The sequence below is a fragment of the Bdellovibrionota bacterium genome (assembly GCA_040386775.1).
Lineage (GTDB): Bacteria > Bdellovibrionota > Bdellovibrionia > Bdellovibrionales > JAEYZS01 > JAEYZS01.
This window is the reverse complement of the sequence record JAZKEU010000015.1, coordinates 57672-100015: the sequence shown is the minus strand read 5'-3', so window position 1 is coordinate 100015 and position 42344 is coordinate 57672. Positions and strand designations below refer to the sequence as shown.

General features: G+C 38.1%; 46 protein-coding genes, 1 tRNA gene and 1 riboswitch (1 of these 48 only partly in view). Of the genes, 22 read left to right on the top strand and 25 right to left on the bottom strand.

Annotated elements, in window-relative coordinates:
• From V4596_09280 to V4596_09270, 3 genes are all read right to left on the bottom strand, one after another.
• Window positions 1-388: hypothetical protein (locus V4596_09280; GenBank protein MES2769326.1), on the bottom strand; the 388-nt coding region annotated here is incomplete at its 3' end.
• Between the two features lie 73 nt (window positions 389-461).
• On the bottom strand, window positions 462-1271 hold the full coding sequence (locus V4596_09275) for an ABC transporter permease (GenBank protein ID MES2769325.1): 810 nt from the start codon (window positions 1269-1271) through the stop codon (window positions 462-464).
• Window positions 1268-2194 (bottom strand): ABC transporter ATP-binding protein, encoded by a 927-nt coding sequence (locus V4596_09270; protein ID MES2769324.1) that lies wholly within the window; start codon window positions 2192-2194, stop codon window positions 1268-1270. The genes V4596_09275 and V4596_09270 overlap by 4 nt, the downstream gene beginning before the upstream one ends.
• A gap of 130 nt (window positions 2195-2324) precedes the next feature.
• Here V4596_09270 and V4596_09265 point away from each other — a divergent pair, with 130 nt between their 5' ends.
• Window positions 2325-3314: a rhodanese-like domain-containing protein gene (locus tag V4596_09265; GenBank protein ID MES2769323.1), complete on the top strand. Its 990-nt coding sequence runs from the start codon at window positions 2325-2327 to the stop codon at window positions 3312-3314.
• On the opposite strand, the gene V4596_09260 is transcribed toward V4596_09265, so the two are convergent.
• Window positions 3311-3826 (bottom strand): zf-TFIIB domain-containing protein, encoded by a 516-nt coding sequence (locus tag V4596_09260; GenBank protein ID MES2769322.1) that lies wholly within the window; start codon window positions 3824-3826, stop codon window positions 3311-3313. The genes V4596_09265 and V4596_09260 overlap by 4 nt on opposite strands.
• Window positions 3827-3961: 135 nt before the next feature.
• Between V4596_09260 and V4596_09255 the strand changes: the two genes are divergently transcribed.
• From V4596_09255 to V4596_09230, 6 genes are all read left to right on the top strand, one after another.
• Window positions 3962-4038 (top strand) — tRNA-Met (locus V4596_09255).
• Window positions 4039-4213: 175 nt separating this feature from the next.
• Window positions 4214-4765 (top strand): phospholipase A2, encoded by a 552-nt coding sequence (locus tag V4596_09250; GenBank protein MES2769321.1) that lies wholly within the window; start codon window positions 4214-4216, stop codon window positions 4763-4765.
• Window positions 4766-4827: 62 nt separating this feature from the next.
• Entirely contained in the window at window positions 4828-5916 is a 1089-nt protein-coding gene (locus V4596_09245; GenBank protein MES2769320.1) for a class I SAM-dependent methyltransferase, read from the top strand.
• A gap of 2 nt (window positions 5917-5918) precedes the next feature.
• Window positions 5919-6125 carry a hypothetical protein gene (locus V4596_09240; protein MES2769319.1) on the top strand — a complete coding sequence of 69 codons (207 nt, stop codon included), beginning with the start codon at window positions 5919-5921 and terminating at the stop codon, window positions 6123-6125.
• Window positions 6126-6187: 62 nt separating this feature from the next.
• Window positions 6188-6910, top strand: coding sequence for a hypothetical protein (locus tag V4596_09235; GenBank protein ID MES2769318.1), 723 nt, complete (start codon window positions 6188-6190; stop codon window positions 6908-6910).
• Window positions 6911-7160: 250 nt separating this feature from the next.
• The gene (locus V4596_09230; GenBank protein MES2769317.1) at window positions 7161-7523 is read left to right on the top strand and encodes a hypothetical protein; all 363 of its coding nucleotides are present in this window, start codon (window positions 7161-7163) and stop codon (window positions 7521-7523) included.
• A 41-nt stretch (window positions 7524-7564) separates the two neighbouring features.
• Here the strand turns inward: V4596_09230 and V4596_09225 are convergent, their stop codons facing one another.
• Window positions 7565-7912 carry a hypothetical protein gene (locus V4596_09225; protein MES2769316.1) on the bottom strand — a complete coding sequence of 116 codons (348 nt, stop codon included), beginning with the start codon at window positions 7910-7912 and terminating at the stop codon, window positions 7565-7567.
• A gap of 115 nt (window positions 7913-8027) precedes the next feature.
• Window positions 8028-8888 (bottom strand): LysR family transcriptional regulator, encoded by an 861-nt coding sequence (locus tag V4596_09220; protein ID MES2769315.1) that lies wholly within the window; start codon window positions 8886-8888, stop codon window positions 8028-8030.
• A 75-nt stretch (window positions 8889-8963) separates the two neighbouring features.
• Between V4596_09220 and V4596_09215 the strand changes: the two genes are divergently transcribed.
• The 3 genes from V4596_09215 (at window position 8964) to V4596_09205 (ending at window position 10808) form a co-directional block, all read left to right on the top strand.
• Window positions 8964-9248, top strand: coding sequence for a helix-turn-helix transcriptional regulator (locus V4596_09215; GenBank protein ID MES2769314.1), 285 nt, complete (start codon window positions 8964-8966; stop codon window positions 9246-9248).
• Between the two features lie 72 nt (window positions 9249-9320).
• Entirely contained in the window at window positions 9321-10076 is a 756-nt protein-coding gene (locus V4596_09210; protein MES2769313.1) for a hypothetical protein, read from the top strand.
• A gap of 192 nt (window positions 10077-10268) precedes the next feature.
• Window positions 10269-10808, top strand: coding sequence for a cytochrome c (locus V4596_09205; GenBank protein ID MES2769312.1), 540 nt, complete (start codon window positions 10269-10271; stop codon window positions 10806-10808).
• 57 nt (window positions 10809-10865) lie between these two features.
• On the opposite strand, the gene V4596_09200 is transcribed toward V4596_09205, so the two are convergent.
• Window positions 10866-11552: a hypothetical protein gene (locus V4596_09200; GenBank protein ID MES2769311.1), complete on the bottom strand. Its 687-nt coding sequence runs from the start codon at window positions 11550-11552 to the stop codon at window positions 10866-10868.
• 123 nt (window positions 11553-11675) lie between these two features.
• Between V4596_09200 and V4596_09195 the strand changes: the two genes are divergently transcribed.
• Window positions 11676-12512 (top strand): SAM-dependent methyltransferase, encoded by an 837-nt coding sequence (locus tag V4596_09195; protein MES2769310.1) that lies wholly within the window; start codon window positions 11676-11678, stop codon window positions 12510-12512.
• Here V4596_09195 and V4596_09190 read toward each other — a convergent pair.
• The 3 genes from V4596_09190 to V4596_09180 are packed head-to-tail and all read right to left on the bottom strand — an operon-like array spanning window position 12489 to window position 14876.
• Entirely contained in the window at window positions 12489-13049 is a 561-nt protein-coding gene (locus tag V4596_09190) for a DUF1415 domain-containing protein (protein ID MES2769309.1), read from the bottom strand. The two genes, V4596_09195 and V4596_09190, sit on opposite strands and share 24 nt — an antisense overlap.
• A 42-nt stretch (window positions 13050-13091) precedes the next feature.
• Window positions 13092-13511, bottom strand: a complete 420-nt coding sequence (locus V4596_09185; protein MES2769308.1) for a response regulator — start codon at window positions 13509-13511, stop codon at window positions 13092-13094.
• An 18-nt stretch (window positions 13512-13529) separates the two neighbouring features.
• On the bottom strand, window positions 13530-14876 hold the full coding sequence (locus V4596_09180) for a PAS domain S-box protein (GenBank protein ID MES2769307.1): 1347 nt from the start codon (window positions 14874-14876) through the stop codon (window positions 13530-13532).
• A 194-nt stretch (window positions 14877-15070) separates the two neighbouring features.
• On the opposite strand from V4596_09180, the gene V4596_09175 reads away from it, so the two are divergent.
• Window positions 15071-15787: a response regulator gene (locus V4596_09175; GenBank protein MES2769306.1), complete on the top strand. Its 717-nt coding sequence runs from the start codon at window positions 15071-15073 to the stop codon at window positions 15785-15787.
• On the top strand, window positions 15777-16490 hold the full coding sequence (locus tag V4596_09170) for an ATP-binding protein (GenBank protein ID MES2769305.1): 714 nt from the start codon (window positions 15777-15779) through the stop codon (window positions 16488-16490). Before V4596_09175 ends, V4596_09170 begins: the two co-directional genes overlap by 11 nt.
• A gap of 57 nt (window positions 16491-16547) precedes the next feature.
• On the opposite strand, the gene V4596_09165 is transcribed toward V4596_09170, so the two are convergent.
• The 4 genes from V4596_09165 to V4596_09150 all read right to left on the bottom strand — a co-directional run bounded on the left by V4596_09165 (window position 16548) and on the right by V4596_09150 (window position 19272).
• Entirely contained in the window at window positions 16548-16745 is a 198-nt protein-coding gene (locus V4596_09165) for a cold-shock protein (GenBank protein MES2769304.1), read from the bottom strand.
• 88 nt (window positions 16746-16833) lie between these two features.
• Window positions 16834-17349: a hypothetical protein gene (locus V4596_09160; protein MES2769303.1), complete on the bottom strand. Its 516-nt coding sequence runs from the start codon at window positions 17347-17349 to the stop codon at window positions 16834-16836.
• A gap of 9 nt (window positions 17350-17358) precedes the next feature.
• Entirely contained in the window at window positions 17359-18471 is a 1113-nt protein-coding gene (locus V4596_09155; protein ID MES2769302.1) for a hypothetical protein, read from the bottom strand.
• A gap of 27 nt (window positions 18472-18498) precedes the next feature.
• Window positions 18499-19272: a TIGR02147 family protein gene (locus V4596_09150; GenBank protein ID MES2769301.1), complete on the bottom strand. Its 774-nt coding sequence runs from the start codon at window positions 19270-19272 to the stop codon at window positions 18499-18501.
• A gap of 145 nt (window positions 19273-19417) precedes the next feature.
• Between V4596_09150 and V4596_09145 the strand changes: the two genes are divergently transcribed.
• Window positions 19418-19828, top strand: a complete 411-nt coding sequence (locus V4596_09145; protein ID MES2769300.1) for an OsmC family protein — start codon at window positions 19418-19420, stop codon at window positions 19826-19828.
• A 23-nt stretch (window positions 19829-19851) separates the two neighbouring features.
• Here V4596_09145 and V4596_09140 read toward each other — a convergent pair whose 3' ends face one another.
• The 5 genes from V4596_09140 to V4596_09120 form a co-directional block, all read right to left on the bottom strand.
• Window positions 19852-22548, bottom strand: coding sequence for a hypothetical protein (locus V4596_09140; GenBank protein ID MES2769299.1), 2697 nt, complete (start codon window positions 22546-22548; stop codon window positions 19852-19854).
• A 158-nt stretch (window positions 22549-22706) separates the two neighbouring features.
• Window positions 22707-23735 (bottom strand): phosphonate ABC transporter, permease protein PhnE, encoded by a 1029-nt coding sequence (gene phnE, locus V4596_09135; protein MES2769298.1) that lies wholly within the window; start codon window positions 23733-23735, stop codon window positions 22707-22709.
• A gap of 63 nt (window positions 23736-23798) precedes the next feature.
• Window positions 23799-24566 (bottom strand): phosphonate ABC transporter ATP-binding protein, encoded by a 768-nt coding sequence (phnC, locus tag V4596_09130; GenBank protein ID MES2769297.1) that lies wholly within the window; start codon window positions 24564-24566, stop codon window positions 23799-23801.
• A 22-nt stretch (window positions 24567-24588) separates the two neighbouring features.
• Window positions 24589-25500, bottom strand: coding sequence for a phosphate/phosphite/phosphonate ABC transporter substrate-binding protein (locus V4596_09125; GenBank protein MES2769296.1), 912 nt, complete (start codon window positions 25498-25500; stop codon window positions 24589-24591).
• 220 nt (window positions 25501-25720) lie between these two features.
• Window positions 25721-26719 carry an endonuclease/exonuclease/phosphatase family protein gene (locus tag V4596_09120; protein MES2769295.1) on the bottom strand — a complete coding sequence of 333 codons (999 nt, stop codon included), beginning with the start codon at window positions 26717-26719 and terminating at the stop codon, window positions 25721-25723.
• Window positions 26711-26807: riboswitch (purine riboswitch) on the bottom strand. Its footprint overlaps the gene before it by 9 nt.
• Window positions 26808-26997: 190 nt before the next feature.
• Here V4596_09120 and V4596_09115 point away from each other — a divergent pair.
• The gene (locus V4596_09115; GenBank protein MES2769294.1) at window positions 26998-27438 is read left to right on the top strand and encodes a ribonuclease H; all 441 of its coding nucleotides are present in this window, start codon (window positions 26998-27000) and stop codon (window positions 27436-27438) included.
• Here V4596_09115 and V4596_09110 read toward each other — a convergent pair.
• Window positions 27433-29217 carry an ABC-F family ATP-binding cassette domain-containing protein gene (locus V4596_09110; protein ID MES2769293.1) on the bottom strand — a complete coding sequence of 595 codons (1785 nt, stop codon included), beginning with the start codon at window positions 29215-29217 and terminating at the stop codon, window positions 27433-27435. The genes V4596_09115 and V4596_09110 overlap by 6 nt on opposite strands.
• Window positions 29217-30326 (bottom strand): ATP-binding protein, encoded by a 1110-nt coding sequence (locus V4596_09105; GenBank protein MES2769292.1) that lies wholly within the window; start codon window positions 30324-30326, stop codon window positions 29217-29219. The genes V4596_09110 and V4596_09105 overlap by 1 nt, the downstream gene beginning before the upstream one ends.
• A gap of 137 nt (window positions 30327-30463) precedes the next feature.
• On the opposite strand from V4596_09105, the gene V4596_09100 reads away from it, so the two are divergent.
• From V4596_09100 to V4596_09090, 3 genes are read left to right on the top strand one after another with little or no spacing between them, the layout of a single operon-like run.
• Window positions 30464-31150 (top strand): pseudouridine synthase, encoded by a 687-nt coding sequence (locus V4596_09100; GenBank protein MES2769291.1) that lies wholly within the window; start codon window positions 30464-30466, stop codon window positions 31148-31150.
• The gene (locus V4596_09095) at window positions 31140-31760 is read left to right on the top strand and encodes a tRNA-uridine aminocarboxypropyltransferase (GenBank protein MES2769290.1); all 621 of its coding nucleotides are present in this window, start codon (window positions 31140-31142) and stop codon (window positions 31758-31760) included. Before V4596_09100 ends, V4596_09095 begins: the two co-directional genes overlap by 11 nt.
• Before the next feature lie 60 nt (window positions 31761-31820).
• Complete coding sequence (locus tag V4596_09090; GenBank protein MES2769289.1) at window positions 31821-32336, top strand: DUF1993 domain-containing protein; 516 nt, start codon at window positions 31821-31823, stop codon at window positions 32334-32336.
• Here V4596_09090 and V4596_09085 read toward each other — a convergent pair whose 3' ends face one another.
• The gene (locus V4596_09085) at window positions 32337-33404 is read right to left on the bottom strand and encodes a hypothetical protein (protein ID MES2769288.1); all 1068 of its coding nucleotides are present in this window, start codon (window positions 33402-33404) and stop codon (window positions 32337-32339) included. It abuts the gene before it with no gap.
• A gap of 149 nt (window positions 33405-33553) precedes the next feature.
• Here V4596_09085 and V4596_09080 point away from each other — a divergent pair, with 149 nt between their 5' ends.
• Genes V4596_09080 through V4596_09070 form a run of 3 tightly spaced genes read left to right on the top strand, consistent with a single transcriptional unit; the run spans window position 33554 to window position 37261 of the window.
• On the top strand, window positions 33554-34468 hold the full coding sequence (locus V4596_09080) for an AAA family ATPase (protein MES2769287.1): 915 nt from the start codon (window positions 33554-33556) through the stop codon (window positions 34466-34468).
• Window positions 34404-35363 (top strand): DUF58 domain-containing protein, encoded by a 960-nt coding sequence (locus V4596_09075; protein ID MES2769286.1) that lies wholly within the window; start codon window positions 34404-34406, stop codon window positions 35361-35363. Before V4596_09080 ends, V4596_09075 begins: the two co-directional genes overlap by 65 nt.
• Window positions 35360-37261, top strand: a complete 1902-nt coding sequence (locus tag V4596_09070; GenBank protein MES2769285.1) for a DUF3488 and transglutaminase-like domain-containing protein — start codon at window positions 35360-35362, stop codon at window positions 37259-37261. The genes V4596_09075 and V4596_09070 overlap by 4 nt, the downstream gene beginning before the upstream one ends.
• Here the strand turns inward: V4596_09070 and V4596_09065 are convergent.
• The 3 genes from V4596_09065 to hflX form a co-directional block, all read right to left on the bottom strand.
• A complete protein-coding gene (locus V4596_09065; GenBank protein MES2769284.1) occupies window positions 37251-37919 on the bottom strand; it encodes a S1-like domain-containing RNA-binding protein in 669 nt (222 codons plus the stop codon). The two genes, V4596_09070 and V4596_09065, sit on opposite strands and share 11 nt — an antisense overlap.
• A gap of 1 nt (window position 37920) precedes the next feature.
• A complete protein-coding gene (locus V4596_09060; GenBank protein ID MES2769283.1) occupies window positions 37921-38913 on the bottom strand; it encodes a hypothetical protein in 993 nt (330 codons plus the stop codon).
• Between the two features lie 102 nt (window positions 38914-39015).
• Window positions 39016-40437: a GTPase HflX gene (gene hflX, locus V4596_09055; protein ID MES2769282.1), complete on the bottom strand. Its 1422-nt coding sequence runs from the start codon at window positions 40435-40437 to the stop codon at window positions 39016-39018.
• Window positions 40438-40696: 259 nt separating this feature from the next.
• Here hflX and V4596_09050 point away from each other — a divergent pair, with 259 nt between their 5' ends.
• Window positions 40697-42344, top strand: partial view of a CHASE3 domain-containing protein gene (locus V4596_09050; protein MES2769281.1) — the 5' portion only. It continues 527 nt past the right edge of the window; 1648 of the gene's 2175 nt are visible here — the first part of the coding sequence; its start codon is at window positions 40697-40699; the stop codon falls past the right edge of the window.

Sequence of the window (42344 nt, the reverse complement as noted above, 5' to 3'; positions counted from 1 at the left end):
CTTTGCTAAAAACTTCTTGGAGCACATAAATATCCGCATCCAATTCATCAAATACTCGTTTCATTTCCAGTAACATATCTTCAGATTTAGCAAATTTCATACGCTGGTTTTTCGACGTATTAATATAAGCTTCAGAATCAATAGGATATTCTATTTCTGGAATTTTGAGATTGAAAACATTCCATGTGACGATTTTGAGTTTAGGATTTTCTCTTAAACCAACAGCAGATGCTATATTTGTAGCTTGTGCAACCGGCAGCTCTTGTCTTTCGATTCTTGAAAAAAGACTTTCGCAAGACACTTTAGCATATGCAAAATTAGAATTTAAAGAAAAGAATAGAGCGACACCTAAAATGATTTTTAAAAAACCAAGACGAAAATTCCCCACGAACTGCCCCCACAGTTAAGTTCCCACAAATAAACCAACTACCCAAATTGGTTTATCTAATCCACTCGGAAATTTACCATTTCTGGAAAGATCCCTTTTGAATGCTTCTTCGAGCCAGGAAGTAGAGGACTACAACGCTGATCAAAGATATCATCATGGCCTTTTCAGCCGGGACATCCGAGTGATTGAGAATGCTATAGCGTACGCCGTTCACGAAATAAAGCAGTGGGTTCATCTGTGAAATTTTTTGCCAGAAGGGATGGAGATTTTCGAGTGAATAAAACACACCTCCAAGATAAATGAGCGGTAAAAGAACAAAACCACCAATAGCGTTGACTTGTTCAAAATTTCTTGCCCAAAAACCCACAATAACACCCAAAAGGCCGAAAGTTACACCGCCGACGGTAAGGTAAAATAAAAGCTGAAATGGATGTGCGATGCTTAAAAATTCACCCATCGTAGCAAAGTAAAATACTTCACTCACCATGAATGTAATCGCACCCACCGTGAGACCTCGAACAATGGCTCCAAGACTGAAAGCCGAGACAATTTGATTCAAAGTTAAAGGAACGACTTTGAGATCAATAATGTCTCCGTGAAATTTTGAGCCCAAAATAGAACTCGATGTATTTTGAAAAGCGTTGTTGAGAGTCGCCATGGTCACCAATCCAGGAATCAAGAAAGCCAAATAAGAAATTCCACTGGAAAGAGTGATGCTTTTTCCTAAACTCACGCCGAAGATCAATAGATATAAACTTGCGTTCACCAAGGGCGTAAACACCGTCTGCCCTACGACTTTCCAAAATCTCATGATTTCTTTTTTGAAGAGAGCTTGGAATGGCGTTAAATTTAATTCTCGCTTGATATTATCTTGAGGTCTCATCTTGTATTTCCATTTTTTGTTTTATCTCCAAGAATACTTAAGAAAGCATCTTCCAGCCTTCCCTCTCTGATTTTGACATCGATCACCTTGGTGAGATCCAATTTCAATTTGGCCATGAGTTCACCCAATTCCATGTGAGAAGGGATTTGAAAAGCCATCATGTTTTCCGTTTGTTTTTTAAGATAAATGCTTTCAATTTTTGTAGCTTCCTTGAAGTAAATCAATACTTCTCTTTGCGTGAGGTCTTTGATGAGCGTGCTGGTTTTCCCTACGGCCTTCAGTTCGCCTTGATGAATGATTCCCACTCGGTGACAAAGTTTTTCCGCTTCCTCGAGATAGTGAGTGGTGAGCAAAACAGAGGTTCCGTTCTTGTTTAATTCTTCCACAAATTCCCAAAGGGAATTTCTAAGCTCAATGTCTACACCGGCCGTTGGCTCATCCAACATTAAAAGTTTGGGTTTGTGGACGAGAGCCTTGGCAATGAGAAATCTTCTCTTCATTCCTCCACTCAGCTCTCTCACCTTTTTCCCTTTATGTGGAAGTAGGCCCAATTTACCTAAAAGGTAATCAATGTATTCTTGGTTCTTTTTGATCCCGTAGTAACCAGAGTGAAAACCCAAAACTTCATTGATAGAAAAAAATCCATGATTCACTAATTCTTGCGGGACAATTCCAACTTGAGATTTCGTGGACTGAAGTCCTTTGGAGACGTCTTCGCCAAAAATAAATGCTTGCCCTTCTGTCGCCTGCTCGAGGCCAGTGAGGATGGAAATGAGAGTGGTTTTGCCCGCACCGTTGGGACCTAAAAGACCAAAAACTTCGCCCTCATTCATCTGAAAGCTTACGCCCTTAAGTGCTTGAGTTTGGTGATTTTTGGAACCATAGGTTTTCTTTAAATTTTTGACTTCAAAAGGATGTTGCATGAGTTTTAAGTTTTATGCCTAAGCCACTTAAAAGTCACCCTTGGAGTAATTTCATGGAGTTTATTCTCGCTAAGTAAAGGTACTTTCGAATTTGACATGGTGGCTCAAGATTGTTTATATTCCTTCATCTATGGAAAACCAATCTCAATCAAACAATTCAAACGCTCAAAAAGGTTATCTTGTGAGTGCCTTTTATAAGTTCGTTTCTCTGAACAGAGAAGATCTCCCGGCACTCAAGGAAAAGATTGAGAAAAAAGCTGAAGAATTAAAAATCAGAGGGCTTTTTCTATTAGGAACTGAGGGTGTGAACTCTACGATCTCAGGTCCAGCAGATGGTTGTGCACAGTTTCGCGAGTATATCGCAAAAGATACGATCGTGGGTGAACTCACCAACAAAGATAGTATTTCCGACTATATGCCTTTTCGGGCTTTTAAATTAAAAGTAAAAAAGGAAATCGTAACTCTTGGCGATACTTCCGTGGTGCCTGAAACAACATTTTTAAATCATGTCACCCCGGAAGAATGGGAAGAGATTCTGCAAAATGATCCTGACGCTTTAGTTATCGACACTAGAAATTGGTATGAAACTGAGATTGGGAAATTTAAAAAAGCGCTAGACCTCAACATGAATGAATTCAATGAGTTCCCAGAAAAACTTAAAAGTTTAGATATTAATAAAGACAAAAAAATTCTGATTTACTGTACGGGTGGAATTCGCTGTGAAAAAGCGATTATCGAAATGCAGAAACAAGGTTTTGAAAATGTTTATCAACTTGAAGGCGGAATTCTTAAATACTTTGAAGACGTGAAGCAATCGGATCAATGGGATGGAGAATGCTTTGTCTTCGATCGTCGTGTGGCAGTAGATACGAATCTCGATGCCTCCACAAAGTACACGTTCTGCCCTCATTGCGGACAGCCGGCTCATAAGCAAGTGAGCTGCATTCGTTGCGATAAAACTCAAAAAATTTGTGGAAAATGTTTAGATTCAGGAAAACCAGAATTGAAAACCTGCTCTAAGAACTGCGCTCATCACCATATCCGAGGCTCGCGCGTAAAGAGAAAAAATCAAGGAATAACCAGACAAGAACTACATAAAATTGCAGGCCAGAAAAACTAAAAGGCCCCGCCTTTTTGCTTTCCTGGAATATACCACGAGGGACAAACGAATTTTAGTGCATTTGAAAGTAACTTTGTACTGTGAAGTTCTTTTTGGGTTTTCTCTCGGGCTTTGGCTAAATCCTTATCAAACATGTGATTGAAAATTTCCTCTGCCGCTTTGGTGCGATCTGCCTCAGTTGAGAATTCATTTCTGATTTCAGAAATTTCACCAGCATCCAACCACACTCCTCCACAGCTCGCGCACTCATCGACCTGCACTTTTCTTTTTACACTAGAAAATCTTGGAAAGAGTTTAATCTTTGCACATTTTGGACAAGAGTACGGTTGTGGATTTTTTTGTACATTCTTGGGCTGAATATCCAAGTTCACGGATGGCTCGTGAGTCTCATCAAATTTTTTAAGTTCTCGATTATCAAACCACACTCCACCGCAGCCTAAATGGCAGGCATCCAATTGAATATTGTTTACGGTGAATTCTTTGAGCTGAGAGTTACAAGCTGGGCATTTCATAGGCTTTAAGTATATGAAAGGAGTGCAACCCCTAGCAATATGTTTAAAAGAAGAACAAGACTAAAGTTTTTAAAGAAAAGAGCTTTACCTTGAGGTTTGAATAACCTATAACATTCGATCTAGGTAACCACTTGTCGCGGGATGGAGCAGCCTGGTAGCTCGTCGGGCTCATAACCCGAAGGTCGTCGGTTCAAATCCGGCTCCCGCAACCAATTTCAAAAAAATCAAAAGAAACCATTTTGTATAAAACCACACCAACCCGGACATTGGTTGACAGAAAGATTTCGCCGCCCCCCTTCAAACTATCGTTAGATATATGTTAGTCTATTTAACTCATTTGACTCCTACTTTTAGGGATATACTATGTTTTTATCTGTAGGGGGGATTATGAAGATTGCAGCAGCGCTGTTTGTTTTAAATTTTGTTTCCACTTTTGTGTTTGCGGCAATTCCTCAATCAAATGAAAAACAATTAGAAAATTTCTGTAAAAACAAGAATGGTACTTTAACAAAGATATGGACTTGTCCGTTGTCTGGTAAAGTTCGTGATGGCCTTTTCTGTGAACTGAAAGACAAATCAAATAATTTACAAATCACCAATGGGTGCACTGGCGCTTATGGATTGGGTCAGGAGTTTTTTAAAGCCTGTGTCTTACATGATTTCTGCTACCACAATCATGGAGTATTAGATGGAAAAACAAAAGCTGGTTGCGACGATAAGTTTTTAAATAATATGTATTCCCTATGCGATCAAGAAGCAGATCAATCAAAAAATTTCTCACGGAATAATTGTTATGTATTGGCGCAACAAGTTTTCTATAAAGGAGTAAAATATTTTGGAGAAGACAGCTGGAAATGCTCTAATACGAACACCGAATACCCTCAGTCGATTGAAGAAATTCCGTCTCAAAGTTATATGACGAGCTTCGCTCGGGAATAAGGTCCGGGACGCTCATTGGCGTTCTGCGCATCCCAAGTGATTCAACTGGCATACTTCTTCCATTGGGTAAATACATGATATTTTATTCGGTGTTAAAGTCATTATGGCATTGTTTTTTCGTAAAAAAATTAGACAGGAAAGACAATAATAAGCAGAGTTTTTGGCCAACTTTTGTAGCCGTTGTCATTATAGCTTTTTATGGCCATAAAGCCGATGCCATGACTTGTGCTCAGCTTTTTACAGCGGAGAAAGGAGAGATTCTTCAACTCTCAACAAAAACAGTATCAGAATTAGTTGAAAGATATTTCTCTTTCAAAGAAAGTTACGATCAGCGTGAAGATAAACTCCGTGAAGATATAGATACTTTATACCAAATGCCCGAGTATCAGAGAACAATGCAGAACAGAGAGCAACTTATAGACCAGTTCTATAAAAGTGAACGTGCTTATACAGAGGCTTTACAAAATGCTTTGGTTTCACGTCCAAGTCATGAACGAATCGCTTATTTAAAGGGGCTTAATCGAGAGGCTTTGATAAAGCATGCAGCATTATTGGATTTTCTTTTTGGATTAAAGATTAAAGAAATGGATGAAAACCTAAAGGCAGAACTTGAATCAGAAAACTATCTTGATCAGATTAAGCTCCAAAAAAAATATGGTGATGAAGAGATATGGTATGCACCAGGAGCTGGCCAGCAAACCCCGTGGTTTGCTCTATTGGAAGTGGTGGATGCCATGAATTTAAAGCCAGGGCAATTGGTCAGTGATTTTGGATCAGGAATTGGTCGTCTGGGATTATTGATTGGTTTCTTGCGTCCAGATGTGAATTTTGTAGGACTTGAAATTGTTGGCGAGCGCGTGAAATATGCAAACCAGGCAGCAGCCGCACTTGGTTTTGATAACGTCAAGTTTCACACTGTAAATTTATCAGATGCAAAGCTTCATTTGCCCCCAGCGGATCACATATACATGTTTAACCCAACAAATTCAAAAACCAGCGAAATCGTCACACAAAAGCTTGTTCAATTATCCAAAACAAAAAAATTTCGCGTTTATCTTTTAACAGGCCTGCAATCCAGTTCCTTTAGAGATTTTTTCAAGCTGGTCGAAGCAAAAAACCTCAATATATATGAACGCCGATCAGACCATTAAAAATGAAAAATATGAATTCAAAAATCTTCGCAGGCACAAAAGAAGAGGTTCAAGATATTTTTAAATCAACTCAACTAGAGGTGGTCAGTTTAGGTGAAAATAAAGATTTAGTTTCTTACAGAATCAAAATTACTTCTGAAAAAGATTTAGAAACGCTAAACCATCTTCTAGGTAATGAGTTCCAAGGAACAATAACTTTGGCCGAATAAGCTACAGATTCAGTGATCATCGAACAAGTGTTATGTGTACCAGGATTGCAATCAGTAATAACATGCGTATACGCTCAACTTTAACTCAACTTAAAAAGATTCTGGCTGTATTACTTTTGATCAGTTGTGTAACCATAATTGGTAGGACGGCTCACGCCCAATTGAAATGTGCAGAATTATTTGCTTCTCAGCATGAAAAAGTAGCCGAAACAGGTAGAACCGTTGAATCTCTAATTACTCGAATAGAGGCTCTAGAAGCAAAGTTTAAAGTAAACTTGAACAGTAGTGATTCGTACGGTCCTATGTACGGTAAGTTTACAGGTAGTTTCCTGATTGAAGTCTATCGTGGAGAAGAAAGCATAGGGCGCATTCGGCTTGCTCGAGTTGGTGGAAAGACTCGTATCCCAGTGTACACATCCCATATACAACTGCTTCCTAAAGCGCGTGGATTAGGGCTCGGTACCGCACTCTATGCTATGGCGGGGCGGCTTGCTTACTTAAAAGGTGGAATACTTATCTCAACCAACTCCCCTAGTGAATCTGCTCGTGCTGTATGGACAGAATTAGAAAAATCTGGATGGGCAAAACAAATTCAGGATTTCACATGGAATTCATCTAGAAATCCTGGTGGAAAAGCTCCATTTGTATTTATGTTTAATGCGAAACCGTTAGAAAATCGACTGGATGATTTTATGGAAGGCCTTAAAGAAGGCTTAGATACAATCCCACTTTTTTCAGAGCCGTCTTCGAAAGAATACGAGGTTCCTAATCTTACTAGTGATTAATCCCTTGTTGCTTTTACTCAGGTCAGCTTGTTAAATAATTGATTCCTGATTTGTTTGCTAGCTTTGAAATCCCGTAGGCTTTAGCAGCCATCGAAGTTCTATCACGTAATTGTGATAGGGCACGACCGTTATTGCCTCGTTACATTTTTATATTTTCGATTCCAAAATTGAAATTTATTGAATCCGTCATTGGCAAACCTTTGAAGGTTACCTATTTTTAATCCGTATCAAAAACCAAGGAGAGAAATTTATGAAATCATTTTTTTTATTCGTAGCTATTTTAATTTCGACGGGAGCTCAAGCTAAAACTCCAAAATTTAGCGCTTTTGCTGATGGCGACGATTTGCATGTAACAATTTTGTATGATTGCAACCATATAACAGGAAGCTTAAGCGTAAGCGGAATCTGCCGAGACGATCGCTTGACAAAAAATTTTGTAGAAACATGTGAGGCAGTTTTGAGAGTTAGCGGGACTGAAATGGCTTGTCCAGCCGTGAAGCATACTCCAAAAACGTTTACATTAAGCCTAGCCGAAGAAAAAGTTGCAAAAGAAGCAAAGTCTCTAGTTCTTAAATATCAAGGTCAAACTATCGAAGTGCAGTTAAAAGATTAATTTTTCCAGCGTGAGTCATATTCGCGGTTAAAGAAAACATTTTAATCTTGTGAGATATGCTTTGCGCTTTGAAAAATGCAATCGCCTTTTTCGAAGTAATTCGGTTTGATGACAACTTCAAATAGGGACTCACCAGTCCCGAAGGTATAGATTACAATAACCTCATCGGATAACGAAGCTTCATTGTGGCTCACTTCAATTCTAGATTTCGCTTCTTGAGTCGCATGATAAGTACCGTTAATGGCGTCTAAAGATACGGCAACGGCCTGGGCTTTTTTTATACATTGCTCAGTTGAATTCTCATTTTTTGCAAAGGCATTTAAAGAAATAAAAGAAATAAAAGAAATAAAAGAAACAATTAAAATTATATTTTTAAATATAGAAGACATGATTTTTCTCCTGACAGTACGTACACTTAGGTACCGATTAAGTGATCAACATGGGGATATATATAATCAAAAAGCTTGTATGTTTCAATGCATATTAGAAAAAGCCACGAGATACCTAGAAAGTAGGTAAAATTTCTTTGAAAGCAGAAACCACCTTCTCTACCAACGAAAGATGCATTTTGGTGTAATAAGGTTGTCTATAAAAACAAAGATAGACAGGTATTTTTAAGATCTGCTGAGGATTTATGACCTCAATGTTTTTTTCGTTTTCGATTAAATGTTTCGGCAAAACGGCGTAACCAAGTCCTAGTTTGACGGCTTCTAATATTCCGTAGGTGTCGTCCAAATAACATCTTTTGATTTTTTTACTTTTTCTTGCAAATTTTTTCAAATAATTGAAAGTAACCTCGTCGCTTTCATCATGATCCAGATAAACTTTTTCTCCTGAATAGTTCTTTTTCTGTACCAATACATTTTCCTCATATCCCAGAAAAACACTTTCTATATCTTCCCTTTCTATATTGGAGTTGATGATTATGAAATCTATTTCGCTTCTCTTGAGTAGATCAAATAATTCATACACTTCGCGAATCAACATTTGTAATTTTAGAAGAGGATTCTTAGAAAGAAGGTCTGAGACCGCCGGTAAAAAAATTGATCTCATCACGGATGAAAAGCCGCCGACCCGCAGGGTCCCCGCAATTTGTTTTGCATCTTTGCTTTTAAGTTTCGATACAAATTCGTCTTCGCATTGATTTTTAAACTGACAATACTTTATCAACTCTTGCGCTTCTTCTGTTAATTTGATGCCTGATTTATCACGAATAAATAAGGTAGTCCCCAACTCCGATTCTAAATTGAGAATTCTCTGAGATAGCGCAGATTGGGTAATATGAAGCATACCCGCAGCCTTTGTGAAATTCAAAGTTTGCGTAACGGCAGAGAACGCTTCCAGTTGTATTGAGGATAAAGACATATTCATTAGTTATATCGATCACTATATTAAATCAATTAATTTTACTAATTTAATAAAAATTTATAAGTTCTCTCCATGGAAACAATGGGGAAGAGATTAAATAGATTAAGAATAAAAAGAGGGCTCAGTCTCAAGCAGGTCGCTGAACAATTGAATATTTCGGCTTCTACCTATAGAGACTGGGAATATGGAAAAGCAATACAAGGAGAACCTTATATGGATCTAGCAAAAGTTTTAAACATAGGAATAGTCGAGCTGATGACCGGAAGTCGCAGTCAGAACCAAGATCTAATAAGGGCTATCCAAAGCTTGGATAAGATTGTAAGCGATATAAAAACAATTGCTCTATCGATGGAATGAGTCGCAAGAGCACTTTTCAATAGAATTAAAAAAACTTGAACATATATTACGAATTTAAAAAGGAGAAAGAATATGAAAAATAAAATATTAACACTATTATCAATCATCTGTATAAGCTCAATTACTCAGGCAGACGCACCTGCTACTCATGGGATGCTATTGTTTGGAGATAAGACAACGTATGCCTCTCACCTCCCAATGTTTCATAAACCTCATGATTATCAGCTCATTATGAAGCTATCATTGGCTGATATACCACAATCAGAAACTTTAAAGCTTTATGATCTTAAAAAGAAAAACGGACAGACTTTGTTTACTATAGTTCCCGAAACTATGGATTTAACATTAATCATGAATGAAAGTAAAAAATCATTTACCGCAGCTCTGTATAAAGGTCATTTTGAGCGAGGCGGTACCAATCTTGGCACAGTCATTGTACAAGTTGATAAAATTATTTTTTCCAAAAAATTAAATCCGCTAGAAGCCGAAAGCTCTGTTGATTATCTCGTCTTTGGAGAAAAGAATGAATATTTTGCGGCTCATATTATAAAAAGCAAACCCAGCTTTGATACCATACTTAAAGTCAGTCAGCCGACAGAAGAGTTAATGTCCTTCACTTGTGGAAGAGGTGCATGCCCAGATCCTATCTTGAAACCTGCGCCGACTATTCCGGATGCTCAACTTCCTATTATCATTTCTGCCGCTACACTACCCGACGTGAAGCCGATCCCCGCAAAGAAAGGCTCGTGGATGATCGATGGTTTAAGTGAAATCTTTATAGAAGTATTGGATGTTTTGTATCTAGAAGAAAATGAGCTTTCGCACTAAAGACAATTTATCTTATATGAAAAAATAATACTTTTTATTTTAGGCTCAGCAGTTTTTATTCTGAGCCTATTTTTTATTGCCTGTTCAGACTCCCAAATTACTTTTCAATCTCTCGAATCAAAAACAAAGAATGGAGGCCCTGTATTTAATCGCATAAAATTTGTGTTTGGGTGGAGTAAAGACACCTGGATAATGCAGCAAAGCCATGAAGGGTTACACAAGAATTTTTCGAACTGGGATAGACTTGCAATCGTAGTTGATAAAACAAAAGAACCCTATCAAGCACGATTCTACCAATTGCCTCCAGGAGAACTCAAACTGAATAACCTGAGCGAATCTATCCCATACAAAGTAAGATGCTACGCTTGTCATTCTAACGGACCAAGAGCCATCAGAGCTGATTTTAATTCAAAACAATTGAATGTAAGTTTAAAAAATAAAATACAACTGCAGCTATGGAATATTCGCATTAAAACTTATGGAAATATTAAAAGCATAGGAGGAAAAGAGTTCAGTGAAGGCGTTCCCTTTCAATCAAAGATGGGCTTACTCTCTATGAACCTGAATCTAAAAAGCTGCAACCCATGTCACTCTGTAAAAGGCATCAGAGCTCCCCTTAAGTTAGAACATCTAGGAACCGCAGAATTTTTAGTGAAGAATAAAATGATGCCACCCTTTCCATTTCAGATATCCGATAAAGATATCGAGCAAATAGAGAGATATTTGAAATAAAATAAAAAGGTACCCTAATAAACCAATGTCTTTTTAGACAATGTGATCTTAGCTGATTCAGCTCTGATTTACCAAAGTTATGCCAGCTTTTTTACCGAATATTTTTCTTAAAATTCCACTGACTTGATCTAATTTGATTAAATCTCGAGTAGGCGCGTAGCAATCAATGTTAAGATTTAGATCTTCATTGTGACCAGAAAGAGCGAGAATCATAACTCCTGCATTTCGATCGGCATATCTGGTGATGAGAGTATTTTCGAAAACTATTGGATCATTTTTATCAGCAATTTTAATAAAATTTTCTGATTGAGCATAAGAATTTTTTAATTTGCAAAATGGAATAAACGGATACACCAACCCCGATTCTCCAATAGTATGGCTTTTGGCCTCAGCAGCGTTTAAAAGTATTGATTCAGGAATCACTTGCGAAATTTTTTTTACAATTACATTGTACAGAGTCTTTAACTTTGATTTTGCCATCTTTCCATTAGCAAAAAATATTTCTTCATAAAGATCCATATCATAAGAAATGCTGATATTATTTGAAATTATACTTTCATTAGAAGTAAATGTGAGCTTGTATCTGTAATCATAGGGATTTGAGATACTGCCATTGCCATCCATTTTAAATTTTGGACTCACCAAAAGCCCCCAATCAGGGTTCATTATTTTCACTTTTGCAGCTGCAAAAGCTATAGTCGATGCGCTTAAAATTGTTACTAAGACAATAGCTCGGCTAAGCATATAATGGTCCTTAAAGGGATAGTTGTTATCTAGTCAATTTACTAAGCAACTTAGAGGCCATCCAAATGGCAAAATTGATCAAAACTAGCATTTCTCCCCATTTGTCTGTATATTGATCCTCATATGAAAAAACCTTTAGAAGAAATGCGAGATGATCAATCCATTGAGTTGCTTAAAGAGCTACACATTCTCACTCGAGATGGCAAAATCAATCAAGACAGTAGGCGAAAACTAAAACAGGTTTATCATCTTTATAATTTTATTGAACCCCTACTTTTTGACTTACAAAAAAATAATGCAAAACTCACCCTTGTGGACCATGGTGCCGGTAAATCTTATTTGGGATTTATTATTTACGATCTGTTTTACAAAGCCATTTTGGAAGGACAAATCTATTGCATTGAAACGCGAGACGAACTCATTAAGAAATCTCTTGAGCTCCAAACGAAATTGGGATTTGAGAGAATGTCCTTTTTAAATGTTTCTGTCGCCGACTCTACCACTTCTGATAAAATTCCTGAAAAGGTAGATATCGTTACAGCTCTTCATGCCTGTGATACAGCAACCGATGATGCTATTGATTTTGCCTTAGCTAAGAGCGCGAAGCACCTAGTCCTTGTCCCCTGCTGTCAAGCTGAAGTGGCAAAGCATTTACGTGAAAACAAATCCAAACACCTTGCAAGTCCCCTTGCCGAAATCTGGAGACACCCTATCCATACACGTGAATTTGGAAGTCATATTACCAATGTACTTCGTTGCCTAAGATTAGAAGCTCACGGCTATAAAGTCACCGCAACCGAGCTCGTAGGCTTTGAGCATTCCATGAAAAATGAATTGATCGTTGCCACAAAAATTGAAAATCCACGGAAACGCCAAGCCGATAGACTCAAGTGGATCCTAGAGGAACTCCACCTTACAGAGCTCGAAAAGCGCTTTTCAAGTTCTGCTGGGAATATTTAATTTTTTCCAACCAAGCATTCCTAATTTATTCATAGTATCGATATTTTTGTCTGGAACACTTTCTGCATCTGGATATGAATCAACAGCTTTTGAAATACTCTCTTCACGTAAAAGATGTAAGATTGGATAGGGAGATCTATTGGTGAAATTCGAAATATCATCAGCGCTCGTCCCTGCGAACTGGTATTGCGGATGGAAACTTGCGACTTGCAATGTGCCTTCCAAATCCAACGCTACCAAAGCGCTCTCTACGACATCCAAAAATTGATTGTAATCAAGAAAATTTTGAAGAACTTCTGGATGAATAAGAAGAGTCGTATCTGTTATTGAAACATCTGTTTGATTCAAATGCTTCATCTCAATAATAAGTTCTCTCAGCAAATCATCTTCGTTAGAGGCTGCACTCACCACGAAACGAATTTGGTTTTTGACATAAACGTTCCTAGCAAAAGGACATAGATTTAAACCTATAACTGCCTTTTCTAACCATTCTTTGGTTTTCGAGATTACGATTTCTGGTGTTTCAGAATTACTCATTTACTAATTATGAGATAAATAATGGAATAGGTCATGCATAATTCAAGTCAGCGACTCATTTAAAACTAGCCAGTAGAGACCCAACTGCTGCACAGCCATTGTAAATTGCTCCATATTTACGGGCTTACATACATAGCTATTGGCACCCAAATGGTAACTCTTTATCAAATCCTCTTCTTCTTTTGATGATGTCAGAACTACAACTGGAAGCTTTTTTGTTTTCTCGTTTCCTCTAATTTCTTTTAAAACCTCTAAACCTTTTTTCTTAGGCAGTTTCAAATCCAACAGCACCACCTGTGGCAGTATCGTCGCGGAAAATAAAAATTCAAGGGCCTCTACTCCATCTCTTACAACTTTTATTTCATTATTTATATTTCCTTTTTTCAAAGCAATTATTGTCAATTCTTCATCGTCGGGATTGTCCTCTACTAGCAGGATATATTTTTCGTTGTTACTTAACATAAATAATTTCTCCTTCTATTATATTTGAAAATAAAAAATTGCACCTTCGTCTGGTTTTGATTCGGCCCAGATTTTTCCACCATGTTTTTCTACTATTCTCCTAGCCGAAGACAAGCCAATTCCCGTTCCTTCAAACTCATTTGCATGATGGAGTCTTTCAAAGTCTTGGAATAGGTTCTTAGCATACTGCATTTCAAACCCAACTCCATTGTCTTTAACATAGTAAATATTTTTATCAGGATCTGCCACAACACCAAACTCAAGCTCAATGAATTCTCTTTTCGAAGAAAATTTTACGGCATTGGCAAATAAATTTTTTAACATAACAGACAGTAAATCCGGATCACCTTTCACGATGGATTCATCAAGAATTTTTGTCTTTATTTCGAGCCCCGGATTTTCAGTTATAACTTCGCTCATTAGCAATCTTGCAATTGCTCCTAAATTCACATCCTGAAGCTTTAGCTCCTTGCGAGAAATCTGGGCTAGCTTTAATAAAGCATCCACTAAATTGCCCATTCTTTCAGAGGCAGCCAAAACTTTATTCAGTTTTCTTTTTGCTTCATCAGAAAGACTTTCGTTTTCCTCTAAAATTCCTTTTGAAAATGCAATCATACTTCTTATGGGCGCTCTCAAATCATGGGAAACTGAATAAGAAAAAGACTTAAGCTCTTTATTGGCAAACTCAATATCAGTGACCTTCATTTGCAACTCCTGATTGAGATTTTTAATAATCTGCTCGGCTTCTTTCTGAGCAGATATATCTCTAATCACAGCCAGGGTTACATTCATACCATCAAACTGAACGGGACCAATCTTAATGGCTAGCGGAAACTCTGTACCGTCTTTTTTTAGCCCCATAAGAGAGGGACCGCTCGCTCCCATGGGCCTGACCTTAGAATCTTTCTGATAATTCATCCTATGATGAACATGTCCTTTACGATATTTTTCAGGTATCAAAATTTCAATTTGTTTGCCAAGTAGCTCTTCGCGTACATAGCCAAAAAGTTCCTCAGTTTGCGTATTGATCTTGTGTATTTTTCCATTTTCACCCACACAAATAATTGCATCTGGCGCAAACTCAAATAGTCCGTAAAATAATCGCACACTTCTTTTTAAATCCTCAATCCATCCGTGCCTTTGAAGAGTTTCTTTACCTAAAGGTTCTAATCTGAATGTTTCTTCGAGGGGCTGATCCAAAGTACTTTCAAGCATGATCATATGTGCATTTACTTTAGAAACAAGAAAACTAACGAAAAGAATTATCACGATAGACATTCCAATCAAAACTTTGAAAAAAAGAATATCCTTGTCCCAAGCAATTAAACCCAATACAATAACAACCAAGACACATAGCACCGTCATGATGGATATTTTTATCCGCCTCATGTCCTGGTTAAAATTCTGATCTTTATATACACGCATAAGAACACTAGTTCTCACATTTTATCATTTTATACAATTTTTATTTAATATTCCATTGGTCTAATTCGGTTCTTAAGCTATTGAAGAATAAATAATTTTAGTTTAAACTTATATCTAAAGGAAATTTACATTTTATGATACCATCAAAAACGCCTGCCCAAAGCCACAAATTCAAAATCATGATTATAGAGGACAGTCCTACAACGTTAAAATTATACAAAAAAGAAATCGCAGAAAAATACGACGTTGATTACTTTCAAGATGCCAGGTCTGCACTTTCACACTACGAGAATACGAAGTATGACCTTGTTATAACAGATTTAATGCTGCCTCTTAAAAGCGGAGAAGCTCTTATATTTGATATAAAATACTCCAACCCAACACAAAAAATTGCCGTTATCTCAGGATCCCCTGATTCCCTACAGCTCAAAGAGTATGATAATATTCAAGTTTTTGAAAAGCCTGCGAAGATATGTGAAATCATCTCTTGCACTCTATTAGGTCGAACTCGACCTGACTCCAAAACAGATACGATTCAACGTAGAAAACATAAAAGATTTCATGTGAGTCTAGATGCTGTACTTTTGGTTTCAAATGAGAAAATATCTATAAATGTAACGAATGTGAGTTTAGGAGGATTGCTTATTAAAGGAGGATTACCCAGCTCCATTCACGATGAGTCTATTCCTATTACTCTTTCAATCCTAAATCAGAATCTTTCCCTGAACGTTAAAAGATGTTGGCAAAAAGATGGCGTTGGTACAGGAGTTAAGTTTCAAAGCTTAGGACACTCTGAGTATTCTCTATTGGAATTATTTTTAGAGTCATTAAGAGCGGACAATGACACCTAAGTCTCCCTTGGAAGTTGCAACGGAGGATTTAGAAAATCTAACTCGCTTCATATCCCATGACTTACGTTCACCAATTCGAAGTATCATAGGGTTCAGCAACCTGCTCTTGGACCAGTCCCCGCAAGCCTTTGATGACTCTGCTATATCTAATATTAAAACTAACATTAAAAAAATCATTGGAATTGCCCAACGTACACAGCTACTTATCGACAGTATGTTGACCTATACTCGCTTGAGCGAAAGAAAACTTCAAGTTTGTGAATTGGACTTAACAGGAATCTGTACAGAAATTTGTTCAAGCATCGTGAGTAATAGAAAAAATATTCATTCTAAGCCAATTGATATCCTTATAACACCAAACCTCAAAGCCCAGGGCGATAAAACTCTTATTACTGTTATGCTGGAAAACCTAATAGATAACGCTATTAAATTTGCATCAAAAAATGAAACTGTGAAAATTCAAATTGGCTCTACTACAACACCTAAAGGAAATGCCTTTTTTATTCAAGACAACGGCGTGGGATTTGATATGGCCCATGCACAGTATTTATTCACACCCTTTGAACTCTTGCACAATCAAGAGAAATACAGTGGCATTGGAATGGGTTTACCTATTTCAAAAAAAATTATTGATTTGCACGATGGTGCTATTTGGTTTGATTCAAAAGTAAATTCAGGAACTACTTTTTATTTTCAGATTTAGCGTGGTGAAGTGCGTAGGACCTAAGCCGTAGGCACTTCACTTTGCGCAGCGCGTATATTAGTTAACAACTTTTACGTTATTAGCTTGTGGGCCTTTTTTGCCTTGGCCAATTTCGAACTGAACTTTATCGCCTTCATTAAGTTGAATCCCGCCGATGTCGTTAGCGTGAACAAAAACGTCTTTACCACCGTCGTCTGGCGTAATAAATCCGAAACCTTTACCTGCATTAAAAAACTTCACTTTACCTGTTTGCATATTCTCTCACTGTTTAAGAATGGCACCTTGCCACTCATAGAACATAAATTATGTCCTAAAGTGGCAAGTAAGTTAAACATTATTTTGATTATTTTGCTAAGCATCTCTTTTTAGCCTCTGCTAACTCTTGATTTGCCTCATCCTCAGTCATTGGAACCAGCATAAACGACTCTTTTACAGATGGTGACAGGTTGGGATTAGTGATCTCGTGTCGAGCGACCCTTTCATCTGTTTGGGTAAAATTCATCTTAGAGAGGATCCTTCCACGGCAAGCGTCCACTAGCTCACGTAAATAAGTGCTTGTTGTGGCCAATACTTTTGAGTAACCACCTTGCCAGTATTGAACCCGGCGAGGGTTTTCGTGCAAGTTGGGGTAGTTTTGCGTGGCCCAAGCAAGTTGCAAACTTTGATCTTGCTTGCAAGATTCCGCAACGCTTTCTTTTTCACTGAGTTTTGTGATGTACTCTGAAACGCAGCTGCTGTGATTATAAATAAAATACCTGCGGTTGAATTCGTAATAATTATTATCATCGCGGTGAATATTTCTGGCTTCAGCGTTCATCGCTGCTACTGACAAAATCATAATTAATAATTTATTTTTCATATTTTTTCCTTAATTCTCTTTGTTTAAATTGAATCTAATTAGCACTGGGTAACTATTACGTGTTTTCGGAATTAGCTCCTCGACAAATTCAGAGTCTCCCGAATAATCAATACTGGACAAGCTTAAACTTTTTTTAGTTAATGCCTCTAGTATAGCTCTATCATTTGTAGAGTACCCGCCATTAAGAAGATCACCGTAATCATAACCACCGTTATTAAGCCTTATACTTACTTTATTTCCACTCAAGCTTTCAGAATAGACTTTAATAAATAATGAATTAGGGTATCGTTGACTTAAAGCATACACATGAGTGCTAATAAATGGAATACACTCCTCTCTCAAACCTCTCATTTTACAATTTATAAATTGAGCCCCTAATAAATTTAGTATTGAAATACTATTGTCATTTACCAAGCCGTTCATAGCTCCGGTTCTAAGGTCTGATTTAATTGCCGAAATGAGCACATCACCATGAGTTCCAGATGTTCTTAGCCAACGAACTAATTTTTCAGGAGATGACAGATTTTCAATGTGAGCTTGAAAAGACATTTCGGCATCAATCACTTCAGCATATGTCGCTTTTGGATTGATCAACCAGTAAGTCTCATGAAAGAGCATGGCTTGCTGCTCCGTTGGCTTTAAACTAAAATACTCTGGAAAAAGATAAGTTGTTCCATTCTCAGTATCCGTGATCGCAAAAAGAGCCACCTCATTCACATTGACCTTCATCACACGACCATACTCTTCAAGTAATCTTGCCCGAACCTCTGGCGTAAATGTATTGGCTTGCACTCGGTAGTACTTTCTAACCGATGAAGGCATTAGCTTTGAAGCATACTTCACTTTTGTGAGTTCACTTATATAAGCGTTTGTATTGAAAAAATGAATCAATTGCGCCAGCTGTGGAACTTCATCTGAAGTTGCTTCCAGAGGCTCAGTATAAAAACCCGCACTGTAAAAAGTCATGTAGCGACCATTGCGCGTAATGCCTCCACCACCCTGACCGTTTCCGCCTTGGCCTTTCTGCACTGGGCGCTCAATGGGTTCTGCGGCGTAAACACTTGGACTCGCGTACAACATGGCACATGCCAAAGCTATCTTAATTAAACTTTTTATATTCATAATTACTTCTCCTATTTTTTAATAATTTTATTTTTTTAATTCTTGGGTTAAAGGAAAAAATGCGATTGTAAGCTGATAGACCTCATCAAACTTTTCTTGATCAGAGGAAGGTTGGAAGTAGGCATCGAGCTCATCTCTTAATTTATTTATACGTTCTTTAAATTCTGGCAGCCGATCCTTTGTGATCGACACGGTCAATGAAACATTTTCGCGCTTAGAAAACTCCACCGACTCCACAGCATTATGGGCTTTTTTTAGCAGTTCTTTTTGTAATTCTTGCCTTGCTATTGATGTTGCAACGTTGTTTGTCCAATTGTTGTTGGGCTTGAGTAGTGTGATTCCTCCGTTCTCAATTGCAATGAACTTCATTCGAGCTAAACGCTCCAAAGAGTCTTGCACTTCTTTATTATGAAGGCCCAAGCGACTTGCCATCCACTTTAGATCTGACTTAAAATTTTTAGTTTTGATCAGCTCTAGAATCGCAAAGTGTGACCACTCTGATAAAAGACTGACCTCATCTTCGGCCATCTGGCTGTACTGAACACTATCCATAGTAAGATACGGATAAAGAAACAGAGGCGCTGCCGTGGCTTTGATCTTAAGCTTTGGAACAATTCTTTCCGCAATGGCTGGGCTGATCGATCTTTGTCCATTCATTATCTTGGATAAAAAAGACTGATTGATGTCCAGTGCTTTAGCGTAAGCTCTCATCGAGTAATTGGCATTGACCTTGCGACGGCGAACGAACTCTTTTTGTAGTTCTATTCTTAAATTAGTTGTTTGGTTTGTTGTTAATTTCATAAAGAGGGTTGTAACATTCAGAATGACGCACAACAATTTTTTTGTACTCAAAGTGAAGCCAGTTTGGACTCACGATGAATAATTTATATCTTGCCTCAGCTTCATCGTTCTTAAATAATGAATACTTATTTTGAAGGAGATTACCATGGTTGAGATGTATGGAACATATAAAGGCGAAAAGCGATGCGAACTTACTCACGGTCCTTCGCAAATAAAAATCAATACGGACGCTCCAAAAGACAATAAAGGAAAAGGCGAAGCATTCTCACCGACAGACTTGATGTGCGCAGCCCTTGGAAGTTGCATCCTTACCACCATGGCAATTGCTATACAAAAAAACGATCTTCCCTTTGATATCAAAGATGCAAAGTTTTCGGCGACCAAAGAAATGCAAGTGGATCCCAGAAAGATTTCAAAACTCACCGTAAAAATCGAAATGCCCGCAGGCATTCCGGAAAACAAAAGACATTTTTTAGAAAGAGTTGGAAAGAATTGTCCGGTAAGACTCAGCCTCGATCCAACGATTGAAGTTATCGAAGAGTTTATTTGGAATTAAAATTTCTCTCACTTGCTACCTTCTTAAAAAGAACCAGCATCCTTAAGGACTCCCAGGAATTGCAGCGGGGAATTCAATTCACATTTCTTTTTTCCTTTTTGTTCTTTGTATTCGGCCAAGGAAATACACGTCGAACGGCGCTCGACATAGTCGGATATCTTCTCTCCAGGCAATGGTTCACCCGATAGCGTTAGCCTATTCACAAGTTCGGAAATGGTGGCCTGCTCTTCTTTAGTGAAGTGAACTTCGGCAAATCTTGCCCAATTGGGAGCAACGATGGCAAAAGCCTTTCCTTTGTTTTCTTTATCATCTGCGGTGATAACACGGTCTCCAGAAGTGCCTTCCCAAACTCTGGCAATCCAAGTCAGGTGTTCGCGCGGAATATCAACTCTAGCTCCGGAAATTTCTGAGGCATTTGCAAAAGCTTTTCGTTGCGCGATTTTTAATCCAGCTTCTTTAAATCCTGAGTCTGCTTTGCCGTTAGATTCAATTGTGACAAAATCATAACCCATGCGTTTTAATTCTTTGGCTGCATTTGGCCCGTCTGCAATCAATAAGTCTGGCGTACCTTGAGATAATATTTCTTTAAAAAGTTGATCACGATAATTTTGCGTGCTTTCTAAAACCCCAGACCATTCTTCATTTGTAGCGCCATCCATCATCATGGGAACCGTACTGATCACTAGATAGTCACTTCCGACCCCAAGGTCGCTCATCAAACCATTCAGATATTGCCCTCTTTCTCCAGTAGCAGCTTTTGAAGTGATAAAGCTATCGTAACCATGGGGATCGGCAAGAATAACAACACGCGGGTTTTCGAACGTTCCACGATAATGTCCAAAGAATCCAGCTTCGGGATGAGATTTGAAATTGAAGGCATCGATTCCATATTTATCAAACATGATACCCACAGTTTTTAAATACACATCGTCTTGCTCATCAGGAGACATGTCTGCTTTGAGTTTTTCTTTAAGAATGCCTTGAGCCTCCTCATTGTACTGAGCTTTCACCCAGAGGACTGACTTTTTATCAAGCGTCTCAAAAAGTAATTTTGCATATCTACTATCAGGCCCACGGTCGTATTTAAATAACCATGATTCAAACTTTGGACGACTTGTTAGAACGTTATGGCTATTCACAAGATCTTCATTGGATGGTGTGGCTTTTTCCATTTCTTTTAGTTTTTCTTTTGAAAATTGCGCGCGGTCTCTTGTTCCAATCACAATGGTACTGCTGCCGCTACGTTGCGCTGTTGATACAGGTAACAAACGCATATCTGTTATTCCTGGATCACCGTGACTTGGTGGAATGATTCCTCTGCCGTAGGAATAAGGTTTTCCTTCTAAGAAGCGTGAGTTGAGATTTTTTTCCGGAGCCGGCGGAACCCAACCTCTTGATTGTTCTTCTTTGAGTGGGGTTAGTAATTCTTTTTCAACGCTCTTTGCAGCACTTCCCTTTCTAGTCATTTCACCCATGCTTAAGGCTGTCGGATGTGGAGCTCCTACAAAAACAACATCAGGTGCAATGACGTATTCTGCATCCGCACAAACACCAGCTTGGCTTCCATCACAAGGAATTCTTAGACCTTGAATAGAACGTGTTTTTTTACCGTTTACTTCCATCGTTTCTAGATCCCAGCCACCAAATTGTTCAGGATAAAGAACTCCATTTTTTTGAGGCCCACCGCGCGTGAATACCATAAGCTGGGTTGCAGCTTCCACGTTGGCCACCAATAATTCTTTTGCATTGGTCGTACTAATTCCTTCACCAGTTTCACGATCCGCATCTCTGTAATCAAATGGCTTTTCTAATGCTAAGATTCGTTTCTTAAGAATTTTAATTTGTGACTGAATTGTTTTTGAGGTTTCTTGCTCTTCAAGCTCTTTAAGTTTTTTATTTAAAGAATCTTTGAAGGTACTTAAAATTTTTGGATTTTGAATTAGAACTTGCGCAACGTCTTCACCATCTTTGGTTAAGGGTACGGCCCACTCATTATTGCCACCGGCTCCTACCATTTTAAATACCGGTACATTGTACTGCTCTCCAGTGCCGACGCTAGGTCTTGCCGTCACTTTGCCACCTAGATGATTCACAAGATTTGCTCCTGCATCTTTTCCGGCTTGTCCAAGCATCATTACCATTTTTAGAGAGTCTAGATTATTTCTGATAACCCAAGAAAGAAAACGATTTCTCCATTTTCCATAGAGACCATCATGGGTCATAAGCCATTGTCTGTTCTCAATCACATTGAGGTACTGAATAGACTTTCCATCTTTTACCACCGGCGTACTACGACTCCCGTATTGTCCTGAAATTGTATTCACGTAAAGATTTGTAAAGAACACACTCTCGTAAATTCCAAAATGCATAAGCATATCGTGGACCCGGCCACCAAATCCCGCAATGCCTGGTCGATTAGCGCCTTCTGCTATATGCGTTCCATCTTGTCCAATCACGAGCACAGAAATAGAATTGGGAGTTAAAAATCCACGCAGTGGCATCGCACCAAAATCTGGACGCATCTTCTGCCCTTTTTGTGAAGGCACTAAAACCTGAAGTTGCTCTGAAATTCCTGGCAAGAAGGGCATGTCTTGAATGATTTCAATTAATTCTTTTTGCATAGGATCTTGCGGATCAGGGCCACGATCAAATTTTAGCTCTTCCGCCAGTACCGAAATTTGAAATAGAATTATAAAAATAAAAAAAATATTTTTTCCCATGGGATACCTCTCTCGAATACCGTTTAGGTATTTCTAGAGTCAGGAGACATCAAGTTAGGATTATGCTTATGAACTTTCTTCATAAAATAAAGAAAATAAACCGACGCCTCGGTGTAAATCTTTGATCGGTAGAAGCGAAGAAGACTTTAAAAATAGAATTATTTAATTGCTTCTCTAATATAAGCCGATGCCGTATCCATTGCCCATACCACTATAACAATGAGAAGAGCTAAAGTACCCACTTCATGCCAGAGAGCTTGCCCCTGATAATTCATCAACATAGTACCAATACCACCGCCACCAACGAGACCAATGATTGTCGCCATTCTGACGTTGATGTCCCAGCGATAAATTGTATAGGAAATATAAGGCAAAACTATTTGAGGAACAATGGCGTACCAAATAACTTGAAGACTATTTGCTCCCGTCGATTGGATACCTTCAATAGGACCTTCACTCACCCCTTCAATAAATTCTGAATACTGTTTAGTGAGTGATGCAACAGAAGTTATCATCAGTGCCAACATCCCTGCAAATGGACCAATTCCCACCCAAACGGAGAATATGATAGCCCAGATTAGAGGTTCGATGGATCTTACGATGTTATTAAAAATTCTAATTACCGAATATACAGAAAAACCAATCATCGTTTTTCCCATAACGTTCTTGGCACAAACAAAACTTAAAACAAAAGCGATTGGAACAGCAATTACCGTCGACATAAAAGCCATAAAGACTGTTTCAAAAATGGCCATTAAGCCTTGAGGAAGAATGGCAAAGTTTGGCGTAATCAGGCTTACAAAAATTCTTTGTGCACCTTCTAGGCCTTTCACATAAAATAAGTCATCAAAACTAAATTCTGTGACATAAATGGAAACAATGAATGTCGCCCAAAAAAGGACCTGTAAATGCCAACCCCAAAAGCTTTTTAAAAAACTTTTCTTATTTCCCAAGGCTTTTTTGTGTGCCGCTTCGAAAATCAAAAGACCTAGAGTTTTAACATTGAATTTGTAAAGAACAAATGTCAGCACCCAACCCACTATAAAACAAATCAATGTTACAATTGCACCTATTTCTATGTTTAAGAGCTGCTCTTCCGTCGGCCGGTAACACGTGACAAATGCTAATGTGAGCAAATATCCAAATGAAAAAATATCAAATATCGAAGCTTTTATATTTTCGCGCATCTTACAATTTTCCTCTTACAATTCCCTTTTAGATTCCCTAGCTGTAACAAACTTTTTAAAACCTTAATTGATGTGAACTTCTTTAGCGCCTTCGCCGTAAATTGTTTCAAACCATTTATTGTCTATGGATTTTGGATCACCATCGTACATTACTTCCCCACCTTTTAGCGCGATCACGCGAGTTGCGTATCTTCTTACTAAACTCAAGAAATGGAGGTTGCAAATGATCGTAATGCCTAATTCCTTATTTACTTTTTCTAAATAATCCATCACCACGTGGCAAGTCGCGGGATCTAGCGAGGCGACAGGTTCATCCGCGAGCAGGACTTCTGGTTCTTGAGCCAGCGCTCTCGCAATAGCTACTCTTTGTTTTTGGCCACCCGAAAGTTGATCCGCTCGGTAATTAGCTTTATCTCCGATACCCACTAACTTTAAAAACTTATTGGCGATACTTTTTTCTTCTTCGGAAAAAATACCTAAAATACTTTTGAGTGTTCCCGTTCTGTGGAGATTCCCGGTCAAAACATTGCTGATTACCGTGTGACGATCAATCAGATTGAAACTTTGAAAAATCATGGCCATTTTTTTACGAAGGCCACGAATTTCGGCTCCTTGAATTTTGACAATATTTTTGCCATCAAAAATAACTTCACCAGAAGTGGGATCATGGAGACGATTTAAACATCGGAGTAAAGTGGATTTTCCAGAACCACTCAGCCCGATAATCACGACGAATTCCCCTTTTTTAACATCAAAGGAAACACCCTTTAGAGCTTGTACTCCATTCGGGTATGTTTTTACTAAGTTCTTAACGGATAATATCGTACTCATTAAAAATTCCTATTCATCTAAATTATTTTATTAGGTCCGAAGCATTTTTACCTAGAGCTTTGAGAATATCTCTCACTGAATCGTAGTCTTTGTCAGTGCTCACTTTAAAATCTGTTACACCGTAAAGATCATGGAAAGCCTTAGCTCCATCTGGAGTTTTAACAAATTTGAGGAGTGCATCTTGAATCGTTTTTTTCATTTCTGGTGATAAATCTTTTCTGAAAACAATTGGATCATTTGGAATGTCTGAAGTCAGCTCCACAATTTTAATTTTCTCTTCAACATCTGGAAATTGAGTTTTTACTAAACGTCTCGCATCTTGAATCTTCCCATTGTCTGGCGGAGTGTAAAAAGTAGCTCCTGCATCCACTTGTCCTTGGTAAATCATCGTCACGACGTTGTCGTGCTTTTTTGCAAATACCACTGACTCTGGTTGCACTCCTTTATCCTTCAAATATTTTGCCGGCAGTAAGTATCCTGACGTGGATGCAGAATCCACGTAGGCAAATTTTTTCCCGTTAATATCCTCTAATTTCTTGATCGGACCATCAGCCTTGGCAATGATTTGAGATTTATACGTATCTGATCCATAACGAATAACCCTGATGAGAGCTTCAACACCGTACTTTTCGTTAGCCAATATGTATCCAAATGTATTCAGAGACGCAACATCGGCTCGGTCTGTTCCAAAGGCTTCCACTACCGCCACATAACTTTGTGGAATGGCAAATTTATATTTGTAAGGAGTTTCTTTTTCTAAATATTCTTTAACTACTTTTGCTCCCGAATCTAGAAGAGTCGCATCCACCGATGGTACAAAAAAGAATTTTACGGGATTTTCTGCGGAACCTAATTCTTTATCTCTTTTGCTGGTGCAAGAAACTGAAAGGATAAGAGTAAAAATCAATGAGAATATAACCTGAAACTTGAACATGAATCCTCCGTCAATAAGCGAATTTTGCATTTAACAATTCTGCTACTTGTGATTACAGTTTAGAGAGAATTCTTTCAAGTCAGAGTTTCAATTTAGTCTTGTTTCGATGATATTTTTGATATGATGACGCAACGGTCCTCAAAAATTTTATCCTCAAAAAATTAAGTGGCTATTGCCTCAATTCGCTGATTGCTAAAATTGAGGCAACTGGAGCTATTTTTTAATCTAGAGAGACTTGAACTGTGACAGGTAAATGGTCAGAAAACCCCTCTCCCGTTTTTGCATCAAAGCGTTTTGGAACTTTCTTTGCGTCATCCAACATCCATTGATGAGCTACAATTTTAAAAGAACTCCAATCTGGCTGAATTTTTGCATTTTTGAAAACAAAAATTCTATCCAGAGATGACCACTCACCTTTATGGTTGTGGGTTCCGGGCATTAATTTTACACCCAGGTCACGAGCTTCTTGTTCTGCATCGTGGAAGTCATTGGCTAAAACTTTAAAGGGATGCGGACGATCTGTATCAATAGTGTTGAAATCTCCCACCGCCATCACAAGATCGGATTTTTGGCCTTGAGCAAGCTCTAACAATTGTTCCGCACTTGCTACGCGCTCTTCTGCGGGATTGGCTTGGCTAGGCCAATGGTTGCCGAACACCGTAATCTTTTTTCCATTCACGTTGATTGTGACTTCTAGAATTCCTCTAGTATTTAATTTTTTACCATTCACAAACGTACTGTGACGCTTAGAAGATACGATAGGGTATTTTGAAATCACACCCACATCGATTCCTCTAGAATCGTCCCCTTCAATAAGAGCGCGGTGCTTGTAGGCTCCACCGAGAGCTCTGTCTACAAGCTCGTTGACAACTTTTAAGCTTTCAATTTCTTCTAAAACTACGATGTCAGGGTTTGATTCTTTAATGACGCGTCCTGAATTACGAAGGTGATCAGCGTAGGCTTTCTCACTCCAGTCTAAGTTCAAGCACTCTTCTTTATAGAAGCCTTCACTCATTGATTTACAATATTTCTGAGCTTCTTTTGATGCCTTCTTTGTTGCGATTGGAAGGTAAGTCCAATCGATTGTTCCAGCATCATGGGTGGTATCGAATAAATTCTCCACGTTATAAGCCATGATTGTAATTGTTTTTGACCCAGATACTGTCGCCATTGACGACACAGACACTAATAGAGCAATTGCTCCGATGATAAACTTCATATTCCCCCTCATAGATGAGCATTTACGGCGCTCAGTAGAAACACCAACCCTATTGTTGGCTTATATAAACGGCTTCTAAAGTCTTCTATGTGAAAATAATCGGGTCAATTAAATTAAATAATGGTGAGAAGCGCTGAGTCCAATCTGTAATGGCCTTAAATTTTCCTGTTTTCTAAGCAGAGTAGACTTTACATCAACCCAGAGATTCTCTTTATTTTACCAAGCTAAGTCCTTATAAACATTATATCGAGGGTTTTCTGAGTGGAAATGAAAAGACAATGCTAAAAAATAAAAAAGCCATCGAAATCTACACAGACGGAAGCGAGAAAGGGTCTTACGGATCTTGGGCTTTCGTGATGGTTCAAAACGGCAAAGTTCTTACGGAAGGATTTGGTCGCGAAAAGAAAACCACCAGTTACCGCATGGAATTTCAAGCCGCCATTGAAGCACTTAAAATTTTACCTCAGAGCTCTAAGGTTACTCTCTATACTGATTGTCGAATTCTTGTGGATACAATGACGCTTTGGAGTAAAGGCTGGAAGGCTAATGGTTGGATAAAGGCCAAAGGTCAAAAAATTCCTAACGTGGATATCATCATCGCTTTAGATTATCTCAGTCAAAATCACAAGATCACTTGGAAATGGGTAAAAGCTCACTCTGGAAAAACTCACAACGAGCGCGCCGATGAACTTTGTTTGAACGCTCGCGAACAGCTATAAATCTTCGGTTAGAGATTTCTTCTCTTCTTCCATATTTAACCATTCCGATTCTAGTTCTTGAATTTTAATAAAGTTATTGGCCATTTCCTGTCCCAACTCTCGAGAGGCATCTCCGGCAACGATTTTTTCGTTGATCTCGGAGTTTTGTTTTTCTAATTTTGCAATTGTCTCTTCGCACTGTTCAATTTTACGACTTAAAGTTCTTAGTTTTTTGTCACGCTCTCTTTTGTCTGTAGTTTTTTTAGTTTCGACAATCTTGACCGCAACTTTTTCAACCACGTCTTCTTCTGTCGCAAGTCTCTTCTGCAAACTCCAAACATACTCATCGTAGGTCCCTGGATAAAGCAATACTCCGCCGGAAGAAACTTCCAGAATCTTATTCCCTACTCTTTTAATAAAACCTCTATCATGGCTTACGACGACAAATGTACCTGTGTACTTGATCAGCGCTTGAGTGAGTGCCTCTACAGTTTGAAAATCCAAATGGTTCGTTGGTTCATCTAGAAGTAAGCAGGGAACTTTTTCGAGTAATAATCTTCCCAGGGCAACTCTAGATTTTTCGCCGCCCGAAAGCATTTGCACTTTTTTGTGAATGCGATCACCTGAGAAAAGTAAAGATCCTGCCATATTCAAAACTTCTTGGCGTTTCACATCATTATGGGCGGCATCTTCTAGCGATTCCATCACCGTGTGATTTGGATTTAGCACTTCAATCACGTGCTGGTTAAAAATTCCTATTTTCACTTCATAACCCAATTCTCTTGTTCCATCCAGAGGCTTTAGCGTACCGACGATACCTTTGAGTAGCGTGGATTTACCTGCGCCGTTCAATCCCACCACGGCCACGTGATCGCCTCTTTTTATCTCTAGTGAAATATCGCTGATGACTTTTTTCTCTGAATAGCCAAAAGATGCTTTCTCGAGCTTGATAATGGATTTGCCAACATGTGGAGGCTCTGGGATTTGAATGCTGGCACCCACAGGAAGATCTTTGATCGCAATGTTTTCCATGCGGTCCAAGGATTTCAGTCTACTTTGCGCCTGCTTGGCTTTGTTCGCCGAAGCTCCAAATCTCGCTACGAAATCCAAAACCACTTTTCTTTTGTCGGCTTGGCTGCGCGCTTTAGCCTCAAGTTGTGTTCTTAAGAGTTCTTTTTGATCAAAGTAATCATCAATGTTTCCATTGTACTTTACGATCTCGCCGGCCTCGACTTCTAAAATATGATCCGTGGTTCTTCTTAAAAATTCACGGTCATGAGAAATAAGTAAAAACGCACCCTCGTAGCTTTGCAAAAAAACTTCCAACAATAGCGTGGTTTCTAAATCCAAATAGTTTGTGGGTTCATCGAGCAGTAAAAGATTTGGATCTTGCCCCAACAATCCCAACAGCTTAATCCGCATTCTATATCCACCACTCAAACTCATGATCTTCTTTTCGAAAATATCTTCCGTGACTTTAAGTTCTCTTCCCATGGTCTTGACTTGCCAAAGTGGGAGCTTAGATATGCGTTCCAAGTAGCTGTTTCCAGTTTCATCAGCGTGCCAATGATCGTGTTGAGACAAATAGCCTAAGGAAAGAGATCTGGATTTGACGATTTGTCCTTCATCGAGATCTTCTTCGCCGATGAGAATTTTAAAAAGCGTGGTTTTGCCCGCACCATTGGGACCGATCACACCCACATGCTCACCTTCGTTAAGCGCAAATGTTGCCTGATCAAACAGCACTTGCATACCGAAGGCCTTATTGCCGCCATTCAATTGGAGTAGATTTTGAGACATCACTTAGTTTTTTTTAGAATTGTAAATATAAATTTTGCACCTTCGCCAATTTTACTTTCACACCAAATTTCTCCACCCAGAAGACTGACCACACGCTTCACTGTGGCAAGCCCTAACCCGCTGCCTTGATATTCTTTTGTGCTGTTAAGACGTTTGAAAGGTTCAAAAATAGATTTGCTGTGATTATCATCAAAGCCAATTCCATTGTCCTGCACACTGATAGTCCATTTATCTTCATCTTCGCTCTCAACTTCAATTTTAATTACCGATGGATTTTTACTTTTAAATTTTAAGCTATTACCAATTAAATTTTGTAGTAATTGATGAACTAGCATTGGGTCTGCTTGAATCGTTGGAAGGTTATCATAAATGAGTTTTGCCTCCCCTTTATTTATATCTTCAGCTAAACTGGTCTCAACCTCATAAACAGCTTCATTGAGATTTACATCTTTGATGAGTGCAGTCTCATGCCCCAACTGTGCGTAGGCCAGAAGCCTTTCAATCAAAAGCAGCATGCGCTCACCTGAAGACTGAATAGCTTTAAAGCTTTTTAGAGTTTGATCACTAGGATTAGGATAACCGTCTTGGATGATATCTATAAATCCAATGATGGTTGCAATAGGTGATCTCAGATCATGGGCTGCAATCGCCGCAAATCTTTCCAGTTCGGCGTTGCTGCGTTTTAATTCTTCATTTAAACACTCTGCAATGAGTATGCGACTCTCGGAAAACTCTGTACCAGCAACAACCTCTGCTTCATCAATCAAAATATGAATAATATTTTGTTCTTCAGCGGAAAGAATATGGTCCTCACTTAAAATTTCTATTACTGCTAAACGAAGTATCGAATACTCGCGCAATACTTCTGCTAAAGAATAATCTTCAATCTTTGATCTTAGATTTCCATGAATTTTACTCACATGCTCGGTTCTTTTCATTTCTGTGTGATGCTCTTCTTTTCGGAGAGCAGCAAACAATCGGTCTATAAACTGTGGCAAATGATCTAAGAGTTCAATCCGAGGCTGGCCCCTGATTTCAGGGCACTTTACACGGACTTTCTTTTCCCATAACTCCAATATACGTCTCTTAGTATTTTCATCCAATTTCATCGTTTTACTCCGGTGGAAGAACCTTAGCACAATTATGTGATTTTGGTAAAATATATTGAACTAAAAGTCACTAATATGGGATATTATATTTGATTGTGACAATATCTATAATTTTCCAAGATCAATACTTAATAGCAGTGAATAAGCCAGCAGGAATTTTGGTTCATCGCACAAAAATGAATTTTGGTGAGACCGAATCTGTTGTAAATTCTTTAAGGGATCAGCTGGGAGCTCAAGTATTTCCCGTTCATCGTCTCGATAAACCCACCTCTGGAACGCTAGTATTTGCACTTTCCTCAGACATCGCAAGAATTATGCAAACCGAGTTCGTAGAACGCCGAGTTCACAAAAAATACCTCGCCATTGTTCGGGGTTACGTCAAAGAAGACATCACTATCGATTATCCTCTAAAAGAAGAACTCGATAGAATTGCGGATAAAAAAGCCAGACAAGATAAACCTGCACAAGAAGCGATCACAAAAATAAAAGTTCTTGCCCAAATCGAACTACCTTTTGAAGTTGATAAATATCCAACGAGTAGATACTCCCTTGTGTTGGCTATGCCGGTCACGGGCAGAAAGCATCAAATCAGACGCCACTTAAGACACATCAATCATCCCATTATTGGCGACACAACTCATGGAGCGGCTAAACACAATAAATTTTTTGAAAATGAATTTAAAATCAAAAGATTGTTATTGGCGTGTACCGAACTTTCATTTATACATCCAAAAACAAACATGCAAATGAATATCAAAGCCACGCTGCCTGATGACTTTAAAAATCTTATGATAAAATTAAATTGGAATGATCATGTCGTCTGATTTAACTTTAGATAGACAAAGAAAAACTAAAAATCCCTGCTTGGAATGTTACCTTCACAAAGAAATTTGTATGTGTGACCTTATTCCTACGATTGAAATTAAAACTAGAATCGCCCTCGTCGTTCATGCCAAAGAACTGAAGCGACCAACAAACACAGGTAGACTTGCTATCAAAGCACTTTCGAATAGCGTAATGAGAATTCGAGGTTTGGATAAAAAAACCTTAGATCTTTCCGATCTTCTGAATAATAACTACCGGAGCTTGGTTTTTTATCCTTGCGAAGGCTCCGTGGAATTGACTAAGGAATTGGCCAATGAAAGCGACAAACCTATTCAATTGATTGTACCGGATGGAAATTGGCGCCAAGCCAGCAAGGTTCATCATCGCCACAAAGAACTAGCAGCGCTACCTCGAGTTATGATATCTACGCCAAATACCAATAAGTTTTTTATGCGCAAAGAAAATACTCCCGAAGGCATGGCCACATTGCAAGCTATTGCTCACGCGCTCAAAATAATTGAAGGCGATGCGGTGTATGAAGCTCTCATTAACGTATATAACGAAAAATTAAAAAGAACGCTTCAAGCCAGAGGTCTCTGGAAGGAATAAGCCTTGATTTTTTGATGTCTCAGGAGAAGTATATCTGTTCACCCAAACACGAGGTATATTATGAACATCGGCATTACAGAAGTTACCACTCAACAATTTATCTGGGGACTAGAACAACTTAAAAATATTTTATCAAAAGCCCAAGGCTTTGCTGAAACTAAAAAAATAGATATGTCAGTTCTATTCAACACTAGGCTCATTGCGGACCAATTTCCACTTTCGCGTCAAATTCAAATCACTTGTGATACGGCAAAAATGTTTGTCGGCCGACTCACAAACTTGGAAGTTCCAAGCTTCAAAGACGAGGAAACAACTCTTGAAGAATTTATGAAAAGAATCGACAACACTATTGCGGTTCTAGAAAAAGTAAAACCCGAGCACTTCTCTGGGTATGAATCTAAGAAGATCACTTCCTCTTTCAAACCCGGAATGGTTATGGATGGAAAGACTTACTTGATCCAACATGCAATCCCGAACTTCAATTTTCATTTTACAACTGCTTATTCGATTTTAAGATCTAATGGCGTTGATATTGGGAAGAACGACTACCTTGGACCCATCTGGAAACAAGGCTAATCATTTCTCTTGAGTATCTCGAATTGAAAGCTCGTACTTAAGTTCTAAGATTTTTTTACGGGCTTTCTTTATAGCTCTTTCAGCTGTTTTTCTGCTTTCAGAATTTAAAATTTGAGTTTTACTATCGAGTGCATCTTCTATTTCATAAATAGTGCTTTGATAAAGCTCTATTTTTTCTTCTAAATTTTTGATATGCAGCAACCTTTTCATTTCTTCTTCACCTAAATCTGTCTGCGTTGCTTTTAGAGGTTTGGCTAAGAAATTTTTACTTCTGATAAAATCAATATCTTCTTTTGCAGAATCTAGCATATTCCAGCCACATTGATTCAAAAGAAGTAATTTGCCTTTCAAAAAATTATCGGGTTTATACTTTTGATAATTAAATACTACTGGAGTATTGAATTCGATTTGGCACCCTTCGGGCCTTGATTTTTTATAGCACTTATCTCCAGTTAAGTGCCTACTGTAGACATCCACGGACATGGGCTCCTCTGCATACTGAGGATCTAAAATTCTTTTTTCAATCTTCCCATTGGCGAGCTTTACATCTACACTCACTGCATAGTGATAACCCCGCTCTAAAAGCGGAGAATATTGATTGAAGCCCACGATTTCATTTTTTTCGTTTTTAACTAAACCCACAAGAGTGGGACTCAAAAATCCCGCAATTTCTACTTTGTATCCAGCTTTTGATAACTTTTCTGCCAAGATGTAAGCTCTCTGCAAACACATCCTGGCAGGATCTTCCATTTTTAAATAAGGATCTTTTTTAAATTCTTGAAAGACTTTATGCAAATCTTCTTCTGCGATATCTTTTTGTTGCTGGTAACAATTTTTATAAAGTCCAGCCTGGCAATCGGTGAATGCACGGGAAAATTTGTTATCGAAATTTCTAGGCGCTCGTATAGAAAGTTTTACTCTCTGATCCCAAATTTCTTTTAATTTTTTGCATGGAGGCTGAGATAATAATGAAGTGTGAATAACATCTTCAAGACCAAAAATATTTTGTACATCTTCACATTTCTCTTTAGCCATTAAAGACGGACTTAAAGAAAAAATGAAAATCATTATAATAATAAACTTAAATACCTTATACATATCCATAACATTCATCGGATTATTGATGTGGCTTGTAAAGACGCTGAAGCAAGGCGAAAGCCTAGGAATATCTCTAAAAATAGGTTCAATCATATTGAAATTCAGATTATAAATATCAGATGCAACCTGTATTTGAAAAACTCATCAATGAAACATCTAATATCGTTCTCGATAAGTCCCAAGAAATTAAACTGGCAGTAACCTGTTTGCTCTCTGGAGGACATCTCTTGATTGAGGATGTTCCTGGTGTTGGTAAAACTACGCTTGTACAAACTCTTGCAAAGCTCTCTGGTCTTGAAACCAAGAGAATTCAATTCACTGTCGATCTTCTGCCTGCCGATATCTTGGGTGGTCAGGTTTACAATTCTCGTGATCATAAATTTGAATTTCACCAAGGACCACTTTTTACTCAGATGGTTTTAGCTGATGAATTGAATAGAGCTAGTCCTAGAACGCAAGGAGCTCTGCTTCAAGCCATGGAAGAAAATCAAATCTCTTTAGATGGAAAGAACTGGCCTCTACCGGAACCATTCTTTGTTATTGCAACTCAAAATCCTCATCAGCAGATGGGAACTTTTCCTTTGCCAGAAAGTCAGCTGGATCGGTTTCTTATGAGTTTAGAATTGAATTATGCTTCCAAAAAAACCGAAATCGAACTTTTCAGATCTAAGGATTCTAGAGATAAAATCACAACTTTGAATTCGATTCTATCCAGTGCTCAGTTTGTGCAATTTAAAAAACAAGTTTCTGACGTTACTGTTTCAGAAATCATTGCTATTTATGTGAGTGATCTACTCGATAAGTCTAGAGGTCTCAAAAACGGCTCGGTTCCTCTCTCTACAAGAGCTGGAATTGCCCTCATCAAGGCCGGCAAAGCCTGGGCGTTCATTGAAGGTAGAAATTATTTAAAACCCGAGGATATTCAGGCTGTGGCGATCTCAGTTTTAAGTCACCGCTTGGGAGGAAATCATGGCCGAAAATCTGGTCGAGAATGGGCTAAAGAACTACTTAGAGAAACTTCAGTCCCAATCTAAGCTATTCCAAAATAAAAAGAAGAAGCCTTATATTATTCCTACAGGTTTTGGAATAGCCTTTGGCTTGATCGTTTTGATGCTTCTTATGTTTGCCTTGGGTTATGCCAATAACCTTTTGGGAATCTTTGTTTTTTTACTTATCTCTTTTGCTGTCACCTCTATGTACATCGCTAATCGCAATATGCAGTTCACTTTTATAACTGATGTAACTGTTCAGCATGTATTTGCAGAACAAGAAAACAAGATTGGTGTTACGCTCAATAACAAATCTGATATTTCAAGATATGATTTCGAAATAACATATCAAAATGATCCAAAAAAAGAAAAAACCATTGTCCCAGAAATCGAGGCCCTTAGAGACAGCATCACTCAAGTTTCATTCACACCTTTGAAGCGTGGTTATCAAAATCTTCCACGCTTTTTAATCGAAAGCCACTACCCTTTTCAAATGTTAAGAACTTGGAGATACTTTAGAAGTAATGAACAAATTTTAGTTTACCCTGCTCTCAAAGGATCCCACGAATTCCCTGTGCGTGAAAAAAGTTCGAATGCACTAGGAGAGCAAGGTCTTTTCAGAGATCACAAAGTTTATTCTCCTGGGGATCCAATACGCAGAATAAATTGGCTTCAATCGAGCAAGCACCAAGAAGTTTTAATTAAAAACTATGAAAGTAACCAAGATCATTCTTATGATTTTTTTTGGGAACAGACAGCGACACTTAATAATTTTGAGGATCGAGTTTCACAGCTGGCTGTTTGGGTACATAATTGCGAAACGAATGGACATCAATACGCTCTCCATCTCAATAATAAAAAAATTGATTCGGGAAAAGGACTTATTCATTATAGAGATTGCATGAAGCTCCTCGCCCTTTTGAATGAGGAAGAGGTATGAAGTTCTCCTCTCAAAAGTATTTATCGTTTTCACTTATACTGCTCCTGGCAATGATCGCTTTTGATTCACCCATATGGATATCGCTTTTTTCTGGCCTACTTATTGGCTATAAAATTTTATCTGAAACTAAAAACTTCCCTATAATTTCAAGAAGAATCACTACGGCTTTAAGTATTTTACTCTTGGCTTTGATCTACGCACAGTTTCGAACTTTTTTAGGACAAGAAGCTTCTACGACACTGATTATGGGATTAACAGCACTCAAGATTGTTGATTATGAAAATCAAAGAGACCATAAATATCTAGTGATTCTAGGCTTCATGCTTTTAGCAATGAAACCTCTTTTCAGTTTAGATTTGTATTGGACACCCTTTTTATTCATAGGATTCTTTGGGCTTTGGTTATCTATGCTAAGTCCTAGCCAAAAAAAGCCTTTCCAATTCATATCGAGAATTTTTGTCCTATCTATTCCAATGACCGTAGTCCTTTTCTTTTTATTTCCAAGAGTAATTCTGCCTTGGGCCAAGAAAAATTCTCGTCCTCAAAGTAAAACTGGATTTTCAGAGCAACTTTCTCCTGGCACAACATCAGAGCTTGTTCAGACTAATGTTTTAGTCTTTAGAACAAAGTTTTTTAATTTTACGCCAAGACCTAATCAACTTTATTGGAGAGGCGCTGTACTCAATAAGTCTGAAGGACTCAGTTGGAAAATTGAAGGGGATAGAAATTCTTCTAATAATAAAAATATTATTTCCAGCGAAAATACTAGAAGAATAAAATATGACGTCTACTTAGAACCAGGGAATCAAACTTATATATTTGCTTTAGAAACTCCTAATTCAATAAATGGAGAAACTTTTTTTGTAAGGTCATTAGAAGGATCTATTTTTAGATCCAATCTTTCTTTAGAAAAAACTTTTCTCTATCGAGGAATTTCAACTTTTGGGGCATTTGACACGACAAGGCCTGGCGCACAGGACCTGCAAGTCCCGGAACTTTCATCAAAAGTTCAAAGCTTCGTGGATCAAAATAAATCTAAACTTGAATCTGATAGAATCAAAGCTCTCAATAATTTCTTTGTCTCTTCTAAATTCAAATATACATTGAACCCTGGAGTTTATGGCGAAAATGAATTGGAAGAATTTCTCTTTGATCGCAAGGAAGGTTTCTGCGAACACTTTGCAGGTGGTTATGCAACGCTTGCTCGTGCGATGGGAATCCCGGCTCGCGTGATCGTGGGCTTTCAAGGCGGTGCATGGAATAGCTTCGGTGACTTCTGGAGAATCTCTACAAAAGATGCTCATGCTTGGGTAGAAGTTTATCTAGAGAACCGCTGGCAAAGAATTGACCCGACAGCACTAGTTACGCCCATGAGGATTGAACTGGGTGCAGAACAATTCTTTGAGGATGCTCTTGCTTCAAGAACTGATACTCAAAAAAACTTTCAAAAGATGTATGAGAGCGTTCTCGCGTGGGTCGAAAACATCAATTATACTTGGATGGCTTTCCTAATCGATTTTGATAAAGAATATCAAAAAGACCTTATTCAAAGTATTAGACAGAATCTAGGATGGATATTGCTGGGATTTATTTCTCTTCTAATTTCAGTAAAAATTATTTCTCAGTGGCTATTAAATAAATATGAAAATACAAATGAATATCAGGTTTTACTTCGAGAAATATTTACCTTTGGAAATAAAAAAGGATTACCTAGGTCTAAAGATGAATCTCCCGAAAAATATTTAGAAAGACTCTCTGGAAAATTTCAGACACTTAGACCATTTTCAAAAGAATTTGTAAAAAGCTATGAGTCGAATTTTTATGAAAATAAAACTACAGGATTTAGTAAGGATTTAAAGAAATCTTGGAAAAAAGCGAAATCACAAATCACTTCTTAATGAGTCTAATTCCATCATCAGAGATTGTGATCAATCTTTTTTTGTAAAGAGCACCCAAAGCAATTTTATATTTCTTTTTACTTACTCCAAATAATCCATGAATGTATTCCGATGGAGTTTTATCGTGAATTGGCAAAAAACCTTCTTTGGCATTTAGTAATTCTAAAATCTTCTCATCAATTCCTGCAGCTGCTTTGTGACCCGTTGTTCCCGATTGAAGACTTAAATCTACTTTTCCGTCAGGTCTTAATGCTTTGATGTAACCTTTGATTTTTTGTCCATAACTAAGCTCTTGAAAGACTTCGTTCTTAAAAAGAACGCCAATGTGCTTGCTATCAATAATTGCTTTAAAGCCAAGATCTGTGCGTGCTGCGATCAAAAGATCAACTATATCCCCAGCCTTGTAGGACATTGGAAACGTGGCCTTATTGCGATTAAGCCTCATAGAAGCTGCAACTCTTTCTGCTTTATCGAGATAAGTATAAATAATTATTTCATCGCCAGACTTAAGATCTTCAGTTTGTTCAGCGTAAGGCAAGAAAAGGTCCTTGGGCATTCCCCAATCTAAAAATGCACCAACTTCTTCTACTGCTACAACTTTGAGAAGTGCGAACTCGCCTAATTTAACTGTTGGTTCTAATGCAATTGATTCTGTCATATTAATTTACTTTAAAATTCCTTGTGAACTGCGTTTCAACTAAAAGTCCAGCGTCCCCATCTCTGATACGCATTCCAAAAATCCAGTTATCATTTTTTCCAAATGTGCGACTCGGTTCGAAGTAATAGTTCTTACCATATCCGTATGAGTTTTTAACTAATAAATTGAGTTTATCAATGTCAGATGGGTTTGGATGGATATCAGCATAAATAACAATAAAACTCCACTCTCCTCTTTTGAATAAAGATTCAAAATGCGAACCAATTTTTTCATCACCCGAAAGTAAAGCTTCGGCCGCGACAGATTCCAGCGATACAACTCTAAGCCATTTAAAGTACTCATTCATCGCATACTTTAAACCTGCTCTAGAATACAATGTGTCTTCGTATTCTGAAACATTTACGAATAATGAGTTTCCTTTTCCAAATTTTTGATTCACTTCAGCTTGAAGATAATTAATGCCTTCGTGCTTTCTTTTGAATACATTTGGAGTTTTTAAATCGCTAATTTCACCTACCGAAAGATACCAAGTTCTATTCTTATCTTCGATAATAACTCTAACACCATCAACCCAACCGTAATCTGTAAGACCCAGTCTTCCATTTGTCATTACCGGCATTGCTCCGGCTTGGAGTATTACTTTTTCATTGATACATGAGTAATCCACGTAGAGTCTTCTGAGATTGATATCATAGGCTTCTGATCCATCAGCCAAATTTGTGATTAGCCATTCGCTATTGTAGTTCTGACCACTCGTAAGACGGGCATTTAATTTTACGCAACCTGCTTTATCAAGCTTTACCCAGCCATCGACTCTAATCTGTCCACGCACGGTGTGTTGCATATCATTGGATTTTTCTTCCCAACGATCCACCGCCCTTACACGTCCTTTGATACCAAACCAATCGTCGTTTTTAACTGACGACTCGCTTTGAGCAAATGAACCTTGAGCAATGAACGTAAAAATTATCGCTAAAATATATATAATATTCATGAATTAGAACCCCATACCCGTCATATTAGTAACGGTATTTACTTAGCAAAATGGGTGCCCTGTTAGCAGTTGCGCCACCGAAAGGTGCGGGGTACCTTTTGGTTATTGGCGGCGGATTGCGGTTGTGATTTGGCCTTTGATTTTTTTTAGATTTTCTGGGGTTGCTCTCACTAGAAGCTTTGCTCCGTTTTCGTCGTATTTTTCTGATAAAACGCGCATACGAGATCTGATTTCTCCAATGATTCCTTTTGCAAAATATGGGACTAAGATTTCTTCGTCCACCATATCTTCTTCAAAATAACTTAAGATTTTTTCTCTTAAAGCAGTGAGATCCTCTTTTGATCTTGTGCTGAGTAGGAATGCATCGGGAAACTCTTTTTGGAGCTCTTCTTTTTCGTAGTCTTTAAGTTTATCTTGTTTATTTAAAACTAAAAGATGAGGAACATCCGTTGCGCCAACTTCACCTAAAACCTTCTTAGTCACTTCTAATTGTGATCTAAAAGAAGGGTCAGCGCTGTCCACCACGAACAATAGTAACGAAGCACTTAAAGCCTCATCTAGCGTTGATTTAAAAGACGCCACCAAGTCATGGGGAAGCTTTTTAATAAATCCAACTGTATCCGAAATTAAAATCTTGGGACGAGATTCTGGAAACATAGGACGAATTGTTGTATCCAAAGTCGCAAATAATTTATCAGCAATTAAAACTTCGCTGCCCGTCATTGCTCTCATCAGAGATGATTTTCCGGCATTGGTGTAACCTACTAGAGCCACAGAAATTTCCTGTTGGCGTCTTGACCTTCTTGTCAAGTGCTCTTGACCAATGGCCGCCAATTCATTTTTTAATTCTTTGATTCGGTCTCTAATATTTCTTTTATCTAGTTCTAGGGCTGATTCACCGCCGCCACGACCGCTGGTCCCGCCGCCTCCTCTGCCATCACCGACACCCGCTTCTCGAATTCTTGGAGTAAGATATGCAAGTCTTGCAATCTCAACTTGAAGTCTCGCCGCCTTTGTTCTTGCGTGACGAGAAAAAATCTCGATGATCACGCCCGTTCTATCGATAACAGATTTTCCTAATGCACTTTCTAAATTTCTAAGTTGGGATGGAGTTAAATCCATATCGAAGATTACAACATCAGCTTCTTGAACCGGTTGTTGAGTTTGGGCTGTTGATTCTTCGAGAATTTCTGCTTCTTCAAGCTCAACCGAAACCTCTTCTGCTGTTTCTTCTTCAACTTCTTCTTCAGGTTTATTTTTGTCAAATTTTAAAGCAGCTTTTGATAATTTGCGAACGGCCATGGAAGCAACTGTTCCATTTCCCCCAGTCCATTTAGCAAGTTCTTTAAGCTTACCTTCTCCAACTACAGTTCCCCCACGTTCTGAGGATCTTTTTTGCGTGAGTTGCCCCACCACTTCATAACCTAAAGTGTTAACAAGCCTCGAAAGCTCCTGAAGGGAGCTTTGAAGATCATGATCTGACATGCTGGGAAGTTGGATTCCGACTAGGACTGCTTTTTTCATTGTTACCTTTTCAGATTAGATTAGCATGGAGTTTTGAATAGATCTAGAGCTCTCTGAAAAATCATAGTTTAAGGTAATTCTTTCCTCAAATTTTACCCCGTAAAGCCTTAAAGAGATTGTTAACGTATTACTTTAACTATTTATTCTTCCCTAAGGTGACATTCGAGGGCGATTAATATACCTGGACCTTTTGAATTTTCTCAAGAAGGGCACTTCTAAAACTTGTCCGATGAAATAAATTTTGTAACAATTTAATACTATGATAAATATATTTAGAAAAAAGAGCGTTACCGTTTTCTCAATCGTAGCGGGCTTTATAGTTTTAGTTGCTACAGGGCTAGTGTTATTTAAAACCTCTCATCTCTTTCAAGAAGAATCGGCCTGGAGAGACCACAGTAAAGATGTGATCAATACAATTTATGAATTAAAATTTTTTCTCGTGAATGCAGAAACTGCTGAGCGTGGCTATGCTATTGCTCAGAAGGAAGAATTTTTAGATCCTTATAAAGATTCGGAAGAAAAAATCAAAATCTATCTTGAAATTCTAAGAGAAAAAACCAAAGACAATCCCTACCAACAAGCGCTACTTCCAGAACTTCAAAATTTAATAAGCAAAGAAATGAATTTCTTGTCCAGTGTCATTGAGCAAGTTCGAAGCGGAAAAGTAGAGGTTGCGCGAAAAAGAGTTCAAAGCGGCGAAGGCAAGCAGATCATGGACCAAATTCGATTACAAATGGCCAAGATCGAAGAACTTGAAACCAGGCTTTTGGATGAAAGAAGTTTAAACGCTAGAGAAACAGCCAGATTTCTAGACACTACAATGTATGTCGGACTTTTTTTAATTTTGGCTCTTATGTTTATTGCTTGCTCTAATATGTATTATGACATTCGAAAAAAACGCGTAATTCAAAGACAACTCCGAGACTTAAAACAGAAAGCTATTGAAGCTTCCCAAATGAAGTCTGATTTTTTGGCAAATATGAGCCATGAAATTAGAACGCCCATGAATGGTATTTATGGAATGATCGAGCTTATGCAAAAAACAAGTCTTACAGCTGAGCAAAAAGATTTCATGCAAACTCTACAACAATCTTCTGAAGCTTTATTAGCCCTCATCAATGACATATTGGATTTGTCTAAGATCGAAGCTGGAAAACTAGAATTAGATATTACGCCATTTGAAATCAAGCAACTTATTCTTTCTGCTTCCAAAAGTATGGAATACTCCGCAAAGCACAAACATTTAGAACTTAAAATTTCTTATGATGATAGTATTCCTGAATTGGTTCTAGGTGATTCTCTAAGATTAAGGCAAATTATTTTAAACCTTGTCGGAAACGCTATTAAGTTTTCGCACAAGGGTCTTATCAACATAAATGTAAAATTAAAGGAAACCAAAGACTCTTTAGCCATTGTGCATTTTGAAGTTATAGATCAGGGCGTAGGTTTTGATGAAACCATTAAAGCAAAACTTTTCAGTGCATTTTCACAAGCAGACAGTACAACTACAAGAAAATTTGGAGGCACAGGCCTGGGCTTATCTATTTGTAGATTGCTCGTTCAAATGATGAATGGAAAAATCGATGTGAGTAGTGTTCCGGGGAAAGGTTCTAAGTTTTGGTTTGAGATACCTTTTGATGCTTCGATTTGCAGAATTGAACAAGCAAATATTCTTCAAGACAAACCCTTCGATCTCAAAAATCAACCTTACGTGTTAGTTGCTGAAGATAATATCGTAAACCAAAAAGTTATTGCAAATTTGCTGTCTAAAATGAATTGCAAGTACAAGATCGTAAGTAATGGCCAAGACGTCATAGACCTTCTAGCAAAAGAAGTTTTTGATTTGATTTTAATGGATTGTCATATGCCTATAATTGATGGTTACGAAGCAACAAAAATAATTCGCA

Excerpts from the sequence above, each read along its gene's own strand:
- V4596_09275 (MES2769325.1), bottom strand. The coding sequence starts at position 1,271 with ATGAGACCTCAAGATAATATCAAGCGAGAATTAAATTTAACGCCATTC.
- V4596_09270 (MES2769324.1), bottom strand. The coding sequence starts at position 2,194 with ATGCAACATCCTTTTGAAGTCAAAAATTTAAAGAAAACCTATGGTTCC.
- V4596_09265 (MES2769323.1), top strand. The coding sequence starts at position 2,325 with ATGGAAAACCAATCTCAATCAAACAATTCAAACGCTCAAAAAGGTTAT.
- V4596_09260 (MES2769322.1), bottom strand. The coding sequence starts at position 3,826 with ATGAAATGCCCAGCTTGTAACTCTCAGCTCAAAGAATTCACCGTAAAC.
- V4596_09250 (MES2769321.1), top strand. The coding sequence starts at position 4,214 with ATGAAGATTGCAGCAGCGCTGTTTGTTTTAAATTTTGTTTCCACTTTT.
- V4596_09240 (MES2769319.1), top strand. The coding sequence starts at position 5,919 with ATGAAAAATATGAATTCAAAAATCTTCGCAGGCACAAAAGAAGAGGTT.
- V4596_09235 (MES2769318.1), top strand. The coding sequence starts at position 6,188 with ATGCGTATACGCTCAACTTTAACTCAACTTAAAAAGATTCTGGCTGTA.
- V4596_09230 (MES2769317.1), top strand. The coding sequence starts at position 7,161 with ATGAAATCATTTTTTTTATTCGTAGCTATTTTAATTTCGACGGGAGCT.
- V4596_09225 (MES2769316.1), bottom strand. The coding sequence starts at position 7,912 with ATGTCTTCTATATTTAAAAATATAATTTTAATTGTTTCTTTTATTTCT.
- V4596_09220 (MES2769315.1), bottom strand. The coding sequence starts at position 8,888 with ATGTCTTTATCCTCAATACAACTGGAAGCGTTCTCTGCCGTTACGCAA.
- V4596_09215 (MES2769314.1), top strand. The coding sequence starts at position 8,964 with ATGGAAACAATGGGGAAGAGATTAAATAGATTAAGAATAAAAAGAGGG.
- V4596_09210 (MES2769313.1), top strand. The coding sequence starts at position 9,321 with ATGAAAAATAAAATATTAACACTATTATCAATCATCTGTATAAGCTCA.
- V4596_09205 (MES2769312.1), top strand. The coding sequence starts at position 10,269 with ATGCAGCAAAGCCATGAAGGGTTACACAAGAATTTTTCGAACTGGGAT.
- V4596_09200 (MES2769311.1), bottom strand. The coding sequence starts at position 11,552 with ATGCTTAGCCGAGCTATTGTCTTAGTAACAATTTTAAGCGCATCGACT.
- V4596_09195 (MES2769310.1), top strand. The coding sequence starts at position 11,676 with ATGAAAAAACCTTTAGAAGAAATGCGAGATGATCAATCCATTGAGTTG.
- V4596_09190 (MES2769309.1), bottom strand. The coding sequence starts at position 13,049 with ATGAGTAATTCTGAAACACCAGAAATCGTAATCTCGAAAACCAAAGAA.
- V4596_09185 (MES2769308.1), bottom strand. The coding sequence starts at position 13,511 with ATGTTAAGTAACAACGAAAAATATATCCTGCTAGTAGAGGACAATCCC.
- V4596_09180 (MES2769307.1), bottom strand. The coding sequence starts at position 14,876 with ATGACGGTGCTATGTGTCTTGGTTGTTATTGTATTGGGTTTAATTGCT.
- V4596_09175 (MES2769306.1), top strand. The coding sequence starts at position 15,071 with ATGATACCATCAAAAACGCCTGCCCAAAGCCACAAATTCAAAATCATG.
- V4596_09170 (MES2769305.1), top strand. The coding sequence starts at position 15,777 with ATGACACCTAAGTCTCCCTTGGAAGTTGCAACGGAGGATTTAGAAAAT.
- V4596_09165 (MES2769304.1), bottom strand. The coding sequence starts at position 16,745 with ATGCAAACAGGTAAAGTGAAGTTTTTTAATGCAGGTAAAGGTTTCGGA.
- V4596_09160 (MES2769303.1), bottom strand. The coding sequence starts at position 17,349 with ATGAAAAATAAATTATTAATTATGATTTTGTCAGTAGCAGCGATGAAC.
- V4596_09155 (MES2769302.1), bottom strand. The coding sequence starts at position 18,471 with ATGAATATAAAAAGTTTAATTAAGATAGCTTTGGCATGTGCCATGTTG.
- V4596_09150 (MES2769301.1), bottom strand. The coding sequence starts at position 19,272 with ATGAAATTAACAACAAACCAAACAACTAATTTAAGAATAGAACTACAA.
- V4596_09145 (MES2769300.1), top strand. The coding sequence starts at position 19,418 with ATGGTTGAGATGTATGGAACATATAAAGGCGAAAAGCGATGCGAACTT.
- V4596_09140 (MES2769299.1), bottom strand. The coding sequence starts at position 22,548 with ATGGGAAAAAATATTTTTTTTATTTTTATAATTCTATTTCAAATTTCG.
- phnE (MES2769298.1), bottom strand. The coding sequence starts at position 23,735 with ATGCGCGAAAATATAAAAGCTTCGATATTTGATATTTTTTCATTTGGA.
- phnC (MES2769297.1), bottom strand. The coding sequence starts at position 24,566 with ATGAGTACGATATTATCCGTTAAGAACTTAGTAAAAACATACCCGAAT.
- V4596_09125 (MES2769296.1), bottom strand. The coding sequence starts at position 25,500 with ATGTTCAAGTTTCAGGTTATATTCTCATTGATTTTTACTCTTATCCTT.
- V4596_09120 (MES2769295.1), bottom strand. The coding sequence starts at position 26,719 with ATGAAGTTTATCATCGGAGCAATTGCTCTATTAGTGTCTGTGTCGTCA.
- V4596_09115 (MES2769294.1), top strand. The coding sequence starts at position 26,998 with ATGCTAAAAAATAAAAAAGCCATCGAAATCTACACAGACGGAAGCGAG.
- V4596_09110 (MES2769293.1), bottom strand. The coding sequence starts at position 29,217 with ATGTCTCAAAATCTACTCCAATTGAATGGCGGCAATAAGGCCTTCGGT.
- V4596_09105 (MES2769292.1), bottom strand. The coding sequence starts at position 30,326 with ATGAAATTGGATGAAAATACTAAGAGACGTATATTGGAGTTATGGGAA.
- V4596_09095 (MES2769290.1), top strand. The coding sequence starts at position 31,140 with ATGTCGTCTGATTTAACTTTAGATAGACAAAGAAAAACTAAAAATCCC.
- V4596_09090 (MES2769289.1), top strand. The coding sequence starts at position 31,821 with ATGAACATCGGCATTACAGAAGTTACCACTCAACAATTTATCTGGGGA.
- V4596_09085 (MES2769288.1), bottom strand. The coding sequence starts at position 33,404 with ATGATTTTCATTTTTTCTTTAAGTCCGTCTTTAATGGCTAAAGAGAAA.
- V4596_09080 (MES2769287.1), top strand. The coding sequence starts at position 33,554 with ATGCAACCTGTATTTGAAAAACTCATCAATGAAACATCTAATATCGTT.
- V4596_09075 (MES2769286.1), top strand. The coding sequence starts at position 34,404 with ATGGCCGAAAATCTGGTCGAGAATGGGCTAAAGAACTACTTAGAGAAA.
- V4596_09070 (MES2769285.1), top strand. The coding sequence starts at position 35,360 with ATGAAGTTCTCCTCTCAAAAGTATTTATCGTTTTCACTTATACTGCTC.
- V4596_09065 (MES2769284.1), bottom strand. The coding sequence starts at position 37,919 with ATGACAGAATCAATTGCATTAGAACCAACAGTTAAATTAGGCGAGTTC.
- V4596_09060 (MES2769283.1), bottom strand. The coding sequence starts at position 38,913 with ATGAATATTATATATATTTTAGCGATAATTTTTACGTTCATTGCTCAA.
- hflX (MES2769282.1), bottom strand. The coding sequence starts at position 40,437 with ATGAAAAAAGCAGTCCTAGTCGGAATCCAACTTCCCAGCATGTCAGAT.